This window comes from Methylobacterium sp. AC315 (assembly GCF_979253755.1).
The window spans coordinates 222,624-277,968 of sequence record NZ_CEEDEA010000005.1; the positions used below are offsets into that span (position 1 = coordinate 222,624).

The 55,345-nt window shown below is 69.1% G+C and carries 53 protein-coding genes (1 of these 53 running past the window's edge); 22 read left to right on the forward strand and 31 right to left on the reverse strand.

The window, feature by feature from the left end:
- Positions 1–92 precede the first annotated feature (92 nt).
- From AC0IY0_RS11290 to AC0IY0_RS11305, 4 genes are all read left to right on the forward strand, one after another.
- Positions 93–1,193, forward strand: coding sequence for an ABC transporter substrate-binding protein (locus AC0IY0_RS11290; RefSeq protein ID WP_471763807.1), 1,101 nt, complete (start codon positions 93–95; stop codon positions 1,191–1,193).
- A gap of 8 nt (positions 1,194–1,201) precedes the next feature.
- A complete protein-coding gene (locus tag AC0IY0_RS11295; protein WP_471763808.1) occupies positions 1,202–2,209 on the forward strand; it encodes an ABC transporter permease in 1,008 nt (335 codons plus the stop codon).
- Positions 2,203–2,994, forward strand: coding sequence for an ABC transporter ATP-binding protein (locus tag AC0IY0_RS11300; RefSeq protein ID WP_147939347.1), 792 nt, complete (start codon positions 2,203–2,205; stop codon positions 2,992–2,994). Before AC0IY0_RS11295 ends, AC0IY0_RS11300 begins: the two co-directional genes overlap by 7 nt.
- Positions 2,995–3,089: 95 nt before the next feature.
- Positions 3,090–4,046, forward strand: a complete 957-nt coding sequence (locus AC0IY0_RS11305) for an aliphatic sulfonate ABC transporter substrate-binding protein (protein ID WP_471763809.1) — start codon at positions 3,090–3,092, stop codon at positions 4,044–4,046.
- A 4-nt stretch (positions 4,047–4,050) separates the two neighbouring features.
- On the opposite strand, the gene AC0IY0_RS11310 is transcribed toward AC0IY0_RS11305, so the two are convergent.
- Positions 4,051–5,439 carry a class I SAM-dependent methyltransferase gene (locus tag AC0IY0_RS11310; RefSeq protein WP_471763811.1) on the reverse strand — a complete coding sequence of 463 codons (1,389 nt, stop codon included), beginning with the start codon at positions 5,437–5,439 and terminating at the stop codon, positions 4,051–4,053.
- A gap of 103 nt (positions 5,440–5,542) precedes the next feature.
- Here AC0IY0_RS11310 and AC0IY0_RS11315 point away from each other — a divergent pair, with 103 nt between their 5' ends.
- The 4 genes from AC0IY0_RS11315 (at position 5,543) to AC0IY0_RS11330 (ending at position 8,803) form a co-directional block, all read left to right on the forward strand.
- Entirely contained in the window at positions 5,543–6,385 is an 843-nt protein-coding gene (locus AC0IY0_RS11315) for a glycosyltransferase family 2 protein (protein WP_471763812.1), read from the forward strand.
- A gap of 192 nt (positions 6,386–6,577) precedes the next feature.
- Positions 6,578–7,411, forward strand: a complete 834-nt coding sequence (gene mdcB, locus AC0IY0_RS11320; RefSeq protein WP_471763813.1) for a triphosphoribosyl-dephospho-CoA synthase MdcB — start codon at positions 6,578–6,580, stop codon at positions 7,409–7,411.
- Positions 7,412–7,476: 65 nt separating this feature from the next.
- On the forward strand, positions 7,477–8,247 hold the full coding sequence (locus AC0IY0_RS11325) for a DUF3750 domain-containing protein (protein WP_419830447.1): 771 nt from the start codon (positions 7,477–7,479) through the stop codon (positions 8,245–8,247).
- A 307-nt stretch (positions 8,248–8,554) separates the two neighbouring features.
- Entirely contained in the window at positions 8,555–8,803 is a 249-nt protein-coding gene (locus AC0IY0_RS11330) for a hypothetical protein (RefSeq protein WP_471763815.1), read from the forward strand.
- 61 nt (positions 8,804–8,864) lie between these two features.
- Here the strand turns inward: AC0IY0_RS11330 and AC0IY0_RS11335 are convergent, their stop codons facing one another.
- Together AC0IY0_RS11335 and AC0IY0_RS11340 are read right to left on the reverse strand one after the other, a co-directional pair.
- On the reverse strand, positions 8,865–9,941 hold the full coding sequence (locus AC0IY0_RS11335; protein ID WP_471763816.1) for a DUF2778 domain-containing protein: 1,077 nt from the start codon (positions 9,939–9,941) through the stop codon (positions 8,865–8,867).
- A gap of 236 nt (positions 9,942–10,177) precedes the next feature.
- Complete coding sequence (locus AC0IY0_RS11340) at positions 10,178–10,960, reverse strand: lytic murein transglycosylase (RefSeq protein ID WP_187193687.1); 783 nt, start codon at positions 10,958–10,960, stop codon at positions 10,178–10,180.
- Positions 10,961–11,763: 803 nt separating this feature from the next.
- Between AC0IY0_RS11340 and AC0IY0_RS11345 the strand changes: the two genes are divergently transcribed.
- Together AC0IY0_RS11345 and AC0IY0_RS11350 are read left to right on the forward strand one after the other, a co-directional pair.
- Positions 11,764–12,450, forward strand: coding sequence for a class I SAM-dependent methyltransferase (locus AC0IY0_RS11345; protein ID WP_147855540.1), 687 nt, complete (start codon positions 11,764–11,766; stop codon positions 12,448–12,450).
- Between the two features lie 48 nt (positions 12,451–12,498).
- Entirely contained in the window at positions 12,499–13,110 is a 612-nt protein-coding gene (locus AC0IY0_RS11350; protein ID WP_147908283.1) for a hypothetical protein, read from the forward strand.
- Between the two features lie 171 nt (positions 13,111–13,281).
- Here the strand turns inward: AC0IY0_RS11350 and AC0IY0_RS11355 are convergent, their stop codons facing one another.
- A complete protein-coding gene (locus AC0IY0_RS11355; protein ID WP_471763817.1) occupies positions 13,282–14,973 on the reverse strand; it encodes an aminotransferase class III-fold pyridoxal phosphate-dependent enzyme in 1,692 nt (563 codons plus the stop codon).
- Between the two features lie 32 nt (positions 14,974–15,005).
- Between AC0IY0_RS11355 and asd the strand changes: the two genes are divergently transcribed.
- Entirely contained in the window at positions 15,006–15,902 is an 897-nt protein-coding gene (gene asd, locus AC0IY0_RS11360; RefSeq protein ID WP_471763818.1) for an archaetidylserine decarboxylase, read from the forward strand.
- A gap of 39 nt (positions 15,903–15,941) precedes the next feature.
- Here the strand turns inward: asd and AC0IY0_RS11365 are convergent, their stop codons facing one another.
- From AC0IY0_RS11365 to AC0IY0_RS11400, 8 genes are all read right to left on the reverse strand, one after another.
- A complete protein-coding gene (locus AC0IY0_RS11365) occupies positions 15,942–17,609 on the reverse strand; it encodes a methyl-accepting chemotaxis protein (protein WP_471763819.1) in 1,668 nt (555 codons plus the stop codon).
- A gap of 387 nt (positions 17,610–17,996) precedes the next feature.
- The gene (gene gyrB, locus AC0IY0_RS11370; RefSeq protein ID WP_147908287.1) at positions 17,997–20,441 is read right to left on the reverse strand and encodes a DNA topoisomerase (ATP-hydrolyzing) subunit B; all 2,445 of its coding nucleotides are present in this window, start codon (positions 20,439–20,441) and stop codon (positions 17,997–17,999) included.
- A gap of 178 nt (positions 20,442–20,619) precedes the next feature.
- Entirely contained in the window at positions 20,620–21,582 is a 963-nt protein-coding gene (locus AC0IY0_RS11375; protein WP_471763821.1) for an aldo/keto reductase, read from the reverse strand.
- A gap of 4 nt (positions 21,583–21,586) precedes the next feature.
- On the reverse strand, positions 21,587–22,231 hold the full coding sequence (locus tag AC0IY0_RS11380; protein ID WP_147853884.1) for an MBL fold metallo-hydrolase: 645 nt from the start codon (positions 22,229–22,231) through the stop codon (positions 21,587–21,589).
- An 85-nt stretch (positions 22,232–22,316) separates the two neighbouring features.
- Positions 22,317–22,706 (reverse strand): hypothetical protein, encoded by a 390-nt coding sequence (locus AC0IY0_RS11385; protein WP_147853885.1) that lies wholly within the window; start codon positions 22,704–22,706, stop codon positions 22,317–22,319.
- Positions 22,707–22,764: 58 nt separating this feature from the next.
- A complete protein-coding gene (locus AC0IY0_RS11390; RefSeq protein ID WP_471763822.1) occupies positions 22,765–24,432 on the reverse strand; it encodes an alpha-amylase family protein in 1,668 nt (555 codons plus the stop codon).
- A 65-nt stretch (positions 24,433–24,497) separates the two neighbouring features.
- Positions 24,498–24,875: a BrnA antitoxin family protein gene (locus tag AC0IY0_RS11395; protein WP_471763823.1), complete on the reverse strand. Its 378-nt coding sequence runs from the start codon at positions 24,873–24,875 to the stop codon at positions 24,498–24,500.
- Positions 24,876–24,969: 94 nt separating this feature from the next.
- The gene (locus tag AC0IY0_RS11400) at positions 24,970–25,104 is read right to left on the reverse strand and encodes a BrnT family toxin (RefSeq protein WP_471763824.1); all 135 of its coding nucleotides are present in this window, start codon (positions 25,102–25,104) and stop codon (positions 24,970–24,972) included.
- Between the two features lie 176 nt (positions 25,105–25,280).
- On the opposite strand from AC0IY0_RS11400, the gene AC0IY0_RS11405 reads away from it, so the two are divergent.
- Entirely contained in the window at positions 25,281–28,322 is a 3,042-nt protein-coding gene (locus AC0IY0_RS11405; protein WP_471763825.1) for a penicillin-binding protein 1A, read from the forward strand.
- Between the two features lie 29 nt (positions 28,323–28,351).
- A complete protein-coding gene (locus AC0IY0_RS11410; protein WP_471763826.1) occupies positions 28,352–29,398 on the forward strand; it encodes a hypothetical protein in 1,047 nt (348 codons plus the stop codon).
- A 53-nt stretch (positions 29,399–29,451) separates the two neighbouring features.
- Here AC0IY0_RS11410 and AC0IY0_RS11415 read toward each other — a convergent pair whose 3' ends face one another.
- Positions 29,452–29,667, reverse strand: a complete 216-nt coding sequence (locus AC0IY0_RS11415) for a hypothetical protein (protein ID WP_147908294.1) — start codon at positions 29,665–29,667, stop codon at positions 29,452–29,454.
- 269 nt (positions 29,668–29,936) lie between these two features.
- Here AC0IY0_RS11415 and AC0IY0_RS11420 point away from each other — a divergent pair, with 269 nt between their 5' ends.
- A complete protein-coding gene (locus AC0IY0_RS11420) occupies positions 29,937–30,185 on the forward strand; it encodes a hypothetical protein (protein ID WP_058194484.1) in 249 nt (82 codons plus the stop codon).
- 185 nt (positions 30,186–30,370) lie between these two features.
- Positions 30,371–31,003 (forward strand): hypothetical protein, encoded by a 633-nt coding sequence (locus AC0IY0_RS11425; protein WP_147908295.1) that lies wholly within the window; start codon positions 30,371–30,373, stop codon positions 31,001–31,003.
- A gap of 163 nt (positions 31,004–31,166) precedes the next feature.
- Here the strand turns inward: AC0IY0_RS11425 and AC0IY0_RS11430 are convergent, their stop codons facing one another.
- Entirely contained in the window at positions 31,167–31,745 is a 579-nt protein-coding gene (locus AC0IY0_RS11430) for a polysaccharide biosynthesis/export family protein (RefSeq protein WP_187193723.1), read from the reverse strand.
- A gap of 189 nt (positions 31,746–31,934) precedes the next feature.
- Here AC0IY0_RS11430 and AC0IY0_RS11435 point away from each other — a divergent pair, with 189 nt between their 5' ends.
- Positions 31,935–34,157: a GumC family protein gene (locus tag AC0IY0_RS11435; RefSeq protein WP_471763828.1), complete on the forward strand. Its 2,223-nt coding sequence runs from the start codon at positions 31,935–31,937 to the stop codon at positions 34,155–34,157.
- A 71-nt stretch (positions 34,158–34,228) separates the two neighbouring features.
- Here AC0IY0_RS11435 and AC0IY0_RS11440 read toward each other — a convergent pair whose 3' ends face one another.
- From AC0IY0_RS11440 to AC0IY0_RS11460, 5 genes are all read right to left on the reverse strand, one after another.
- Complete coding sequence (locus AC0IY0_RS11440; protein ID WP_471763829.1) at positions 34,229–35,413, reverse strand: GNAT family N-acetyltransferase; 1,185 nt, start codon at positions 35,411–35,413, stop codon at positions 34,229–34,231.
- A gap of 430 nt (positions 35,414–35,843) precedes the next feature.
- Positions 35,844–37,355 (reverse strand): undecaprenyl-phosphate glucose phosphotransferase, encoded by a 1,512-nt coding sequence (locus AC0IY0_RS11445; RefSeq protein WP_471763830.1) that lies wholly within the window; start codon positions 37,353–37,355, stop codon positions 35,844–35,846.
- Positions 37,356–37,500: 145 nt separating this feature from the next.
- A complete protein-coding gene (locus tag AC0IY0_RS11450; protein ID WP_471763831.1) occupies positions 37,501–38,697 on the reverse strand; it encodes a glycosyltransferase family 4 protein in 1,197 nt (398 codons plus the stop codon).
- Between the two features lie 129 nt (positions 38,698–38,826).
- Positions 38,827–39,510 carry a PAQR family membrane homeostasis protein TrhA gene (trhA, locus tag AC0IY0_RS11455; protein WP_147857090.1) on the reverse strand — a complete coding sequence of 228 codons (684 nt, stop codon included), beginning with the start codon at positions 39,508–39,510 and terminating at the stop codon, positions 38,827–38,829.
- Positions 39,511–39,657: 147 nt separating this feature from the next.
- The gene (locus AC0IY0_RS11460; protein WP_471763832.1) at positions 39,658–40,767 is read right to left on the reverse strand and encodes a COX15/CtaA family protein; all 1,110 of its coding nucleotides are present in this window, start codon (positions 40,765–40,767) and stop codon (positions 39,658–39,660) included.
- A gap of 168 nt (positions 40,768–40,935) precedes the next feature.
- Between AC0IY0_RS11460 and AC0IY0_RS11465 the strand changes: the two genes are divergently transcribed.
- From AC0IY0_RS11465 to AC0IY0_RS11480, 4 genes are all read left to right on the forward strand, one after another.
- Positions 40,936–41,142 carry a DUF2842 domain-containing protein gene (locus tag AC0IY0_RS11465; protein WP_147857771.1) on the forward strand — a complete coding sequence of 69 codons (207 nt, stop codon included), beginning with the start codon at positions 40,936–40,938 and terminating at the stop codon, positions 41,140–41,142.
- Between the two features lie 80 nt (positions 41,143–41,222).
- Positions 41,223–41,558: a hypothetical protein gene (locus tag AC0IY0_RS11470; protein ID WP_187193724.1), complete on the forward strand. Its 336-nt coding sequence runs from the start codon at positions 41,223–41,225 to the stop codon at positions 41,556–41,558.
- Positions 41,559–41,574: 16 nt separating this feature from the next.
- Positions 41,575–41,865 (forward strand): type II toxin-antitoxin system Phd/YefM family antitoxin, encoded by a 291-nt coding sequence (locus AC0IY0_RS11475; RefSeq protein WP_246692398.1) that lies wholly within the window; start codon positions 41,575–41,577, stop codon positions 41,863–41,865.
- 116 nt (positions 41,866–41,981) lie between these two features.
- The gene (locus AC0IY0_RS11480) at positions 41,982–42,317 is read left to right on the forward strand and encodes a PIN domain-containing protein (protein ID WP_471763833.1); all 336 of its coding nucleotides are present in this window, start codon (positions 41,982–41,984) and stop codon (positions 42,315–42,317) included.
- A gap of 9 nt (positions 42,318–42,326) precedes the next feature.
- Here the strand turns inward: AC0IY0_RS11480 and AC0IY0_RS11485 are convergent, their stop codons facing one another.
- The 12 genes from AC0IY0_RS11485 to AC0IY0_RS11540 form a co-directional block, all read right to left on the reverse strand.
- Entirely contained in the window at positions 42,327–43,388 is a 1,062-nt protein-coding gene (locus AC0IY0_RS11485) for a polysaccharide deacetylase family protein (RefSeq protein ID WP_471763834.1), read from the reverse strand.
- 609 nt (positions 43,389–43,997) lie between these two features.
- Positions 43,998–44,351 (reverse strand): hypothetical protein, encoded by a 354-nt coding sequence (locus AC0IY0_RS11490; RefSeq protein WP_147910671.1) that lies wholly within the window; start codon positions 44,349–44,351, stop codon positions 43,998–44,000.
- Between the two features lie 269 nt (positions 44,352–44,620).
- Positions 44,621–47,194, reverse strand: a complete 2,574-nt coding sequence (locus AC0IY0_RS11495) for a TonB-dependent receptor (protein ID WP_147910670.1) — start codon at positions 47,192–47,194, stop codon at positions 44,621–44,623.
- 256 nt (positions 47,195–47,450) lie between these two features.
- Positions 47,451–48,086, reverse strand: coding sequence for a hypothetical protein (locus AC0IY0_RS11500; protein ID WP_147939330.1), 636 nt, complete (start codon positions 48,084–48,086; stop codon positions 47,451–47,453).
- A gap of 113 nt (positions 48,087–48,199) precedes the next feature.
- Positions 48,200–49,084, reverse strand: coding sequence for an ABC transporter permease (locus AC0IY0_RS11505; protein WP_147910668.1), 885 nt, complete (start codon positions 49,082–49,084; stop codon positions 48,200–48,202).
- A 262-nt stretch (positions 49,085–49,346) separates the two neighbouring features.
- Positions 49,347–50,087 (reverse strand): ABC transporter ATP-binding protein, encoded by a 741-nt coding sequence (locus tag AC0IY0_RS11510; RefSeq protein ID WP_419830466.1) that lies wholly within the window; start codon positions 50,085–50,087, stop codon positions 49,347–49,349.
- Positions 50,084–50,299, reverse strand: a complete 216-nt coding sequence (locus AC0IY0_RS11515; RefSeq protein ID WP_147906772.1) for a hypothetical protein — start codon at positions 50,297–50,299, stop codon at positions 50,084–50,086. Before AC0IY0_RS11515 ends, AC0IY0_RS11510 begins: the two co-directional genes overlap by 4 nt.
- A gap of 239 nt (positions 50,300–50,538) precedes the next feature.
- Complete coding sequence (locus AC0IY0_RS11520; RefSeq protein ID WP_471763835.1) at positions 50,539–50,973, reverse strand: cupredoxin domain-containing protein; 435 nt, start codon at positions 50,971–50,973, stop codon at positions 50,539–50,541.
- A gap of 100 nt (positions 50,974–51,073) precedes the next feature.
- Positions 51,074–52,057, reverse strand: a complete 984-nt coding sequence (locus AC0IY0_RS11525; RefSeq protein ID WP_147906762.1) for a YVTN family beta-propeller repeat protein — start codon at positions 52,055–52,057, stop codon at positions 51,074–51,076.
- A 133-nt stretch (positions 52,058–52,190) separates the two neighbouring features.
- The gene (locus AC0IY0_RS11530) at positions 52,191–52,613 is read right to left on the reverse strand and encodes a PIN domain-containing protein (protein WP_378994377.1); all 423 of its coding nucleotides are present in this window, start codon (positions 52,611–52,613) and stop codon (positions 52,191–52,193) included.
- Positions 52,614–52,651: 38 nt separating this feature from the next.
- Positions 52,652–52,975: a hypothetical protein gene (locus AC0IY0_RS11535; RefSeq protein WP_471763836.1), complete on the reverse strand. Its 324-nt coding sequence runs from the start codon at positions 52,973–52,975 to the stop codon at positions 52,652–52,654.
- A 142-nt stretch (positions 52,976–53,117) separates the two neighbouring features.
- Positions 53,118–54,278 (reverse strand): ABC transporter substrate-binding protein, encoded by a 1,161-nt coding sequence (locus AC0IY0_RS11540; protein WP_461231932.1) that lies wholly within the window; start codon positions 54,276–54,278, stop codon positions 53,118–53,120.
- A 283-nt stretch (positions 54,279–54,561) separates the two neighbouring features.
- On the opposite strand from AC0IY0_RS11540, the gene AC0IY0_RS11545 reads away from it, so the two are divergent.
- Positions 54,562–55,074 carry a DUF3280 domain-containing protein gene (locus AC0IY0_RS11545; protein WP_419830469.1) on the forward strand — a complete coding sequence of 171 codons (513 nt, stop codon included), beginning with the start codon at positions 54,562–54,564 and terminating at the stop codon, positions 55,072–55,074.
- 28 nt (positions 55,075–55,102) lie between these two features.
- On the forward strand, positions 55,103–55,345 hold the 5' end (the start) of the coding sequence (locus AC0IY0_RS11550; RefSeq protein ID WP_471763838.1) for a (5-formylfuran-3-yl)methyl phosphate synthase. 459 nt of this gene lie beyond the right edge of the window; the window shows 243 of its 702 coding nt (coding positions 1–243); the start codon lies at positions 55,103–55,105; its stop codon lies off the right edge, out of view.

The window sequence follows — 55,345 nt, forward strand, 5'->3', positions numbered from 1 at the left end:
ATTGAGGATGCACGATGTGCTCGGCCGCGCGGTCGGGCCACGTCCTGCGTCGGCCCAGCCTACCGCGCGTTCGCGCGGCCCGGAGACGTGCGATGATCGACGACCCGTCAGATTCGGGATCCGAAGCGTGCGGCCGTATGCCCTCGCGCCGCCTGATGCTGCGGGCGGGCGTCGCCGCGATGGCCACCCCGTTCGGCTTGGGGATGGGCGCGAGCCAGGCCTGGGCGCCCGGACCCGGCGCGCCGTTCGATCCCGGTCCGCTCTGCCGGCCAGCGGCGGTCGAGGCTCCATCGGGCCCGCTGCGGCCGGTCAAGCTGGCCTGGAACGCCACGGCGATCTGCACCGCCGCCGCCCCGCTCGCCAAGGAGCAGGGCATCTTCGCCAAGCACGGCCTCGACGTCGAGTTCGTCAATTTCGGCGGTGCGACCGAGGCCCTCCTGGAGGCCATCGCAACGGGCAAAGCTGATGCCGGGATCGGCATGGCTCTACGCTGGCTCAAGCCCCTGGAGCAGGGTTTCGACGTGAAGATCACCGCCGGCCTGCATGGCGGCTGCCTGAGGCTGCTGGCCGACAGGTCCAGCGGCATCACCGACATCGAATCGCTCAAGGGCAAGACCATCGCGATCAGCGACCAGGCGAGCCCAGCCAAAAACTTCTTCAGCCTTCAGCTGGCCAAGGTCGGGATCGACCCCGACAGCGGCGTCACGTGGCGGCAATACCCGGCCGACCTGTTGAATCTCGCCGTGCAGAAGGGTGAGGCGCAGGCCCTGGCCGACGGCGACCCGCGCACCTGGATCTGGTTGAAGGACCCGCGCTTCACCGAGATCGCGACGAACCTGTCGGGGGAATACGCGGACCGCACCTGCTGCGTCGTGGCGGTCCGCGGCAGCCTGTTGCGGAACGACCGGGCGGTCGCCGCGTCCCTTACCCGGGCGATCCTGGAGGGCGGCCACGCCGTCCACGAGAACCCGGAAGCGGCCGCGAAGGCCTTTGCCGGGTATGGCGGCAAGGGATCCATCGAGGATCTGGCCACGATGCTGCGCAGCCAGCAGCACGGCGACAGTCCGGTCGGCGGCCGTCTCAAGGAGCAACTCGCCCGTTACGGCGATGAGCTGAAGCTGGTGAACGTCCTGAAGCGCTCGACCGATACGGCGAAGTTCGCCGAGCGGATCTACGCCGACGTGCTGAGCTGAGCCGCCTCATGTCCGGAAGCATCACCGCCGGGACGGCCCCGCGCAGCACCGCCGCCGAACCCGCTCGCCTTTCTGGTCCGCCCTGGCGCATCGTCCTGGCCGGCCTCGCCTGGCTGGCGCTCGCGGGCCTGACATCGCAGTTGCCCGAGGCGGGCGACTTCCCGAGGACGGCCGTATTCGCGCAGGGATCGGCAGCCATCGGGCTCGCGCTGCTGCCGCTGGGTCTCCTGGCCGGCTCGCTCGGCACGATCGGGGCGCGTCTGCGGCACAAGAGCCCGTGGCTAACCGTGGTGGCCATCGCCCTTCTGGCCTGGGAACTGGTCACGGCGAAGCTCGATCTCCTGCCGATGCCGTTCTTCCCGCCGCCCCAGGCGATCCTGGAGGTATTCCTCGACGATTGGCGAAAGCTCGGCGGCAGCACGCTGAACTCGCTGATCCTGCTGGCGGGCGGCTACGCCATCGGGTCGAGCGTCGGCTTCGTCCTCGGCGTCGCCATCGGAACCTCCAAGGCGGTCGGCTACTGGGCGCATCCGGTGCTGCGCTTCGTCGGCCCGCTCCCGGCGACCGCGTGGCTGCCGCTCGCCTTCTTCGTCTTCCCGTCTTCGTGGTCGGCCAGCACCTTCCTGGTCGCTCTGGCCACCGGCTTCCCGGTGACGGTGCTGACCTGGTCCGGGGTGGCAGGCGTCAACAAGGCCTATTTCGACGTGGCGCGGACGCTCGGTGCCTCGCGCAGCTTCCTGATCCTGCGGGTGGCGATCCCGGCAGCGCTGCCGCACGTCTTCGTCGGGCTGTTCATGGGGCTCGGCGGCTCCTTCGCGGTGCTGGTGGTGGCCGAGATGCTCGGCGTGAAATCGGGCCTCGGCTGGTACCTGCAATGGGCGCAAGGTTGGGCGGCCTACGCCAACATGTACGCGGCGCTCATCGTGATGGCCCTGATGTGCTCGTCGCTGATCACCCTGCTGTTCCGTCTGCGCGACCGCCTACTCGCGTGGCAGAAGGGGCTGGTGCAATGGTAGCCGCCGCGTTGGAACGTCCAGCGAACCTGATTCTCGGCGCGAGCCTGCACGCGGAGGCGGTGAGCCACGCCTTCGATATCCGCGGCGCGCCCCTGTCGGTGCTCGATCGCGTCAGCCTCACCGTCGCGCCGGGCGGGTTCGTGGCTCTGCTCGGCCCCTCGGGATGCGGCAAGTCCACGCTGCTGAGGCTCGTCGCCGGGCTGGAGCCGCCCGACCAGGGGGCCATCACGGTCGACGGCCAGCTGGTCGAGGGGCCGGATCCGTCCCGCCTGCTCGTCTTCCAGGATCCGACGCTCTACCCCTGGCGGACCGTGCGCGGGAACGTGGCGCTCGGGCTCGAGGCCCAGGGCGTCGGCCGGACGGCCCGCGCGGCGCGGATCGAGCAGGCCTTGGGGCTCGTCGGGCTGTCCGGCTTCGCGGACGCCTATCCGCACCAACTCTCCGGCGGCATGGCCCAGCGGGCGGCCCTGGCCCGGGCGCTGGTCAACGAGCCGCGGTTGCTGCTCCTCGACGAACCGTTGGGCAAGCTCGACGCGCTGACCCGGCTGGCCATGCAGGCCGAGATCCTGCGCCTCTGGCAGGAGAAACGCTTCACGGCAGTGCTGGTCACGCACGACGTCGAAGAGGCGCTGATCCTGGCCGAGCGCGTGATCGTGCTCGGCGACCGCCCGGCCGCGATCCGGGCGGAAATCCCGGTCGAGGTCCCCTACCCCCGCCACAGGGACGATCCCGACCTCATTCGCCTGCGCCGGACGATCCTGGAGATCCTCGGCCAGGCGACCTGATCGGGATCGGCCGGCTGCGTCACACCCGCCGCTTGGTCCGGAGGCCCGCGCCCGGTGGTAGAGTGCCGTCATCGCTCCCCACCTCGGATCACCCGATGCCCGCCTCCCGCCGAAGCCTGATCGCCGGCCTTGCCGCAGTCGCCCTTCTCACGCCTCAGCGCGCCGCCCGGGCGGCCACGGTACTGCGGATCGGCTACCAGCGGTCCTCAACGCTGATCGCGCTGCTGCGCCAGAACGGCAACCTGGAGAAGGCGCTGGCACCCCTCGGGACCGCGCTATCCTGGCACGAATTCACGAGCGGGCTTCCGATCATGGAGGCGCTGAACGCCGGGCAGATCGACGTCTCGGCCGACGTGGCCGACACCGTGCCGATCTTCGCGCAGGCAGCCGGGGCCCGGATCACCTACATCGCCCAGGAAGCGCCCTCCCCGGACGCGCAGGCGATTTTGGTGCCCGAAGCCTCGCCCGCCAAGACAGTGGCCGACCTGCGCGGCCAGCGGGTCGCCGTCACCAAGGGTGCAGGCAGCCATTACCTGCTGCTCGCCGCCCTCGCGGAGGCGGGCATGACCTTCAAGGACATCACCCCGGCCTACCTGACGCCGGCGGACGGCCGGGCCGCGCTCACCAGCGGCGGCGTCGAGGCCTGGGTCGCCTGGGATCCGTTCCTGTCCGCCGCCCGGCAGCAATCCGGCGCGCGGGTCCTGCGCGACGGCACCGGGCTGTCACAATACAAGCGCTACTACCTCGCGGCCGACCCCTACGTGGCCGCCAACGGTCCGGTGCTTGCCGCGCTGTTCGTCCAGCTGGCCGAGACCGGCGCCTGGGTGAAGGCGCAGCCGGACGACGCGGCCGCGCGCCTGGCGCCCCTGTGGAAGATCGAACCGGAGGTGATCCTGCGGGCGAACGCGCGGCGCAGCTACCGGGTGGAGCCGGTGACCCGGGCCGGCCTCTCCGAGCAGCAGAAGATCGCCGACGCCTTCCGGGCCGAACGCCTCTTGCCCCGCCCGGTGGACGCGTCCGCCCTCGCAATCTGGGCGCCCCCGGCGCGCTGACACCTCAGGCGCGGGGGACGCCGAGAACCTTCCGGCTTTCCTCCGCCAGCACCGCGTGACGCACTGCGACCGGGCCCTCGGTGGGCGTCTCCTGGGCGGCCTTGGCGATGATCGCCTTGAACCGTTTCTTGTCCCAGGAGCGGGGGCCCAGGGATTTCGACACGGCCTCGAGCACGACCCGCACGGCCAGCGACCGCTGGCGTTCCCGCGCCAGCTCGGCGGCCAGGAGCGGATCCGCGAACTGCGCCGCGCCGATCGGCACGACCAGGACCGCGTTGTCGGCCAGCGTCGGATCGTCCTCGCCGAGCCCCGCCGGATCGTCGGAGGCTTTCCGCGGGTGCAGGATCTTCGTCGCCTCGTTCAGCAGGATCTGGTGCTGGATCGGAGCCAGGGCGTTCGCGGGAACGTCCTGGCCGGCGAGTGCGATCAGCTCCCTGAACCGGCGGCGCTTCAGGCCGAACCGACCGGTGCTGGCCTGCACGGCCGCGAGCACTCGCTTCAGCGCTGCCGTGCGGTATTCGGCGCGCAGGAGCCGGTCGCGTAAGGTCGCCGCCGTCTCGCTGAGCGGCCCGTCCGGTAATTGTCGTGCCTGATCGGCCAGTTCCAGGATCACGCGCTGCATCAGGGCTGTGCGTTGCCGCTGGGCCTCGTCGTCGGAGGGGCGCGATGCACCCTTGCGCAGCCAGACGAAGAACTCCGTCGCATGCCGCTCCTGGATGTCCTCGACCGCAAGATCGAGATAGCCGAGCAGCGACAATTCCAGGATCATCAGGCTGAAGCTCGACGGCACGAACACCCAGGCATGCGCGTCGGTGTAATCGGGACGCTGGGCGGCCGCATGCCATTGCGGTGCGTCGGTAAGCGGGCAGACCGGTTCGGCCGGCTGGCAGTCGCCGGCGGCCCAAGCGCCGGCACCGCCCGGCTTCAACGCCATGTTCAAGGCGTAGTCGATATGCGTGCGCAGCGTGTGCCGGTCCCGGCGCTCGAGGAACGCCGTGATCGCGTCTGCCGTGCCGGAGAGCGGGCGGTAGAAGTCGAAGCACTTGCGTTTGTCCGGCACGGCCAGGATCACGACGCCATCCGGCTTCAGCAACGTCTCCGCGGCCTTCAGGAACGTCACGATGTCGGTGGTGTGCTCGATGACGTGGCTGGCGATGAAGGCGTCGAAACGTCCATGCTGATCGCTCGGGACCGCATCGGCAAGAGAACCGCCGGTCCAGACGATGTCGACCTCCTCGATCCGATCTATCGTCTGATCATGGTATTTCCGGAGGAGGTCCTCGCGCGACGCGTGGTCGACGACGATCGTGTTCCAACCGTCGCGCTTCGGAGCAAGTGGATTGAAACTGGGTCCGATCTCGATGATCCGCGCGTCCTTGCTCAGAGATCGCAACAGTTGCGGCGCTCGCTCCATGTTCAGCTTAGCTCCTCATTAGCGTGCCGCCGCGTACGATGGCGGCGGAGGATCGACATTTCGTTGCGGAGGAAAAGGTCCGGTGCAGAAAAGGCCGCTCGCCGTGGTCACCATGGCCTACAATGAAAGCACGATGTTACCGCTGTGGTTGAGGCATTACGACCGGCAGGTCGGGGCCGAGAACTGTTACGTTCTCGATCACGGATCCGATGACGGCTCGACGATGGGGATCCCAGCGAACCGGATCCGGTTGCCCAGGACGCCGCTGGACGAATGGGCGCGCGTGAATACAATTCGCGATTTTTGTGCTTCGTTATTCATCGGCTTCAAATGCGTGCTCTTCACCGATACCGACGAATTGGTCGTTGCCGATCCGGATGTCACATCATCACTGTCGGACTATATCGCGTCACGGGATGTGCCGCCGGTCCTCGATCTGTTCGGCGCCGACGTCCGCCATGTCGAGGGTGAGGCACCGATCGACCTCCAGCGGCCGATATCGCTGCAACGCGGATATATCCGCTCGATCTCGTCCCTCTGCAAGGCGACGCTGATCTCAAAGCGTACCGATTGGCATATCGGTTTTCACTGTGTCGTCCACGATCATCGACCGAAATTCGGCGATCTTTTCTTGTTTCATCTGGCGCATTGCGACAACGATATCTTGTTCGAGCGCCAGAAGAAGCGCAACGCCGCCGCACCGATCAGTATTCCGGATTCGCACCACGCCATTCCGCCGTCAGAGTTTCGGGATCATATCAAGACCGAGCTTGCCGGACTCACGAGACGACGCATCCAGCTGCGCGCCGGGGAAAATCTCTTCGAAACGACGAAGAGACTATTCGCCGACGCTATCGAGCGCAAGAGTTGGGCGCAGGCGCCTGATCTTTGGCAATTGCCGGAGCGATTTGTCGGAACGTTTTGACGGCTTTGAGGGCGCGGCCCGCTCGGACGCCCGTCGCAGCGGTTCGATTGACCGCTGCGCGGGTGGTGCGTAGCAGCTTACCGTTGCCGACAAGCCGTTATCTTCACGGGCCGCAGATCGCGCGGGGCCGGGCAGCACGATCGATCATAGCCGCGTGGGAGAGGCCGCATCTTCGACCTGTGCGTTCAGAACATGCAGCACGCTTCGGACCCTTGGCCCGAGCGCGTGGCGGATCTCGCGCACGCGGCGCTCATCGACGAGCTTGAGACGTGGCCCAAGCCCGGTCTCGTCAGCCCGGTCGATTCCGGCAGCCACCATGACATGGATGCCGGCACCCTGCGGCGGAGCGCGGCGGCGATCCGCCCGTTCTTCGTGGCGCTCGTGTCGGCCGGCCGCGAAGGCGCTGGAATGGACGAGCTGCGGGCGATCGGGTTGCGGGCCGAGGCGGCGATGCTGGAGGCGACCGGCGGCGTCAACGCCCATCGCGGCGCGATCTTCGCCCTGGGGCTGATCTGTGCCGGCGCCGGTGTCACCGGGGACATCCCGGCCTCGGCCGAGGCCCGGGCCGAGGCCGTGGGCCGGCTGTGGGGCGGGGCCATCGCGGAGGCGCAGACTTCCGCCGACAGCCATGGCGGTCGGGCCGCCCGCCGCTACGGCGTCGGGGGCGCCAGCGCGGAAGCCGCCGCCGGTTTCCCGACCATCCGGGCCGTGGGCCTTCCGGCCCTGCGCCTCGGCCGTGCCCAGGCGCCGGACGATCCCCACGCTGCGCGCGTGCAGTGTTTCTTCGCGCTCCTCGCGATCCTGGACGACACCAACCTGCTTCACCGCGGCGGCGCCGAAGGATTGGCCCGGGCGCGGGCCGCCGCGACGGATTTCCTCGAAGCGGGGGGAATCGCCGACCCGGGTTGGCGTGACCGCGCCGTGAGGATCCATCGCAGCTTCGTGTCGGCGCGGCTCAGTCCCGGCGGGTGCGCCGACCTCCTGGCCACGACGCTTTTCCTCGAGGCGTTGTCCCAGCCGTCGTGACCGTACGCGGGCCCGGCCGGCGCGCTCCGTTCGGCCGCATGGGAACGGGCCCGATCCGTGCCTACATGAGAAGCATCGTCCATCACGCCCCGGCCAAACCCGTGTCCCTGCTCAGGTTCGCGTTCCTCGCGCTCGTCCTCGTCTTCCTGGTACCGGTCGCGGTCTCGGCGACCCTGTATTGGCTGCGCGCGAGCGGCGACTGGCGCTCCGCGGACCGGTCCAGCGCCGGCCTGCTTCCGCCGGCCGAATCGAATCCGTCGGCCGTCGTCCGGATCTTCTCCGCCCGCACCGTGAGCTGGCGCGGGATCGTGGCGACCCACAGCTGGATCGTGATCAAGGGGACCGGCGAACGCAGATACCGGCGCTTCGATTACACGGCCTGGGGCGAGCCGATCTGGATCGACCGCTTCGTCCCGGACGGGCGCTGGTTCGGCAACCCGCCCGAGATCGTGTTCGCGGCGGACGGGTCCGACGCGGAAGCGATGCTGCCGCGCATCCGCAAGGCCGTGGCCGAGTACCGCTACGCGCGCCCCGGAGATTACGTGGTGTGGCCGGGTCCGAACTCGAACACCTTCGTGGCGGCCGTGATGGCGGCGGTGCCCGAGATGCGGGCCAGCCTCCCCGCCACGGCGATCGGCAAGGACTTTCCCTATGACGGCCGCTGGATCGGGTGGACGCCGTCCGGGACCGGTATCCGGATCAACCTCGGCGGCTATCTCGGGTTGACGCTCGCCTGGGTCGAAGGGCTGGAGTTGAACCTGCTCGGCGGCGTCGCCGGGATCGATCTGCGCCGTCCGGGCATCAAGCTGCCCGCGATCGGTCGCCTCGGCATCTGACGGCCGTTTGAACCGGCCCGTCGATCGGATCCTGTCCGGCAGGGAAGCGCGAACGGATTTCAGACGGCCGCTACATCACAACGTCGTTTCATCGCATAGCATAGGCTCGGCCGAGCTTAGTGCAATCGAACCAAATCGGTATAAAGACACCCATCGATTCGGCGCGGTGAGCCGTTTTTAGGCACCGACGTCGATTTTGCATCTTGCTTGATCATGTCGACACGGGCGACATGACTCACAGGGAGAATATTGAAGTTGAAATTTTGTATGCCAGTTCGTTGCGCGGACGGTATCCGGAGACGTGTTCATGACGAGGGATTCCGACACCACCCGGTTTGAGCCCAGCGAGCGGCTGGCCCGCATCTCGGACGCGTTGGACCTCCCGTTATCGGTCTTCTACGGTGGCGGGCAGGATGCCGCCGTCGCCCAGGGCGCCGACGAGGGGACCGGATACCTGCTCGCGCTCATCGCCGCGTACCTGCGGGACGCGAAGCCCGAGGCCCGCCGCAGGTTCCTGCAATCGGTGGAGGCGCTCATCCAGGCCGAATCGCTGTGACGGAACCGGGGCCCCGCCGCCTGATGCGCAGTGGCGGGAACCAGCGCCGTCCCGAGACGCCTCAGTTGCCGTTCCGGGCGATCTGGGTGCGGGCCGGGCTCGCGGCCAGGCTCGGCAGCGGATCCTGCGTGCCAGCCACCACCACGAGGCGTTGGATTTCGCCCCGCAGGTAAGCCTGCAGGAATCGTTCGTAGTCGCGGAACGAGACGCACCCGTTCGAATCACCGCGCGGTCCGAGCATGAACGTATGGGCCAACAGCCCGACGCGGCCGTAGACGGCCTCGTTGCCGCCGACCGGGGTGAGCCGGATCGCCCGCACGCCATGGAACAGCTGCTCCCGCTCCCGGAGGTCGTAGGTGCCGGGCGGTGTCGGGCCGCGCATCCGCACGTTGACCATCCGCGGCTCGTCGAGGCCTTCCCCGAGGCCGGAATGCGCTTCGAGCTTCTCGCCGTTCGGCAAAATAACGATGCGCGCCGCGATGTTGTAGATCGCGGTCCCGGCCGTGGGGCGCGTGTCGGTGGGGGCGAGCGGCGGCGAGATGCGCCGCTGCGGCACGAGATCGGCCGGCCGGCTCTCGAGGGCCGCGTAGGCCAGGGCCGGTGCGCGCTCGACGCCGAACAGTTTCTCCAGGAACGAGCGGTCGTCCTCGCGGGGCTGTGCCGGAAGCGGCGGCAGCTCGCGTCGGGCCACGCGCCGCTCGGCCCTGCGGCCGAGATCGGGTCCGCGCGCGGACCGGAATTCGGGCGGCCTCGGAACCGGGAGCGGAACGGTCATCGCCGTGCGCGGGGGCGCCGTGATTTGGGTCTCCGGCACGGGGGCCGGAATCGACGGGGCTGGGGAGGGTTCGATCCCCGACCACGCCCAGCGCGACAGGGGACCACCGGTCGCGTCGCGCCAGGCCTCGTCGACCGGCGCTTCCGCCGCGAGCGGCACGGTATCCGGGGCCGACTCGAACCTCATACTCTGGCGGTCGGGAACGGCCGGCCTGTCGTCGGCCCGTTGAAGGGGCAGCTGAAGAAGCCCGCTCCCCAGGGCCGACAGCGCGACCGCCGCGGTCAGGACCGCCAGCGGGCCCGCACAGGAGCGGCGTGCCATCCGGGTGGTGGGGCCGCCGTGCGGCACGGAGTCGATAGCCATGCGGGCGCCAATGCTCTCGTCGCGGAGCGGGCGCCTGCCGGATCATCGCCACCGCGGTCCCTGAGAACCGTCGATGGGTATCGATGGGCCGGCCGGCCCCGCCGGGACGAAACAGCGGGACCGGGCCGGCTTTTCTGCGGCAGCTGCGTGGTCGATTCAGGATCGATCGGGACTATTTTCGGGCCAATAGCGGTACAACCCGATTGGCCCGAACAGTATTCGCCAACAGCCAAGCTTCAATCGTTGTCGATCTGCTTGCCGAGCTGCGCGATCGCCCGCTCGTAGACGGTTGCCGCGTTCCAGCCCTGGAGCGCCACGAAGTTCGGCTCGCCGGGCTGGTAGCCGGCACCCGGGCGCCAGCCATGCGCCTTCAGGAAGTTCGCGGTCGACGACAGGGCGGCGTTGACGTTGTTCAGGTCGCCGGTGCCGTAGGTCAGCACGTTCTTGGGCAGGAACTGCGTGTGGCCGACCTCGCCATGGGCGGCGCCGCGGGTGCTCGACGACAGCAGGCCCCGGTCGACCAGGGTCAGGGCCGCGTAGAGCTGATCCGTGAAGTATTCCGAGCGGCGGCAATCATAGGCCAGCGTCGCGACCGCCGAGAGCGTGTTGACGTTGCCGCGGACCGCGCCGAAGCCGGTCTCCATGCCCCAGATCGCCAGGAGCGGACCCGGGGGGACGCCGTAGCGCTGCTCGATCGAATCGAACAGGGCGGCATGGGTCCGCTTGAGCTGACGCCCCTTCGATACGATGGTCGGGCCGCCGCGCTTGGCCAGGAACTGCTCCAGCGACAGCTTGAAGCTGCGCTGGCCCCTGTCGGCCGAGATCGTCGCCGTGGAGTAGCTGGTGGTCTCCAGCGCCGCCAGGCTCGCCGCGCTGGCCTTGCCGCGCGCCTCCTGGGCGAATTCCCGCTTCCAGGTCTCGAACCCGGCCGCCGAGTTGCCGCACTGCGCGGCCTCCGCCTGTCCGGCCACGCCGGAGAGCCCGGCGAGCGCCGCCACAGCAAGGGTCATACGCCGCATTTGTTCGATCACGCCCAACACTCCTTCGGCGCGAGATCGCGCCACGTTTCTCAACTGATACCGGGGAACATCTCGTCGATAACAGGGCGAGATGATGTCGGCCACGCCGTCCGCCGGCCGTGTGGTATTCGGACCATAGCCGATGCACGCGCGCGCGCTGAGGCGTCCGGATGGACATTTGCCATCATCGTGAACGGCGCCGCGCCGCGTTCGACGCCGGACCCTTCCGGCGGGCGCCGCGTCGGCGATGCCGGTTCCAACGCCACGCATCCATCTGCCGGAGCGCTTTCCGCCGACGGGATACCGGTTCGGCATCAGTAGGCGGGTCGAATCCAGGACTGCGAGCCGGTCCGCTTGCAACGCGGTCGGGAACGGCTCTAAGGCCGCGGCGCAAGACGATTCCCGATGCCGAAAGGTTTTGTTCGCGGCGAATGCTTTGCCAGCGAAGTGCATATCGGTAAAAGAACCTTTTGTGATGTCACAACATCGTCAAACGACAATCATAGCTTTGCCGGCGGAAAGATCGCTGCGGGGATACGGTGTGGGGCCGATGACGTTCCGCTTGATGATGCGCCACCGGCGCCGCCGTCCCGTCTGATCGCCGGGCGCTCGCGATGTCCGTGATGTCATCGGCGGATCGTCCGCCCCCCGCCCGAGACAGCGCCGCCAGCGGCCGGCTCGAACCCCGCACGGTTCCGATCCGGGCCTGAGCCCGCCCTTCCCCGAACCCCGGATCCATCGGCCCGCGGCGCGGCCGGCGGCCGGGCGCCTCAACCTGACAGACAGCGAGAGACAGGACCCTCATGGCCCTCGGAACGCACGGCACCGGTTCACCGCGGGCGGCGACGCTCGGTCCAGACCTCGATCGCGACGGCGTCGCCAAGGCCTATGGCCGCTGGGCACCGGTCTACGATCTGGTGTTCGGCCCGGTCTTCGCCCAGGGCCGGACCCTGGCGGCGGCGGCCGCCGAACGGATCGGCGGACGTGTCCTCGAAGTCGGTGTCGGCACCGGCCTGTCGCTGCCGGCCTATCGGCGGGCCGCCAGCATCGTCGGGATCGATATCTCGGCGCCGATGCTGGAGAAGGCGCGCAGCCGCGTCGCCCGCTTGGCGCTGCGCAACGTCGAGCGCCTCGCCGTGATGGACGCCGAGCATCTCGATTTCGCGGACGCGTCCTTCGACGTGGTCGTCGCCCAGTACGTCGTGACGGCGGTGCCGAACCCCGAGGCGGCCCTCGACGAGTTCGCCCGGGTGCTGCGTCCCGGCGGCGAGATCGTCATCACCACCCGGATCGGGGCCGAGGGCGGCCTGCGGCGCCTGATCGAGCACACGCTGATGCCGATCACGAGCCGCCTGGGATGGCGGACCGAGTTCTCCTGGGAGCGCTACGCCGCCTGGGCCGCGACGGCACCCGTGGAGGTCGTGGAGCGACGGGCCCTGCCGCCGCTCGGCCATTTCTCCCTCATCCGCCTGCGCAAGCGCGACGCCTGACCGCGCGCCCTCTGACCCGTCCCCCACCCTCGATCGGAGAAGCACGGCATGGCGAGTTTTCTTGAGACCCTGCGCGTCCAGCGCTGGGACGACCACCGCTATTACCACCACAACCGGATCAACCAGAGCCTGCACGTGGTCAGCGCCGTGAGCTTCTTGGTGGCCTACGCGGTGGCCTTCAAGGATCCGGCGACGGCGGCGCTGATCGGCTGGCTCCTGGCGATGACGAGCCGGCAGGCGGGCCACCTGTTCTTCGAGCCGAAGGGCTACGACCACGTCAACCACGCGACGCACGAGCACAAGGAAGAGATCAAGGTCGGCTACAATCTGCAGCGCAAGATCGTGCTGCTGGCGATCTGGGCACTGTCGCCGCTGCCGCTCTACTTCGATCCGAGCCTGTTCGGCCTGATCTCGCCGCACCAGACGACCACCGACCTGATCCGCAACGTCGGCTGGATCTGGCTGTGGCTCGCGATGGCCGGCCTGCTGTTCCGCACGGTGCAGCTGTTCTTCGTGCGCGACGTGCAGACCGGCCTGGTCTGGGCGACCAAGATCCTCACGGACCCGTTCCACGACATCAAGCTCTACTACAGGGCGCCGCTGGCCCTGCTGCAGGGTGAGATGGTCGAGGAGCACGAGCCGCACGAGCACGGCGCCTGATCGTTACCCGGCCTCGCCGAGCCGGGGGGCTCCCCCCGCCTCGGTGATGCCGGGCAAAGTCCAGGTTTCAAAAGGTCCTGGACCTTTTGCGGGTGCAGGGCAGAGCCCTGCAAATTCGGGGCTGCACGCCCCGAACCCTGCCAAAGGGCCGGAGGCCCTTTGGAAACCCGATCAGGCCCGGTCCGGCGCCCGGAGGCCGAGACGAGCGCCGAGTTTGCCCAGTCGGATCGCCGCGACCTCCCGCAGGATCGCCTTGCGGATCGCCTTGTCGGTCGTGGCGCCACCGTCCCACCAGCCATCCGCCCGCATGGCGTTCGCCGCCGCCACGAACCGGGCGGCGACCGCCTCGAACGCCGCGTCGTCGTAGGCGAGGCTGAAGATCATCCGGCCGGTCCCGACCCAGGACAGGGCCAGCCCCTCGGCACGCAGGTAGAATTGCAGCATCCAGTTGTAACGCGACGGCCGCGTGTAGAGGACCGTCCAGACCGTGGACAGGGTGGAGACCCGCACCGGCAGCTCGGCCTCGGCCAGCAGCGTGTTGAGGCGCGCGGCCCGGGCATCCCAGGTCGCGTCGAGGTCGCGGTACAGGGCGGCGACCTCCGGCGTCTCCAGGCGATCGAGGAACGCGCTCATGGCGCCCATCACGTAGGGATGCGCGTTGAAGGTGCCGCGGGCGAAGCAGATGTCCACCGGGCGGTCGTCCCGGAAGCGCCGCATCAGGTCGGCCCGGCCGCACAGCACCCCCACCGGCAGGCCGCCGCCCAGGGTCTTGCCGTAGGTCACCATGTCGGCACGCACGCCGAAATAGTCCTGGGCGCCGCCCTGCGCGAGGCGGAAGCCGAGGAACACCTCGTCGAAGATCAGCACGATGCCGTTGGCCGTGCAGACCGCGCGCAAAGCCGCGAGCCATTTCGTATAGGCGGCGCGATCGAAGGCGGCCTTGCGGGCACTGTCGACCAGCGCGGAATCGGACGGTGCGCCGGCATTCGGATGCATGGCCTGGAGCGGGTTGACCAGCACGCAGGCGACGTCCCGACGGCTGCCCAGCACCCGCAGCGTCCGGTCCGACATGTCGGCCAGCGTGAGCGTGTCGCGGGTCGGCACCGGGTTGCCGATGCCCGGCTGCACCTCACCCCACCAGCCGTGATAGGCGCCGCAGAAGCGCACGATCCGGCGCCGGCCGGTGTGGTAGCGGGCGAGCCGCACCGCCTGCATCACCGCCTCGGTCCCGGACATGTGGAACGAGACCTCGTCGAGGCCCGAGAGCGCCTTGAGCCGTGCGACGTTGCCGGTGACCACCGGGTGCAGCGGCCCGAGGACCGGCCCGAGGGCCGCGACCTTCGCGGTGCCCTCCTCCAGGCAGGCCCGGTAGAAATCCACGCCGAACAGGTTGACCCCGTAGGAGCCGGCCAGGTCGTAGAAGACGTTGCCGTCGAGGTCCGTGACCGTGACGCCGTCGGAGGCCGCCGCAAAGGCCCCGGCGCCGAGATGCGCGCGCACGTGGCCGGCATACTGGAACGGCACCCGGTACAGCCCGGTGAATTGCAGGTCGGAGAGGCCGTCGCGGACCGCGTCGGTCTCGGCCCGGGTGCGGGCGAACCGTGCGCGGCAGAGTTCGGAGAGCCGCGTGAAGCCGTTCTCCCGCCGCAGCGCCACGGTCTCGTCCGGATCGTCGGAGCGGAAGAACGCGCGCTGCGAGTAGGCGTAGTGCGGGATCAGCCCGGCCACGCGCCGGGCCATCCGGGCGTGGCCGGTCAGGGACGGATGCTTGGCCCGCGACAACTGCAGGCGCTGCGCGGCCTTCGGCAGGGCGAACAAAGCCGCTGCGGCGGTGGCGGACAGGGTGGCGAGGAGTGCGGACATCGCCCCACGCCGTATCGGAGGTGGTTCACGGCATGATGACGGTTTCGGGATCACGGCTGCGGCGCGCCCTGGCGCAGGTGGGCGCCCAGGAGGATCTGAACTTCCTGCTCACCAACCGCCTGCCGCGTCGGCTCGCCACCCGGTTCATGGGCTGGTTCAGCCGGATCGAGCAGCCCCTTGTCCGCGACGTCTCGATCGCCACCTGGCGGCTGTTCTGCGACGTCGATCTCAGCGACGCCCGGGAGGCACGGTTCCCGAGCCTGCACGCGGCCTTCGTGCGGGCCCTGCGCCCCGGTGCCCGGCCGATCGCCGAGAACCCGAACGTCCTGGTCAGCCCCAGCGACGCGATCCTGGGCGCGCATGGCCGGATCGAGGCCGGGCGGCTTCTCCAGATCAAGGGCCTCTCGTACAGCCTCGCCGACCTGCTCGGGGGCGACGCGGCGCTGGCGCGCGCCCACGAGGGCGGCGCCTACGCGACCCTGCGGCTGACCGCCGGGATGTATCACCGCTTCCACGCCCCCCACGACCTGCGGGTCGAAACGGTCCGCCACATCTGGGGGGACACCTGGAACGTGAACCCGATCGCGCTGAAGCGCGTCGAGGCCCTGTTCTGCCGCAACGAGCGGGCGGTGCTGCGCCTGCGGATCGCCGGCCATCCCGTCACCCTGGTGCCGGTGGCGGCGATCCTGGTGGCGGGGCTGCGTCTCGGCTTCCTGCCGGAGGGTGTGGCCCTGCGCCGGACCGGTGGCCGCCCCCTGCCCTGCACCGCCCGCCTGGAAAAGGGCGCGGAGATGGGCTGGTTCGAGCACGGCTCGACCATCGTGGTCCTGGCTCCGCCGGGCTTCACCCTGTCGCCCAGCCTCCAGGAGGGGGCCCGCCTGCGCATGGGCGAGCCGCTGATGCGGCTGCCGGAACCGGGCGCGCCGTAGCCCTGGTCGGTCGGATCGCGGTCCGACCGCCGCGCCTGTTCAGGCCGCCTGGACCTTGGCCAAAAAGTCCGCGACCTCGACGGTCAGCCGCTCCGATTGGTGCGAGAGCTCCGTCGCGGCGATCAGGACGTGCGACGCCGAGGCTCCGGTCTCGCCGACGGCGGCGGTGACCGCCCCGATGTTGCTCGTCACCGCCTGTGTCCCCTCGGCCGCCTGCGTGACGCTGCGGACGATCTCCTGGGTGACGGCGCCCTGCTCCTCCATGGACGCCGTGACGCCGACCGCGATGGCGCGGAGTTCCACGATGGTCGTCGAGATCGTCCGGATCGCCTCGACGGCCCGGTGGGTCTCCCCCTGGATGGCCGCGATCTGCCGGGAGATGGTCTCGGTGGCCTTGGCGGTCTGGGCGGCGAGGTCCTTGACCTCGCCCGCCACCACCGCGAAGCCCCGGCCCGCCTCGCCGGCGCGCGCCGCCTCGATCGTGGCGTTGAGGGCGAGGAGATTGGTTTGCGCCGCGATGCCGCTGATCAGCTCAACCACCGCGCCGATCTTCTCGGCGCCGTCGGCGAGCCCCTGCATGATCGCGTTGGTCTGGGCGGCGTCGGCGGCGGCGCGCTCGGCCATCTCGGAGGATCGGACGATCTGCACGTTGATCTCGCCGATCGAGGCCGCAAGCTCCTCGCTCGCCGCGGCGACGGTCTGCACGTTCGCCGAGGTCTGCTCGGCGCCGGAGGCGACGCTGAGCGACTGCGCCGCCGTCTGGTCGGCGGTCCGGCTCATCGCCTGGGCGGTCGCCTCCATCTCCTCCGCGGCGGCCGACAGGGTCTGGGTCATCTTCGAGACCTCGCCGCGGAACGTGCGGGTGGCCGCGTCCAGCGCCAGCGTGCGACGGTCCTTGGCCTCGTTCTCCGTGGCCGCCTCGGCGTCGGCACGGCGCTTGGCGATCAGCGCCTCCTTGAACACCTGCACGGCGCCGGCCATGGCGCCGATCTCGTCCCAGCGGTCCGCGCCGAGAACCGGCACCTCCACGTCTCCGGACGCCAGGCGGGTCATCGCCGCGGTCATCCCGGCGAGCGGCCCGGCGACCTGCTTGAGCACGGTCACGATGCCGTACACGATCGCGACGGTGGCCAGCACGAAGGCGGCGAGGAGCAGGACACCGGTCCAGCCCGACGTCGTCCGCGCGGTCTCGAACGCCTCCCGCGCCTCCCGGATCTGCAAGCCCGTCAGCTTTCGAAGGGAGGCTTGAGTCTGAACCATCGCGTTCAGGAGGTCCACATGCCGTTCCGCATAGGCGCTCGCCTGGTTGGTGCCGGCGAGGCGCCCGAGATCTCCGATGATCGTGTCGTTCCGGTCGATCTGTGCCTGAAGCTCCCCGGCGAGGATCTTCTCCTCGGGGGTCAGATACGTGGCGAGGTAATCGGCCCATTGCCGCTTCGCCTGCGCCTGCGCGCGCTGGATGATCTCGGCCCCCGAACGCGGATCGGAGCGCCCGCCACTCAGGGCGCGCGAGGCCTCCACCAAGTTGTCGTAGGCGTCGCGCAACCCGCTGAATTGACCGAGCGGAACGACGCGATCTTCGAAGACCGTCTGCAGACTTCGCGTGTTCCAGTGCAGCGCCATATTACCGAGCGCGGTCGTGCCCAACAGCAGCGTGCCCAGGATCGCCAGAAGGGCAACGAGTCGGGTCTTTATAGTCAAGCGCATCAACGACGTCCGATCCGCGGCGATTCGATTTTCGAAGCCGACACGATATCATTCGATGCTTGACGCAATGACAAATTTTATTTGCCACGCTGAAATATTTTAATCTTTAGTTCTGGTGTCGCTTTACTATTTTCAATAGGCACCGTTGGACTGATCTCTGTCATGGCGCTATTTGAGTGTTACATCTCATGAAACGAGGAACACGAGCGCCCGAGCGTTGAAATTTGTCACGCGAACGACATGCCGATCCCGAAAGCGCCGCCGTACGATCGTTTGCCAGGGGCTAGTGGCGTGTTCCGGATAAGCCGGGTTCCGACGATCAGAATGCAACGACGGCGGCCAACGTGGGTGGCCGCCGTCGTTGCGGGTCGCCTCCGGAAAACCCGATCACACGTCCAGGTTGGCGACGCTCAGGGCGTTGTCCTGGATGAACTCCCGCCGCGGCTCGACCACGTCGCCCATCAGCTTGACGAACAGGTCGTCGGCGTCGGTCGTGTCCTTGACCTTCACCTGCAGCAGGGAGCGGACCTCGCGGTCCAGCGTGGTCTCCCACAGCTGTTGCGCGGTCATCTCGCCGAGCCCCTTGTAGCGCTGGAGCTGGAGGCCCTTGCGGCCGAAGGCCATGACGGCCTCGAACAGCGCGACGGGCCCGTGCAGCACGGTCTCGTCGGTCTTGCGCATCAGCGTCGCCGGCTCGCCGTAGATTTCCCGGAACGCGTCGGCGCGCTCGGACAGGCGCCTGGCCTCCTGAGACGAGATCAGGCTGGCATCCAGGGTGGCGACCTGCTTGACCCCGCGCAGGGTCCGGGTGAGGCGATAGCCGCCCTCGTGGGCTTCACCCTGCCAGCCCTGCTCGATCTCGTCGGCGATCAGATCGAGACGGCGCGCGGTCGTGTCGGCCAGAACCTCGGCCTCGCCCAACCGGGATGCCGCCTCCCCGTCGAACGCCCCGGCCAGCACCGCCTGCTCGACCACCGAGCGGTCGTAGCGGGTGTGGAGTCCCTGGAGCACGTTGCGGAAGCCGCGGGCCTCCTCGACCAGGCTCTTGAGCTGCGGCCCGGTGAACTCCGCCCCCGTCGAGAGCCGCAGGATTGCCCCGTCGGTCCCTTGGTCGATCAGGTAGTCCTCGAGGGCGCGCTCGTCCTTCAGGTAGATCGCCCTGCGGCCGCGCTCGGCTTTGTAGAGCGGCGGCTGGGCGATGTAGAGGTGCCCGCGGTCGATCAGCTCCGGCATTTGGCGGAAGAAGAACGTCAGCAGCAGGGTCCGGATGTGCGAGCCGTCGACATCCGCGTCGGTCATGATGATGATGCGGTGATAGCGCAGTTTTTCCGGGTTGAAGCCTTCCCGGTCCGTGGACGAGCGGCCGATTCCGGCGCCCAGCGCCGTGATCAGCGTGCCGATCTCGGCCGAGGACAGCATGCGGTCGGCCCGCACCCGCTCGACGTTGAGGATCTTGCCGCGCAGGGGCAGCACCGCCTGGAACGCCCGGTCGCGGCCCTGTTTGGCCGAGCCGCCGGCCGAATCGCCCTCGACCAGCAGGATCTCGCACTTCGACGGGTCGCGCTCCTGGCAGTCAGCGAGCTTGCCGGGGAGCGAGGCGATGTCCAGCGCGCCCTTGCGGGTCACGGTCTCGCGGGCCTTCCGGGCCGCCTCGCGGGCGGAGGCCGCCAGAACGACCTTGCCCATCACCGAGCGGGCCTGCTGCGGGTTCTCCTCGAGCCAGGTCGACAGGCCCTCGTTCAGCACGTTCTCGACCGCGGGGCGGACCTCGGAGGAGACCAGCTTATCCTTGGTCTGCGACGAGAATTTCGGATCCGGCACCTGCACGGAGATGACCGCGGTCAGGCCCTCGCGGCAATCCTCGCCGGTGAGCGAGACCTTCTCGCGCTTCGAGACGCCCGACGAATCGGCGTAGCCGGTGATCTGGCGGGTCAGCGCCGCCCGGAAGCCCGCCATGTGCGTGCCGCCGTCGCGCTGCGGGATGTTGTTGGTGAACGGAAGCACCGTCTCGTTGAACGAGTCGTTCCACCACAACGCGACCTCGACGCGGATGCCCTCGCGCTCGGCGCGGACAACCACGGGGCTAGCCATGCCCTCGATCGGCTTGCGGGACCGGTCCAGGTACCGGACGAAGGCCTCGATGCCGCCCTCGTAGTACAGCTCCTCGCGCTTGTGCTCGGCATGGCGCGCATCGGTCAGGACGATGCGCACGCCCGAGTTGAGGAAGGCGAGCTCGCGCAGTCGCTTCTCCAGCGTGCCGTAGTCGAACTCGATCATCGTGAAGGTGTTGGTGGAGGGCAGGAACGTGACTTCCGTCCCGCGCCGCCCCTCGCCGGGGCCCACGATCTCAAGCGGCGCCACGGCATCGCCGTGACGGAACTCCATCGCGTGCTCCATGCCGTTGCGCCAGATCCGGAGCTTCAGGAACGACGACAGCGCGTTCACCACCGAGACGCCGACGCCGTGCAGGCCGCCGGAGACCTTGTAGGAATTCTGGTCGAACTTACCGCCCGCGTGCAGCTGGGTCATGATGACCTCCGCCGCCGAGACGCCCTCCTCCTTGTGGATGTCGGTGGGGATGCCGCGGCCGTTGTCTGAGACCGTGACAGAGCCGTCGGCGTTGAGCTGCACGGTGACGAGGTCGGCATGGCCGCCCAAGGCCTCGTCGATGGCGTTGTCCACCACCTCGTAGACCATGTGGTGCAGGCCCGAGCCGTCGTCGGTGTCGCCGATATACATGCCGGGCCGCTTGCGGACGGCGTCGAGGCCCTTCAGCACGCGGATCGATTCCGCGCCGTACTCGGCGGGCTCGTTCGGAGGGGTGTCGGCCATGAAATTCCTCGGGCAGGCGGACCAGTTCGCGACGGAGGGACTCGCGCCGTCGGGCGCCCACGCCTGCGCTCTCGCTTGGTCCACCTGATATAGGGGTTCCGCGTTGAGATTGCACGATTTTACGGGCTCGCACGCGCCCGTACACCCGCTTTTCTGAGGCTCCGCGCTTAACGCCCCGTTAGCCCTCGATGCCGCCCGCGCTGGCCGCGTCCAAACGAGCGATCGCGTCCGCGGAAAGCTGCAGTTCGGCAGCGCCCAGCAGATCGTCGAGCTGCGCCACCGACGTCGCGCTGGCGATCGGCGCGGTGATGCCGGGCCGGGCGATGATCCAGGCCAGCGCTACCTGGGCCTGCGTCGCGCGCTGGTCCCGGGCCACCGAATCGAGCACGTCGAGGAGTGCCAGCCCGCGCGGGGTAAGGTACTTCGCGACGCGGTTCTCCCGGGCGCGTCCCGCCGCATCCTGGGCGGACCGGTACTTGCCGGTGAGGAAGCCGGCCGCCAGCGAGAAGTAGCCGATCACCCCGATGTCCTCCGCCCGGCACAGCGGTTCGAGCTCCGCCTCGTAGCCGCGCTCGGCGAGGCTGTAATCCGGCTGCAGGCATTCGTAGCGCGGCAGGCCGGAGGCGGACGAGACAGCCAGCGCCTCGGTAAGGCGGCTGGCGCCGTAATTCGAAGCCCCGATCGTCCGGACTTTGCCCGAAGCGATCAGGCGCTCGTAGGCCCGCAGGGTCTCCTCCAGGGGCACCTCCGCGTCGTCCAGATGCGACTGGTAGAGGTCGATCCGGTCGGTCTGGAGCCGCCGCAGGGACGCCTCGCAGGCCTGCTCGATATGGCGCGCCGATAGGCCCTTGCCGGCGTCACCCATGTCCATGCCGACCTTGGTGGCCAGCACGATCCCGTCCCGGGTGCCCGGGCGCGCCGCGAACCAGCGGCCGATCACGGTCTCGGATTCACCGCCCCGGTGGCCGGGCGCCCAGCGCGAATAGACGTTCGCCGTATCGATGAAGTCGAAGCCGCGCTCCACGAACCGGTCGAGGATGGCGAACGAGGTCGCCTCGTCCGCGGTCCAGCCGAAGACGTTGCCGCCGAGGCAGAAGGGCGCGACCCGGAGGTCGGAGCGGCCGATGCGACGCTTGTCCATGGTGTCAGCCCTGCAGGAACGGATTCGAGACGCGCTCCTCGCCGAGCGTGCCGGTCGGGCCATGGCCGGGGATGAAGGAGATGTCGTCGCCCAACGGCAGGACCTTCTCCTTGATCGCGCGGATCAGCTGCTCGTGGTTGCCGCCGGGCAGGTCGGTGCGGCCGACCGAGCCCTTGAACACCACGTCGCCGACCAGCGCGAAGCGTGCGTCCCGGCTCACGAACACGACGCTGCCGGGCGAATGGCCCGGGCAGTGCAGGATGTCGAAGCCGAGCTCGCCGACCGTCACGGCGTCGCCGTCGTCGAGCCAGCGATCGGGGGTCACGGCCCTGCCCTCGCCGATCCCGTAATTGGCGGCGGTCTCCGGCAGGGAATCGAGCAGGAACTTGTCGGCGCGGTGCGGGCCCTCGATCGGCACGCCGAGCCGCTCGCGCAGCTCGTCGGCGCCGGCGGCGTGGTCGACATGGCCGTGGGTCAGCAGGATCTTTTCGACCCGCACGCCCTGCTCCCGGATGGCGGCCTCGATCCGGTCGAGGTCGCCGCCCGGATCGACCACGGCGCCGACCTTGGTGGCGTCGTCCCAGATCAGCGTGCAGTTCTGCTGGAAGGGCGTGACCGGGATGATCCCGGCGCGGGGCGTTCCTGGCATGGGGTTCCGCGGGTTGGCTGCGCCGCCGTCGGCGCTCTGGACCGGGTTCTAGCGCAGAACCGGCCGTGCGGCACCCCGCGGCCGCTCAGGCCGATCCGTCCTTGGGCCGGCGCAGGCTGTCGTGGAGCGCGAGCATCTCGGCCATGCCCATCGACCGGCTGCTCCACCGGGTCTCGGCGGTGTTGACCTTCGTGAAGCGGTCGTGGGACCGGCCCCCATAGGCGCCGAAGATCGCCGTGCCCGGCTCCGTGGTTCCGGCTTCGGCCGGGGCGGAGGACGCGTCCGGCCGGTCGACCCGGTACGACGGCGCCGTCGCCTTGCCGGTGACCCCGATCCGGACCCAGGCGTCGCCGTAATGCTTCTGGCACATCCGCATCGTGACCAGCACCTGGCGCAGGTAGCCCTCGGCATCCTCGAGGCCGGGCAGCACGTCCGCGATCGTCGCGTCCGAGGGGTAATGTTTGGTCCGAACCATGTGCATCCTCGCTCCGGCACATCCCTAGCGCGCCGGGCGGGCGGGGGCGAGGCGCCGCTCAGCCCGGCGTCCGCTTCAGCAGGGCGTCGAGGCCGCCGACCCGGAACCAGTGGTAGCCGTAGCCCTCCAGGAACAGGCAGTGGCTGCCCTCGGGGCCGGCATCGCTGCGCGAGCCGGTGAGCACGTCGACCAGGATGTCGGGCTCCGGCTCGGGCACGCCGGAGCGGAGGGCGATCTCGATCGGCTCGGGCGCGAGGTTGTGCACGCACAGGATGGCGTTGCCGCGCCATGCGTAGCGCAGGGCGAGGACCGAGGCCTTGCCCGTGGGCACCGCCGTCACGTCGCCCCAGCCGATCTCGGGCGCCTCCTTGCGGTGGCGGATGATGCTCTGCATCCAGTTGAGCAGCGAGCCCCGGTCGTGCCGCTGGTCGGCGACGTTCACGTGCGCGAAGCCGTAGGGACCGTGATCGATCGGCGGCAGCACCGTCCGCTCGGCCCGGGAGAAGCCGCCCTTGTGCTCGGCGGTCCACTGCATCGGCGTCCGGGCGCAGTCCCGCTCCTTCAGGCCCAGGTCGTCGCCCATGCCGATCTCGTCGCCGTAGCGGATCACCGGCGTCCCCGGCAGGGTGAACATCAGCGAGTAGGCCAGCCGGATGCGACGGGGGTCGCCCGCCAGCATGGGGGCGAAGCGGCGCCGGATGCCGCGGTCGTAGAGCTGCATCCCCTTCTCGGGTCCGAATTCGGCGAACACCGCCTGCCGCTGCGTCTCGGTGAGCCGGCCGAGGTCCAGCTCGTCGTGGTTGCGCAGGAAGATGCCCCACTGGCACGAGATCGGGCGGGGCTTGGTCCGCTCGATCGCCTTCACCAGAGGGCGGGCATCGTGCGCGGCCAGGGCGTAGAAGGTCGATTGGTTGACCTGGAAGTTGAACATCATGTGCATGCGGTCGGCGTCGTCGCCGAAATAGTCGAGGTCCTGCTTCGGCAGGATGTTGGCCTCGGCCAGGATGATCGCGTCGCCCTTGCGCCATTGCAGGAACTCGCGGAAGTCGCGCAGCATGTCGAATTGCTCGCGCGGCTTGCCGCCGACGTCGGCCCCCTTCTCGGCGATGACGAACGGCACCGCATCCATCCGGAAGCCCGACACGCCGAGCTCGATCCAGAACCCCATGATCTTCAAGATCTCGGCCAGCACCTCGGGGTTGGCCGTGTTGAGATCGGGCTGGAAGTCGAAGAACCGGTGGAAGTACCAGGCGCCGGCCTTCTCGTCGTAGGTCCAGGTGGTCTCCTGGACTCCGGGGAAGACCATGCCCTCGTCGGTGCCGGCCGGGCGCTCCTTCGACCAGACGTACCAGTCGCGGTAGGGCGAGTCCGGGTCGGAACGGGCCGACTGGAACCAGCGGTGCTTGTCCGAGGTGTGGTTGACCACGAGGTCGATCAGCACCCGCAGGCCCCGCTGCTTGGCCGCGTGCGCGAAGGCGACGAAATCGCCGAGCGAGCCGTAATCGGGATCGACCCCGTAATAATCCGAGATGTCGTAGCCGCCGTCACGCTTGGGCGAGGGCTGGAACGGCATCAGCCAGATCGCGGTGGCGCCCAGGCCCTGGATGTAGTCCAGCCGCCGCTCCAGGCCGGCGAAGTCTCCGATGCCGTCGCCGTTGGCGTCCATGAAGGTGCCGACCGACAGGCAGTAGATGACCGCGTTCTTGTACCAGAGGTCGTTGATCATGCCGGTCCTCGCGAGGCGCCTTCAGAAGCGCCGTTCGGCCATGAGGACCGGCCGCGCCGGCGACCCTACGACGACCGGCGGGAATTGGTTCCGCCTGATTTAAGGGGTCGATCCGGCTCCTTGCGCGCATGATCCATGTAGGCGCGCAGCACGCTGTTGATCTTGGTCTGGTAGCCGCGCCCCTGTTCCCTGAAGAACGCCAGGACATCGGCATCGACCCGCATGGTCACGATCTTCTTCCGGGACTCCGGATGGATGACCGCTTGGCTCCAGTCGATCTCCAGATCGGCCTCGTCGGGATCGGTCGAAACGGCCGCGTCGACGTCGGCATCGGTCAGCGCCTTCACGGCGTCCCAGTCGCTCTCGCTGTCGCTGTTGCCGTGCTCAACCATCGCTGTCAGGTCCGCCGACGAATGCCTGACTGTATGCTTGTCGTTCTTCACGCCGCACCCTCCTGAACGAGATCAACCGCCGCCGATCCAGGCGCCAGGTCCAGACGAGGGTGACGTGCACCTCACCCAGGACCCCGACCGTGACCTAGCGCGCCTCGTCCCGGAAGGCTGCAGGACCTTCGAGCCGGGGGCGGCCGTCGAACAGGGCGACCGCGTCCCGGAAATCGAGGCGGTGCTTGGCGAGGTTCGCCCGGCGCTTCGCCTCGTCCCACTCGAACATGGCCGGTCGCCCCTCGATGTCAATACGTTCTGTCAATACGTGCTAGGGCGAAGCTTGCGGGGGGGGGGGGCACCCCGGCAGGCTTTTCCTTAAAACAGCCGCGTTGTGCTCGCTCAGTTCGGCGGCGCACCCGGGAGGTTCGCACCCGCTCCGCCGCCCCCTCGAATCCGGACCGCATGAACGCCATCCTGATCAAGCTGTTCGCGACGGCCCTGACGCTGAGCCAGGTCACGACGCGGCCGGACGCGGTGCGGACCCAGTTCGATCCGTTCACCGATCAGGCCGAGGTCGTGCGCCTGCTGCGCGACGGCTGCGCCCACATGCGCAAGGCGTTCGACATCGAGGACATCAATCTCGATGAGTTGATCACCACCGCCATGGAGGATCCGACGAGCGTCGCCGGGCCGGGGGCGCCGAAGATCCTGCACGGGCTCAACCTCGACGAGCTGAACACCAGCTACAAGCAGTTCTGCAAGGGCGAGAACCCGGCGATCTCGCCGTTCAATGCCCGCGAGGTCATCGAGTTCTACGACAACGCCACCAAGGACCTGCCCACCGCCGAGGCGCTCCGGGACAAGGTCCTGCCCGGCATGACCCGCATCCTCGACGGGTCGGGCAAGCCCTTTGCTGAGACCTTCGAGGCGAACGGCCGCCGGCTCGTGGTGCCGATCACCGCAGTGCCGAACCTCGTGCAGAAGGCGTTCATCGCGGCGGAAGACAAGCGCTTCGAGAGCCACCACGGCATCGACGAGCGCGGCGTGATCCGTGCCTTCATCGGCAACCTCGCCTCGCCCGGGCGCCCGGCCGGCGGCTCCACCATCACCCAGCAGGTGGTGAAGAACCTCTCGGTCGGCGACGACGTCACCTACGAGCGCAAGATCCGCGAGATGATCGTGGCGGCCCGCCTGGAGCGGATCCTCTCGAAGCCGCAGATCCTCGGGCTCTATCTCAACGGCATCTATCTCGGTCGCGGCGCCTACGGCATCGAGATGGCGGCGCAGAGCTATTTCGGGAAGTCGGTCGGGCAGCTGACCCTGCCGGAGGCCGCCCTGCTGGCCGGCATGCCGAAGGGACCCAACTTCTACAGTCCGGACAAGTACCCGGAGCGGGCGCGCGAACGGCGCGCCTACGTGCTCGCCCGCCTCAAGGAGGACGGCACGATCACCGATGCCGAGATGTCCGGCGCGGTCAACGCCGATCTCGGGCTGAAGCCGGTTGACGCGACGCGGCGCGATTCGGGCTTCTACGTGGTCGATTACCTGAACCGCGAGGCCCGCACCTTCGCGGGGGTGGATTCGCTGACCGCCGGCTCGTTCACGGTCCGCTCGACCATCAATGCCGGGCTCCAGCGCGCCGTCGAGGGGGCGCTGCAGGACGGGCTCGCCAACTACGAGCGCGCCACCGGGCGCCAGACCTACACGGGTCCCGAACTCAACCTCGCCGACAGCATCCGCCGGATCCAGGCGGCGACGCCCGCGCCGGAAGGCTCGGTGCAGAGCGCGCCCGGCGTGACGGGGGCCCGGGCCGAGGCCGCGAAGGACCCCGCGAAGCCCGAGGCCAAGGCGGGCGCGAAGGCGGCCAAGCTCAAGGCCCCGGCGGCGCCGCTGGTGAAGCCCGTGTGGCTGCGGGCCCTGGAGAGCGCGCGGCCGACCCTGTACGACGTGCACTGGCCCGTCGCCGTCGTCCTCGAGCCCGGGCGCGGCCCCGTGAAGGTCGGCCTCGCCGACGGCCGCACCGCCACCCTGGATCCCGGCGTCGCCCGGGGCAAGCTGCAGCTATACGACGTGGTCCGGGTCAAGCTCACGGAGGGGCGCGGCGCACCCCGGGCGCAGCTGCGGGTCCGGCCCAACGTGCAGGGTGCCGCCCTGGTCATGGAGAACCAGACCGGCCGCATCCTGGCCATGGCGGGTGGGTTCTCCTATCCGCTGAGCCAGCTCAACCGGGTCACCCAGGCGGTGCGCCAGCCCGGCTCGACCCTCAAGCCGCTGACCTACCTGGCCGCCCTGAATGCCGGGCTCCAGCCCAACACCCTGGTGATGGATTCCGCCGTGACCCTGCCGCCGATCGGCGGATCCGGGGATTCCTGGTCGCCGAAGAACTACGAGGGCGGCGGCTCCGGGCCGACGACCCTGCGCAGGGGCCTGGAATTCTCCAAGAACCTCGTCACCGCCCGGCTATTGCAGGGGGGCATCGCCCCGAAGGCGCCGGCCAGCCTGAAGCGGGTCTGCGACATCGCCTTGGAGGCGCAGATCTACGCCGAGTGCGAGCCCTACTACCCGTTCGTCCTCGGCGCGCAGCCGGTCCGGATGCTCGACCTCGCCGGGTTCTACGCGGCGGTGGCCAACGAGGGCGCCCGACCGGCGCCGTTCGCGCTCGAATCGGTCGAGCGGGACGGCAAGCCGCTCTACACCCACGCCGCCCGCGAGCCCACGCGGATCGGCTCCGCCGACCGGATCGCGTTCTACCAGCTCAAGACCATGCTGCAGGGCGTCACCCAGCACGGCACCGCGGCGGCCCTGTCCAAGGTGTCGGCCTACGTCGCCGGCAAGACCGGCACCTCCGAGAACGAGAACGACGCCTGGTTCGCGGGCTTCACCAACGAGATCACCGTGGTGGTCTGGGTCGGCTACGACAACGCCGACGGCAGCCGCAAGACGCTCGGCCGCGGTCAGACCGGAGGGCATCTCTCGGTCCCGATCGCCTCCACCATCCTGCAGGCGGCCTGGGCGAACGGCATCGCGAAGACGCCCCTGCGCGGCCCCTCCCCCGAGGCGCGGCCGTTCATCGCCGACCTGGCGATCGACCCGCATAGCGGCCAGCGGGTCGCGGGCGGCGGCTTCATCGAGCATTTCCGAACCAGTGGCGACGGCCAGATGGCCGACACCCAGTTCCGCCTGGTGCCGCGCGAGACCCTCTACGCCATGCGGCCGGATGCGCAGGACGGCGACCTCTCCAGCAACGAGGACGGCGCGAGCGTGGCCGGCGACTACTACGGCAACATGACCGGCGAGCGTGCCGCCCCCGACCCCCTCGATCCCTTCGGCGAACGCCCCGCTGCGCGCAGCCGCCGTGCGCAGGGCGATCTGGATTCCTATGGCCAGGACGCCTACAGGCCCTGGCCCGGCCAGACGGCGCGCTCGCCCTTCGGAGACGAGGGCGTGCGCCAGCCGCGCCGCCGCGACCCGGACTACCTGTTCGGCGAAGACCCGGGCTACTGACCCACCCGCTCCGACCGATGAGATGCCCGTTGCGAACGCAGTTTCCTGCCGCCCTCGCCCTCGTTCTGACGGCCGCTGCGCCAGTCTGCGCGCAGAGTCCGGCCGCCAACACCGTGCCGGGGCTTGAACGGATCAAGGAGGTGCCCTCGGTCACCGCCCTCGATCCGGCCGCGCTCAAGCCGGGGCAGATCCTGTTCACGGATCACCGCGACAACCCCACGGCGCCCGAGAACGGGCTGATCCCGTACCTGGACTGGCTTAAGGTCCGCCCGGCCGAGGCCGCGGTGCTGGCGCCCTTCCCCGGCTACAAGGAGCCGGACTACACCGTGACGGTGAACGGCGTGACCAAGCCGCGGCACGAGACGCTGAAGGTCTACGTGGCGGAAGGGCGGTTCGTGGTTGCCCGGCCGCCCGAGGCGATCGACCTCCAGGCCTTCGCCAATCTCGGCTTCGTCCAGAAGATGGACCCGGCGATCAAGCACAAGGCGATCACCACCGGCGAGGTGACGCCGAACAAGGACCCGGCCGCCGCCTTCGCCAAGCGCCCGGACCGGCCCTGGTGCGAGAGCGCCGGCGCCTGCATCGAGTCCCGCTACGATCTCGAAGGCAAGCTGCCGCTGGGCGTGAAGCTCGCCAACAAGCTCGAAGAGGGCTCGGCCAAGAAGATTGCCGAGTACGTCTCGTTCCAGAGCGAGCTGCGGGTGCTCGGCGCCGACCAGGGGGCGGCCCTCGCGGCGCTGACCAAGATCGACACGCCGGTGACGGGTGGGCTGGAGCAGACGATCTTTTGGGTCAACCAGATCCTGCGCTTCGGCAAGTTCCTGGCGGTGTTCCAGCCGTTGCCCAACGATCCCACCAAGACGGTGGTGACGACCTACATGGCGCTCGCCATCAAGGCCGATGTCCTCGACCGCAAGGCCGAATATGCCCGGGTGCCGGTGCTGAAGAACCTGCTGCCGGCCCAGGTGCTGATGGGCAATTCGAGCTTCAACACGGGCAGCTCGATCAGCGCCGGCCTGCCGGTCTACGCCCGCAACCGCATCACGACCTTCGCGGACGCGATCGCGAAGCGCTGACCGATCGACACCTCGATCCCGGATCGGCGTTCCGGGACGGGGCGCCCGGGGGCTCAGAACCCGCGGTTGCCGATCGAAGGCAGGGTCGGCTGCGTGTAGGCGCGGTTCACGTCGCGCCGGGTCTGGGTGCCGTTGGTGTCGTTCGAGGCGCGGTAATTGTCGAGCCGGAAGCTGTCGGCGAGGCCGCTGCGCCCGTCCGGGCTGTCGGTGTTGCAGGCGCACAGGCCGCCGACCGCCAGGAACGCGACGGCAAGAAGGGTAAAGCGCATGATTGGTCCTGAGCGGTGCCGACCCGCGCGAGGGATCACTATCCGCCGCCGAATCGCAGTGTGAAAAGTCGGTGCCGGCATGGTCAGCGCGCCGGCAAGTCCGTCAAGACCGGCGGAGAGGCGTAAACCGATTCTGCCGCCTCCGATGCGCGGCGGCCACGGAAAATCTACCTTTCCAGCCGTTAGCGGCGGATAGAGGCCGGCAATTGCCGGAAGTCCGGTCCTTACCCCTGGCGAATCCGGGTCCTTTCGGGCCAGAACCGTCGGCGATGAGCAATGTCCTGCCCTTCCGGCCGCGCCCGACCGTCACCCGCCTCGCCCGCTGCGAGGTCGTGACCGTGGCCGGCGATCTCCTCGCCCTGCTCGAGCAGCTCGAGGATGTGAGTGCCCGCGCCGCCGCGATGGGCCGTCCGACGCTCGAGGTCGAGCGTACGGTTCAGAACCTCCTCGACGCGGTCAGCGCCGTGGAGCGAGCCCTCGATTGCATCGGCGAGGGCGAACAGGTCGCCCCGGCCTGAGCCGCGTCGGCCCGCCATGCGAGCCGATCTAGCACAATAGATCGTGCTCCGATTCGGTAGAATACCGCAGCAGCTGCAACGTTCGTCGAACTTCGCCACAAGACCTCTAATATTCCGGAACCCTCCCGCGCAGCTTGCGGTTGAACGTCCGGCGCTCGATACCGACGCCAGTTCCGGAGGACGTTATGAGGTTTCGTACGGGCAGCACGTTGGCCGTCATCACCGCCGCCGGGCTCCTTGTGGGAACGAACGTCCAGGCGCAGGCGGCTGAAATCGGCTTCCTCGAGATGCTGTTCGGTGCGCGGCCGGCGCCCCAGGCGGTCCAGCAGGCCCCCGCGCCCCTCGAGGATCGCGCCGTCTACCGGCGTTCGACCCCGCGGCTCGGCCATGCGCGGCACCGTCTCCAGACCCGGTACGCCGCGCTCCCGGTGCGGATCCGCGCCAAGGAGAGCGAGCTGAGCGAACGCCAGACCCCCATCGACATGAAGGCCGGTGCGGCCGCCGCGCTGATGAAGGACGAGACCCTGATGCCGGGCGACATCGTCGTCCTCAACACCGGCGCCAAGGTGTTCACCGGCAGTCCCGACAAGCGCCACGCACTGCGCGATTTCGAGCCCGTCCACACCTCGCGCTTCGTCAGCAAGGGGACGCGCAAGCAACTCGCCGGATTGTTCACGCCGGTGGGCGCGTCGCCTGCCAGCGAGGCGCGCCGCGTCGTCGCACGCAGCACCCAGGTTCCGGCGTCCCCGGTGGCGACACCGATCCCGCCGCAGCAGACCGCGATGCGGATCATCAACGTGTGGCAGCCAGCGCAGTAACCCGCGACCACCGATGCCCGCGGGGATCCCGTCTAGACGGAGGTCCCACCCGCGATCTCAACCTGCGATGTGAGCGCTGCTCGGCAGCACCACACAATAGGTGAGAGTTCTGGATGGCGCTCAGCGATAGCAGGCCGCCGCGCGCGTCGCGCCGGACAGGGCGTCAGAAAAAGCGCTCCTTGACCACGATCGTGTCGCCCGGCCGGACCGAGTAGGTCATCGGCACGATGCCCGACACCAGCCCGCCGCCGGTATCGCGCGTCAGCACCGCGTAGTCGCGGGCCGCCCGCGGGCCGAAGCCTGCGGCGATTGCCACGGCCGTCTCGACGGTCATGCCGTTGACGAACGGGTATTGGCCGGAGGTCGTGACCTCGCCCAGGATGTAGAACGGGCGGTAGGTGTCCACCTCCACGGTCACGTGCGGCTCGCGCACGAAGCCGGAGGACAGCTTGGCCTCGATCGCCTTCGCCGCCTGGCCGGTGGTCTGGCCGCCGACCTGCACGGTGCCGATCAGCGGCATGGCGATCTTGCCTGCCCCGTCGACGGCGTAGATGTTCGACAGGTTGTCCTGTCCGAACACGATCACCCGCAATTTGTCGCCCGCCGAGAGCGGGTAGCGCGCGCCGATCGAGCCGGTGCCGGTGGCATCGAGCTGGTCGGTCCGGAAGGTCGGACGCAGGCAGCCGCCGAGCGCCAACGTCGAGCCAAGTGCGAGGAAAAGAGCGCGCCGGTTCATCACCATCGCCGTCATGGGTGCCAATTCGCCTCGGTCTAGGCTGTTAAGGTTAATGAACCTTGATCATCGCGATGGCCTGTTCCGAACAGAGCGGCGCGCGGCGGGCCTTAACTCTCAAGCAACCTTAACATCCTCTAATGGCGCCCGGGTGGCACTGATCGCCGCCCCGTCGGCCGTCGTGCTCAGAGCGTATTCATGTCTCGTATCAGCCTGCGCTCGCCCATCGCCGCGCCCGTGCAGCGGACCTCTCCGCGGGACGGCGTCGGCCTCGCGCAGGTGCCACAGATCCTTCGCCGCTCGATCGGCTGGATCGTCGGGCCGACCCTGGTGGTCGCGCTGGGCGCCAGCATCTTCGTCAACGTCGTGAGCCCGCGCTACACCGGCGAAGCGAAGCTGATCCTGGAGAGCCGCGATCCGGCCTTCGCCCGCACCGCCCAGGAGCGTGCCGACCAGCTGGCGCCGATCGACGAGCAGGCGGTGGCCAGCCAGGTTCAGGTCGTCATGTCCCGCGACCTCGCCCGGGAGGCGATCCGCCGGCTGAAGCTGGTGGGCAACCCCGAATTCGACCCGGGCTCGAGCAGCATCGGCCCCGTCCAGCGCGTGCTGATGATGCTGGGCATCGGCGCCAACCCCCTCGACCGCCCGGCCGAGGACCGCGTGCTCGATGCCTATTTCGAGCACCTGCTGGTCTTCCCGGCGGGCAAGTCCCGCATCCTGACGATCGAGTTCCGCGCCAAGGACGCCAAGCTGGCGGCCGAGGGTGCCAACACCATCGCGCAGCTCTACATTTCCTCGCTCGAGGCCGACAAGGTCGACACCGCGCGCTACGCATCGACCTGGCTCGGCGGCAACATCGACGGCCTGCGCAAGCGCGTCGCGGAGGCCGAGGCGAAGGTCGAGGCGTTCCGCGCCAAGAACGGCCTGGTCGGCAGCGGCGGCGCGACCGGCCAGCCGCTGACCACCCAGCAGCTCGGCGAGCTGTCGAGCCAGCTGTCCCAGGCCCGGATCCTGAAGGCGGACCTCGCCGGGCGGGTGAAGGCGATCAAGGACCTGATCAAGGACGGCCGCGCCTTCGAGATCACCGAGGTCGCCAACAACGAGGTGGTCCGGCGCATCGTCGACAACCGGATCGCCGTCCGGGCGCAGCTGGCGCTGGAGTCCCGCACGCTGCTGCCGGCCCATCCGCGGATCAAGGAGCTGCACGCCCAGCTTGAGGATCTCGACGCCCAGATCAAGACGTCGGCCGAGCGCATCGCCCGCACGCTGGAGAACGACGCGAAGATCGCGGGCTCCCGGGTGGAGAGCCTGCAGGCCGCGGTGGACGGCCAGCAGGACGTGGTCGTGAAGGGCAACACCAGCGAGATCCAGCTCCGCGCATTGGAGCGCGAGGCCAAGGCGCAGCGCGAGCAGCTCGAATCCTACCTGTCCCGCTACCGCGAGGCCGCCGCCCGCGACGGCGAGAGCGCCACCCCCGCGGATGCCCGCATCGTCTCGCGCGCCGTGACCCCGGAAGTCCCCTCGTTCCCCAAGAAGCTGCCGATCGTCAGCTTCGCGACGCTGGTGACGCTGATGCTGGCGGTGGGTGGCGTGCTCGCGAGCGCGCTCCTGGCCGAGGGAGGCCGGAACGCCAAGGAATCGGACACGGCGTTCGATACCTCGGACCGGCGCCCCCGCCGCGAGCCCGAGCTCGAGCGCCCGACCTTCGCGTTCCCCGAGGCGATGCCCCCGGCCCACTGGTCTGAGGACGAGGCCGTCCCCGCAACGGCCGCCCCGGCACCCGTCGCCCGGATGCAGGCCGAGGCTTACGACCTCGCCCCCCTCATCGCCCGGATCGGGGGCGCGGGCCGCCTGCCCGGCGACCGGTCCGGGTACCGGATCCTCGTCATGGAGACGGAAGCGTCCCAGGGCGAGAACGCGCTGCACGACGCCCTGGTGCGGGCGCTGGGCCGCAAGGCCAGCCTCGTCACCATCGACCTGAACAATCCGCATGCCGGCACGGCCGAGCGCGGGTTCAGCGATCTCATCGCGGGCGACGCGGCCTTCCTCGACGTGATCCAGTCCGCGGGCGAGAGCGGCCTGCACCGGATCGCCGCCGGGCGCACCGAAGCCGACGTGCTGTTCGACGAGCCGGACACCCTCAGCCTGACCTTCGAGGCCATGGCGGAGGCTTACGGATGGGTCGTCTGCCGCCTTCGGGCGGCGCCGGGCGCCGTCGACCTGCTCGAGCTGACGGCCGGCTACATGGACAGTGTCATCATCGCGTCGAATGCCGCCGCCGAGGATCCGGCGCTCGCCGACCTCTACGCCATCGCGGAGGATGCGGGCGCCGGCCAGATCCTGGTGGCGCAGGACCGCGCGGCCGAGCACTTCGCGCAGTCAGGCTCGACGGATCCCGAGCTCCGCCTCCGCGCCGCGTGAGCGCACGCCACGATGCGTCCGTCATCGCTGCCGGATCACCCGAACGGCGATGAAAGCCGTTCGGGCCGTTTTTATCGCCGCAGCAAGGTCCGCAGCTTCGCGGCGACGGCGTAGAGACGGGGATCGCGCTTGATCCGGCGCTTCGTCCGGGTCAGGCCCAACCGCATCAGCCCGTAGGCCCGGCCGCGCAGGCTCACCGGCACGATGGTCTCGACCAGCCCGATGGTCTCGTCGCAGATGCTCGCCTTGTAGCGCGCCTCGCCGACGCCGAGATCGAAGCCCTGGCGGCCCCGGGCGGTCTGCTCGCCGACGAGGTGCTGCAGCAGCAGGTCCCCCGGGCTGAACCGGGCGATCTCCGGGTCGGGATCGAACGCCGTCATCATGCCGCTGAAGCGGTGATCGCTGACGGCCCCCCCGAAGGTCGCGAGCACGCGGCCGCTCTCGGCAAGGCACAGGACGTAAATCTCGACCGCCGGTTCGGCGCCGGACGTGGCCGCCGACAGGAACCGGCGAACCGCATCGTCGGCGTAGGGGTCTGCGACGCCCATCCCGGCGAACCGCACCGCCTTGTGAGCGTAGAACGCGGTCAGATAACGGGCCGCGTCCTCGGGGGTCTCGGCCAGGCGATAGGCCAGGGCGCCCTTGGCCTCGATCAGCCGCTTCTCCTTCGAGCGCAGCTTCTTGCGGGCGTCGGCGCTGAACACGCGGCGCACCGTGGCCTCGGGGTCGGGTCCCAGCATCAGCCCGTAGGCGTCGCTGGCTTCCGGTTCGCCGGCCTGCGCGAACGGGTTGGCCGCGCCCTCCCACATCAGGGGCTGATGCTGCAGGGCGTAGGCGTCGATGCCGGCCGACCGCCCCACGCGGATCAGGGCTGCGGTGACCTCCCCGGCGGAGATTGCGGCGGCGTCCCGGGTGGCGAACAGCGGCATGTGGTAGTTGGCGTGCGTGTCGCCGACAATCCGGGCCACCACCAATCCGGCTTTGCGGCCGAGCACGAGGGGCAGCAGGATGCGGGCCCGGCCCTCGGCATCCCGCAGGACGACAATGCGGGCTTCGGCCTCCGTACCGGTCGCGCGCAGGTAGGCGCAGACCCAGTCATACCGCTGATAGGGCGTCTGCAGGCTGGCCGGATCGGCCTCGAGCCGCCGCCAGAGGGCTTCGGCCGCGGCCAGGTCGGTGAAGATTTCCGCCGTCAGCGTTCCGGACGCACGCGCACCGATCATGTCCGTTCCCGCCACCTGGACGCCGGTCGCCATATCCGATTCTCCCACCCGCTCGGGCATGGCCCGAACCTGTGCGCCGACCTTGTGCGGCACGCGCTGAATGCCCGGTGACCTTGGGGGTTGAGAAGACCTGGACACGACGGCAAATCGCGGCCTTGGCTAATACAATCTTTCCACGGGGCTCCACCGGCCGGTTCGAGCATGCGATCCTATCGAACGCCGCCTTCGCGTGCAGAGACTTCGTTAGATCCAATAGCCCGCGGCGTCATTCCGGGGCGCCGCAGGCGAGCCCGGAACCCGGAAACACGGCCCGTGCGAGCGTTTGAGACGTCGGCCTCTCTGGATCCCGGGCTCCGCTGCGCGGCCCCGGGATGACGGGATCCCCGGTCGGGCAGCGCCGCCGTAGACGCGCTGACACCTCAGGCTGAGCGGCCGCCGGGGATCAGCCTCACGAACCCCGAGCTCAATACGCATTCTCAGTCTTGAACAGCGCGAACGGCGTTGTGATCAGGATTTGCAGGTCGAGCAGGACCGACCAGTTCTCGATGTAGAACAGATCGTGCTCGACGCGCCGCTGCAGCTTCTCGGAGGTATCGGTCTCGCCGCGCCAGCCGTTGACCTGGGCCCAGCCGGTGATGCCGGGCTTGACCTTGTGGCGGGCAAAGTAGCCGTCGACCACCTGGTCGTACAGGGTGTTGGCGGCCTTGGCCTGAAGCGCGTGCGGGCGGGGACCGACCAGAGACAGGTCGCCCTTCAGCACGTTGAACAGCTGCGGCAGCTCGTCGAGCGAGGTCTTGCGGATGAACCGCCCGACCGGCGTCACCCGCGCATCCCCGCGCGTGACCATCCTGGCGGCGCCGGCATCGCACTGATCGACATACATCGAGCGGAACTTGAACACCTCGATCAGCTCGTTGTTGAAGCCGTGGCGCTTCTGGCGGAACAGCACCGGCCCGCGGGATGTCAGCCGGACGGCGAGCGCCACCGCGATCATGATCGGCGACAGCGCGAGCAGCATGACCAGGCCGACGCAGCGGTCGAACAGCGCCTTCACCACCACGTCCCAGTCGGCGATCGGCCGGTCGAACACGTCGAGGACCGGCACCGAGCCGAGATACGAGTAGCTGCGGGGCCGCAGCCGGAGCTTGGCGGCGTGGGCCGACAGGCGGATGTCGATTGGCAGCACCCAGAGCTTCGCCAGCATCTGGAGGATCCGCGCCTCGGCGGTGATCGGGATCGTGAACACGATCAGGTCGAGCCGGGCTTGCCGGGCATAGGCGACCAAGTCGTCGACGTTGCCGAGCTTGGGGTATCCGGCCACACTGTCGGCGGACCGGTCGGCATTGCGGTCGTCGAACACGCCGACGATGCGGATGCCGCTCTCGCTCTGGGCCTCCAGCGCGGCGATCAGGTCCTCGGCGGGCTTGCCGCCGCCCACGATGGCGGTGCGGCGGTCGAAGCGGCCGGCGCGGGTCTGCCTGTCGATCACCCGGGACAGGGTGAAGCGTCCGGCCAGCAACGCCGCGAGGCCGGTGCCGTAGAAGGTGGCGAGCCACAGGCGCGAGTAATGGTCGGCGACCTTGGCCAGAACCAGGATGGCCGCGACCATCAGGAAGGTCATCGACCAAGCCGCGATCAGCCGGATCGCGGCCTTGGCGAAGGTCCGGAACGCGGCGATCCGGTAGCCGCCGGAGGCCTGGGTCAGCGCCATCATGAGGCCGGCCACCAGCGCGATCGCGCCGGCATAGCTTAGCCCGAACGGCACCCGGCCGCGCAGCATCAGCAGGTGAAGGAGCGCGCCGAGGCTGAAGATCAGGCCGAATTCCAGGGCCCGCACCAGGCCGGCCACGACGACCGGCGAGATCGCGGCCGGGCCCAGGGCTGGCGACGGCGCGTCGTCGCCGGGCGCGCGGACGGCCCGGCCGTCGCGCGGTGCGGTGGCCTCAAGGAGATCGCGGATGTCGAACGCGCTCATCGAACGGCTCCTCCGGGGCGATGTCCCCCGGCCTATAGGCGCCTGATCTGTTTCGGGACCTTGGAAACAGATCTGGCTTTAGACGGAAACTCTTGCATCCGAGCCTGATAGCAAACCCTAAACGCGGGGCCGTCCGCGAGGGACCCTACGCCGTGCGGGCCTGCGCGACCTTTGCGCCTTCGACGCCGAGGCGGTCGGCGCGGGCCTGGAACGCCGCGGCGTAGCCCGACACCACATCGGCCCCCATCCGCTCCAGCGAGAAGCGCTGGTGGATCGATTCGCTGAGCGCCCGGACCCGCGCCGTCAGCACGTCCGGGGCTTCGTCGAGCACCTGACGGATCGCGCCGGCGAGCGCCCCGGCGTCGCGGGACGGGACGAGATCGCCCGCCATCGGCCCAAAAATCTCCGGGATGCCGCCGACCCGGGTGGCGACCAGGGGTTGCGAGGCGGCCGCGGCCTCGAGGACGACGTAGGGCAGCGATTCCGCAAGCGACGGCACGACCAGGATCCGGCCCCGGGCCAGCACCGACCGGATCGCCTGCGGCGGCTCGAACGCGGCCGCATCCGAGAGGCCGAGCCGCTCGACCATGGTGCGCAGGCTCTCGGCATCCGGGCCCGACCCGACCATCAGCAGACGCAGCGCCCGGCCCTCGGCGCGCAGCCGGACCAAGGCTTCGAGCAGGTAGGGCAGGCCCTTCGCCTCGCGCAATTCGCCGACATAGAGCAGATCGGCGGCGTTCTCGGCCAGGGGGACGGGGGCGAACTCGGCGTCGGCGATGCCGTTGTGCACGATCCGGGTCACCTGCTCCGGTCCGCCCACGAAGGTCCGGTGCCGGCCGGCGACGTACTCGCTCTCGAATAGGAACGCGTCGGTCCGGCGGGCGAGCACCGCCTCGGCGGCCATGTAGGCCCGGTGGAGCGCGCTCCCGGGCCGGTAATTGTAGCTGCCGCCGTGCGGCGTGTAGGCCCGGATCGCGGTCGCCGAGGCCAGGCGGGCGTAGGCGCCGCCCTTGGCGCCGTGGCCGTGCAGCACGGTGGCGCCGACCTCCGCCGCCCGGCGCGTGACCGCCCGCAGGCAGGTCCAGTCCGACAGGTGCGGGTTGCGGCGCATCGGGATCCGCACGAGGCCGAGTTCGAGGCACGGGGCCAGGTCCGCGAGCGCCCGGGCGGCGCGCTCGCCGCCGGTGGACGTGTCGCAGACGATCCCGACCGCATGGCCCGACGCGGCCTGGAGGCGGGCGAGGTCCATCACGTGCCGGAACAGGCCCCCGACCGGCGCGCGGAATACGTGCAGGACGCGGTGGCGTTGGGGGATTCGGGTGTCGTTCGGCTTCACAGCCACGGTATCGCTCCCGGGAATAACAGTCCCGGGACTGTGGTGCGGCGACCGTCGCAGTAAACTTAAACGGTCTCCGTCCCGATGGGCCTTTTCGACGGAAAGGTAAGCGGAGTTTTACTGCTGTGGATCAATTCACGTCAGCGGCAGGCCGTTGAGGCTGGCCCAGATCGTGCCGTAATGGCAGGCCGTGGCCGCGAGCACGAAGCCGTGCCAGATCGCGTTCTGGAATGGCAGGGTCCGCCAGACGTGGAACAGCACGCCGACCGAGTAGAGCAGCCCGCCGATCGCCAGCAGCCACAGGGCGGTGGGCTGGAGGGCGGCGATCACCGACTCGTAGGCGAGCAGGCCGCTCCAGCCGAGCAGCAGGTAGAGGGCGATGGAGAGCCGGTCGAACCGGCCGGGCAGGAACAGCTTCACCGCGATCCCGACCAGGGCGACCAGCCAGATCACCGCCAGCAGCAGGTAGGCGCGGATGCCCGAGCCGACCAGCGCGACCAGGGGCGTGTAGGTCCCGGCGATCATCAGGTAGATCAGCGCGTGGTCGGCTCGGCGCAGGAGCCATTTCCGCGGGCTGACCGGGTAGAGGTTGTAGACCGCGGAGACGCCCAGCATCAGCACCAGGGCGGTGGCGTACAGCACCACCGCGGCCCGCTCGCCGAAGCCGAGATGCGCCGTGAGCGCCGTGGCCACCAGCGCCGCCGCGCCGGCGAGGCCGAAGACGACCCCGAGGCCGTGGATCACCCCGTCCGCCACGATCTCGCGCGGCGTGTAGTGCCACGTCAGGGTCAGCGGGCGACCATCCTCTGCGAGAGACATCATGAAGCCTCCTGCTACGCCTGCAGCCTAAAGCTTAAGATGGCTCAACCGTTCCCTATGCAAAGTGCTGACGGGGCGTTTATCCCAAGGTTCTATTGCCGCGTGGTGAAAGACTTGTTGTGCGTGGCGGCGGCGCCGCAGCCCTGATCAGGCGCCGCGACCCACCAAGCCCTCGAAGCCGAGCACCGGTTCCCGGGCCGGGCGGCGGACGAGGCCGGTGCCGCGGCTCAGCCGGGCGTGGACCACCGCCATGGTCAGCACGGCCATCGCCAGGACCTGATGGGCCAGCGCGGCCCAGAGCGGCACCGCCAGCAACAGGGTGGCGATGCCGAGCCCGGCCTGGCCCAGGGCCAGGGCGGCGACGCCCCCGGCACGCCCGGCCGCGCCGGCCGGACCGGTCATCCGCGCGTCGATCGCGTGCAGGAGCGCGACCACGACGAGCAGGTAGGCGCTGACCCGGTGGTCGAACTGGACCAGGGCGTGGTTGTCGACGAAGTTCTCGATCCAGGGCCGGATCGCGAACAGGCTGTCCACCGGCGGGACGAGGGCGCCGTCCATGTCCGGCCAGGTGTTGTAGACGAGGCCGGCATGCGACCCGGCGACCAGTCCGCCGAGGAAGATCTGCGCCAGGACCAGGGCCGGCAGCAGCGTGGCGACCCGGCGGATGCGGCCGGGGGCGGGATCGGCCGCGTCGCTGCGCTGGCCGGCGGCCAGCCAGACCAGCCCGGCCAGGATCAGGCTGGCTGTCGTCAGGTGCAGGGCGAGCTTCAGCGGCGCCACCGCGGTCATGCCGGGCTGAAGGCCCGACGCGACCATGATCCAGCCGATCGCGCCCTGGAGGCCGCCGAGGATCCCGAGGCCGAGCAGCCCGAGTCCGAGGCGGCGGCCGATCATGCCGCGCCACCAGAACACGACCAGCGGCAGGAAGAACACGAGGCCGATCAGGCGCCCGAGCACGCGATGGCCCCATTCCCAGCCGTACAGCACCTTGAACGACGCCAAGCCCATCCCCTGGTTGAGGATGTTGTATTGCGGCGTGTCCTTGTACTTGGCGAACTCGGCGGACCAGTCCGCCTCCGACAGGGGCGGCACGATCCCGGTCACGGGGCGCCACTCGGTGATCGACAGGCCGGATCCGGTCAGGCGGGTCGCGCCGCCGACCGCCACCATGGCGACCACGAGGGCCGCCATCAGGTAGAGCCAGGTCCGCACGGCTCCGGATCGCTGCTCGCCCGAGACTCTCATCACCACGCGCATCCCTTCCGCGGTCGGCCCGGATGTCCCGGCCCTCGCGACGCGTTAGGGGAAGCGCGGGATGCGGGCAACGTCGGCGGCGCCGCAGCCCGCGGCGCTGCGCGCGTTGCCAACCGGGCCGGCGGGCGATAGCCGTCTTCACAGGGAGAGACAGGGCTTCGGGGAACCATGATGCGCCGCCGCACCCGCACGTTGATCGGCACGGTCGCGATGCTGGCCTTCGTCTGCCTGTACGGGCCGCTGGCGATGGCCTTGGCCGACAGCCGCATCGCCGAGACCCCGGCGGCGATCCAGGCCGTGCTCTACTCGATCCTCGGAATCGCGTGGATCTTCCCGCTGATGCCGCTGATCCGCTGGATGGAGCGTCCGGACCGTTAACCGGACCCCTCGATTTCGCCGCACTCGGCCGGCAGAAGCCTCGGATCCGAAACCGAGACCCGTCCGTGTATCGCTTGCCCATGCGCCTCAAGCATCTGGCCGCACTCGCCGTGCTGCTCGCGCCGTGCTCCGCCCTGGCGCAGGGCACGCCGCGTTCGATCGGGGAGTGCGAGCGGCTGAAGAACGATCTGGCCTACAACCAGTGCCTGGCGATGTTCGGCCCGGCCGCCAAGAACGTGGCGGGCGGCTACGCCTCGGCCGACGCGGCCGCCGCCCCGGCCCTGGCCGAGGCGCTGCCCCAGGCGGACGAGGCCGTCGAGGCGGCGGCCGGCCGCCGCGGCCGGTACCGCTCGCGGCGGGGCGGCCGGCAATACGCCTCGTTCTCGACCGGCTACCGGCATCGCCGCCGGCGCTGAGGACTTTCAAGCAGCGATGCCGGCGCCGATCCCCACCCCTACGATGCCGATGTCGTCGTGGAGGGTCGGATGGCGGGAAATCCAGTTGCGGGCCGCCAAGGCGACGCTCTCGGCCGTCATCGACAAGGCCCGGCAGGGCCAACCCTCCGTCATCACACGCCATGGCCGGCCCGAGGCCGTGCTGCTCAGCTTCGAAGAGTGGCAACGGCTGCAGGTCCCATCCTTCGGCCGGCTCCTGATGGCCGCGCCTCTCGAAACGGAGGATCTTCCGCCGCGATCCGGTGCGCTGAGACGCATCGATCTCTGACGCCTGCGTCCCTCGTCGATACCAATGTCCTTTCGGCGGCCGCACCGACCAGGGCGATCCCGGCCGACGACCTGATCGCCTGAATGCACCGAAACCGCGCCGGCCCGCATCGTACGGTGATCACCATCGCCGAGATCGGGGACGGTATCGCCAAATGCCGCCGGGATGGCGCGTCTCGCAAGGCGGCGCGTCTGTCGGATTGGCTGGAGACGCTGCTGCACCTCTACAGCGCTCAGATTCTGCCGATCGATCTAGAGATCGCCCGGTGTATCGGCCGCCTGTCCGACGTGGCCAGCCGAGAGGGCCATGCCTCCGGCCTGGCGGACCTCGCCATCGGCGCGACGGCGCTGTGTCGCGGCTGGACGATACTGACCCGTAACGTCCGTCAGGTCCGGCCGCTCGGCTTGGCGGCGCACGATCCGCACGACACGTCACCGGCCGATATCGCGTGAGCGATCCGGTCAGGCGACGTTGAGGCGCCGCCCGCGGTTCCAGGCCAGGAACGGGACGCCGGACAGCAATCCCGCCAGCGCCGCCCGCGACTGGTGGCAGCCGTTGATCGAGACCCGCGGCAGGGCGCGCAGATGCCCGGCATGGTCGGCGAACAGGTGACCGGGTCTCGTCGTCACCGCGGTGGCGAAACCCTGATCCGCGGCAAGGGCGAATTCCCGGGGGCCGGCCGAGGTCGGGTCGCCGACCGGGTAGGACAGGTGCCGAATCGCGCGGCCGAGCTCGGCCTCGATCCGGGCGCGACTCTCGGCGATCTCGCGGGCGACGGTCGCCGTATCGTGCTTGGCGAGCATCGGGTGGCTGACCGTGTGCGCCCCGAACGTCACCGCCGGGTCACGGCCCAGCGCCCGCAATTCATCCCAGGACAGACACAGCTCGGGTGCGATCCCGCCCGGCGTGAGGTCGGCCTGCCGGCAGAGGTCGGCGATCCGGTCGAGGAGCGCGGTCTCGCTGCCGCGGCGCAGGTCGCGGTAGAGCGCCTCGAAGGCCAGCGCCTTTTCTTGCGGGCTGCGGGCCGGCAGATCGAGGCTGCGGCCGTGGATGTCGATCCGCACCCGGTCGAGCCGCGCGATCGCCCGCTCCAGCTCGATCCACCACAGGCGCCCGCGCTGGTCGGCGAAGCCGCTCGCCACGAACAGGGTCCAGGGGGCGCCGTGCCGTTCCAGCACCGGGCGGGCGTGCTCGACGTTGTCGCGGTAACCGTCGTCGAAGGTCAGGACCGCGAAGGGCGGGCCGTAATCCCGAGCGGCCAGCCGGTCCGGGACCGCATCGAGCCCGATGATGTCGAAGCCGCGCGCGTCGAGTTCGCGTAAGGTGAGATCCAGGAAATCCGGCGTGATGCTGAGCAGCCGGTTCGGCGCGAAGGCCGGCACCGGATCCGGGCTGACGTGGTGGAAGGTCAGGATCACCCCGAGGCCGCGGGCGGCCGGAGCCAGCCAGCGATCGGCGCCGAACGCCTGGATCGCGCGGAAGCCGGACGCGAACACCCGATGCTTGGCACGCGACGAGATCATGACGTGGCCCCTCTCGGGCTACCGAGCCCGGGCGGACCAGCCATCGCGCGACGCGGTAAAGAAACCGGAACGCTGCGCCATGCCGGACGCCGTGTGCGATCTAAATTTTTCCGCGACCGAGGATTTGATCGGCGCGCGACGGACCCCAGCGCCCGAGCGGCGTCGTGAGAGGCTCCGTGCAGGGATGCAGCGTATGCCCCCTCGGCCGAGCGGGCTCTGAGTTCCCGGTTTGAATGACGATCTCTGCTCAGAGCTGACAGTTCGGTCTTCCTGTCGATAGGAGCTGATCGATCGAGCCGTACGCCCTCATCCCGGGGCCGCGCAGCGGAGCCCGGGATCCAGAGCCATCGCTGCGTCGCGTTTTTGCACCGACAGCGGTTCTGGGTTCCGGGCTCGCCTACGCCGCCCCGGAATGACTCCACAGGTTGTCTGTACGGGGGATCGCGCCTCAGACGATGGGTCCGAACGGAGATCGCCCCGCCTTGAAGGTGCCCGTCCGACGGCGGCAAGCCGCCAGAACGGGGCCGTTAAAGCCTCGGCAACATGGAGGCATCCGAGGACTCGGTCGGGGTGTGATGTCCCGACCAGCCGTCATGCGTCCCAAAAACCCTACGGGAGGGCGCCCGCCTTTTCCTTGGCCTGCATGATCGTGTTGCGGCAGGCCTCGGCGTTGCCGGCCTTGTCCTCGGCGGCGGCCTTGGCGACGAGCTTCTTCGCCTCCTCGACCCCGGCGGCGGTCGGCTTCACGGCGGCGTCGCCCTTGGTGAGAGCCGGCGGGGTCGCGAGCGCCTTATCGGAATGCGACGAGGTCGTGCCACCGGGCGGGGTCGTGCCGGTCACAGCGGCGGCGCCCGCGCTGTCGAGGCGCTTCTGCAGCGTGGAGACCTCGTCGGCGCACGGGGTCGCCCAGGCCGGCGTGGCGGCCGCAAGGGCCAGGGCTGCGAAGGCGAATCTCATCATCATCGAGGCGTTTCTCCAAATCGTGCGCCGGCTCTGAGGCGGCCAGCCGGATCGAGGGCCGGCCGCCGCGTCTGGCGCTCCCGAATGAGACGCGGGGCGCTGGGGCCCGTTCCTGAGACGTGAGGCCGCACGGCAGGCGCCGGCGGCGAGGCCGGAAAACGCGAAGGGCGCCCCGCCCGGTCTGGAGACCGCGCGGAGCGCCCTGGCCCGACGCCTTCTGGGCGTCGAGATTTCCTGGTGTCAGAACTTCATGGTTTCGGGACTTGCCCGCTTCAGTACTTCCGAATGATCGGCTCGGCCGACATCGGCACCGGGTCGGCGCCGAAGGCGTAGCGGATGCCGCCGTAGATCGAGAGCGGCTGCGACAGGGTCGTGGTCCGCGGGTCGCTGATCCGCAGGTTGCCGGCCACCGCGCCCGGCTCGGCGAAGGTGCCGAACGTCGCGTAGCGGTTGTTGGTCAGGTTGGTGACCAGGCCGAACAGCTCGAGGTTCTTGGTGACCTGGTACTTTGTCTGGAAGTTCAGGACGTAGTAGGGCGGCAGCTTGCGGTTCAGGTTCGACTCGTCGCCGCGGAAGTAGGACGCCGAGAAGGCCTGGAGGTAGACGCCGAACTGCCAGTTCGGGGTGACGAAGTAGTCGAAGCCGGCCTTGAACTGGTGGGTCGGCACCAGCGGCACGACGTTGCCCTTGCGGACATTGATCGCGCCGTCATCCGCGAGCGGATTGTTGGGCGAGGACAGGGTGCCGTTGAACTGGAAGGTGGCGTCGATCAGGGCGTAGTTGGCGTAGACCCGCAGGTAGTCGGCCGTGTACTCGCTGCCGACCTCGATGCCCTGACGCTGGGTCGAGGGCACGTTCACGAAGTAGGCGCGGGCGGTGTTGCCGGGGGTGGCGAGCGACAGGATGTCGTTCGACAGGTCGGTGCGGAAGGCGCCGATCTTGTAGCTGATGATGCCGCCGTCATAGGTGTTCGGCAGCGCACCGCGGAAGCCGACCTCGTAGGTCCGCCCGGTGACCTGCTTGAGCGGCGGATCGGCCACCAGCGAGTTCGGCAGCAGGCACGGCCGATCCGGGTTGGAGCAGGCCAGCTCCAGCGGCGTCGGCGCGCGGTTCGACTCCGAGTAGCTGCCGTAGAGGTTCAGCGCGTCGGTGAAGCGGTAGGTCAGGCCGGCGACCGGGTTGATCTTGTTGTAGTAATGGGTGCCGGTCACGTCCGGCGAGAAGCCCGTGAGATCCTCGCTCTGGATGCGGGCGAAGTTGAGCCGCGCGCCCGCTGTGAGCGACAGCCGGTCGGTCACGTCCAGGGTGTCGAGGGTGTAGAGGCCCATGTAGAGGTTCGAGCCGTTGACCGAGCTCGGCGCGATGCCGAGGGCGCCGGCGGTGCGGAGCTGCGGCGTGCCGAGGCCCGGGATGTTGCCGTAGTAGGGGTTGTTCGGATCCGTGGTGATCGACAGGTTCGGGTTGATCACGCCGAGGGTGCTGGACGACTTGAACGAGTAGTTGGCCGCATCGATGCTGCCGCCGACCAGGAAGGTGTTGGGCAGGCCGAACACCCGGTCGCGGTTGGCCGCCTGGAGCGAGCCGCCGAAGCCCGTGGCCTCCGTCTTGGTCACGTCGAGGGTGCCGTACGGGATGCCGGACCGGAACGGAACGCGCTGGTTCTGCTGGCCGAGGATCAGGAACTGGTTGCGGAAGGCGAGCTGCGACTGGCCGGCGCCCTGGCTGAAGCCGTCATCCTCGAAGCAGAGGTTGCCGCGGAAGCTGGAGCGGGTGCTGCAGTTCTCGAAGTTGCCGTCGTTGCCGTCGACGTAGGTCTGGCTGAAGCGGCGGAAGTAGGCGTTGCCGGCCAGGTCCCAGGTCGGCGACACGTCGACCCGGCCGGTGAGCTGGATCGTGCCGACCTCGGTGGTGGTGGTCTGCGGGTAGGTGAAGATCGACCGCGGGTCGCGGTGGCTGAAATCCACCGGCGTGGCGGCGGCGGCGCCGAAGAAGCTGCGGGCGGCGAGCCCGATCAGGTGGAACTCCGAATCCTGCGAGCGGTAGCCGATATCGCCGTAGAGCCGGCCGATCGTGCTGGGGCTCTCGTAGCGCCAGCCGCGGTCGTTCAGGCCGTCGCCGGTGAAGTAGACGCTCCACGGGCCCGAGACCTTGCCGTACTCGACGTAGCCGGCGGTGCGGGCGTCCGAGCCGCCGAACGCGGTGATCTCGGTACCCTGCCAGGTGAAGCCGTTCTTCATCTGGATGTTGACCGCGCCACCCAGCGCGTTGAGGCCGAAGACCGGGTTGCCGGTGACGACGTCGATGCGCTGGATCGCCTGCGGGGGGATCAGGTCGAAGTTGACCGTGTCGCCGAAGGCTTCGTTGATGCGCACGCCGTTCTGGTACACGGCGAGGCCCTGCGGCACGCCCTGGACCGGCGAGACGGTGAAGCCGCGATAGGTCACGTCGGGGCGGTTCGAATTGCCCTGCGAATCGGACAGGTTGAGGCCGGGCGTGCGGCGGGCGAGCGTCGCCACGACGTTGTCGGTGCCCCGGTCGACCGTGATGTCGCTGGCCGTCACGGTCTCGACCGTGCTGGGGATCTTGTAGAGCGGCTGCTCGCTGCCCCGGAGGCGGACCGGGCCGATCGGCGGCGGCGCCGAGCCGGCCGGCTCGAGCCCACCGGGACCGTTGAGGTTCTGCACGCGGCTCGAATTGCCGCCGCCCGAACCCACCGGCGAGGTCGAGACGACGCTGATCTCGCCCAGCGTCACGGCGTTCTGCGCCTGCGCGGCCGAGGGCAGCATCGCGCCACCCAGGACCGACGCCGACGCGATCAGGCTGCTCCGAAGCCCCCTCAATGACATCCCAAACCCCTTGCCGTGAACCCACGCTCGTTTCAGCCGAGCTTGGCGTCACTCTTGGCGGGTGAAGGAAAAGGACACAATTGATTGAAGACCACGCGCGCCGTGTTTCAGCAACCTTTTGGAAATACCGAACTCGAACGTCGGCCCACGTTGTTTGACAGCAACAGTTTCGATAACGATTTCAGCGACTTAGGGATCATCCGGCAACCCGAACGGGATCTTTAGGCAATGCCCGCATCCCGTCCGCGACCGCCCCTCAGAGCCGGGCCTGAATCAGGCGGGCGACCTCGCCGAGGCGCTGTTCCAGGAGCTGCGGAACCTCGCAGACGTAGGTGAGCGACTGGCTGCGCTCCTGGAAGATGCGGCGGTCCCAGGCGAACTTGGTCTCGATCTCGGACTGGTCCTTCGGCAACTCGGTGGCGTCCGTGGCGCTGGGCGCGTCCTTGGTCTGGCTGATCTTGTCGGCCTCGTCGCGGATCCGCTCGGCCATGCGCCGCTGCCCCTGCGCGTAGCGCGCGATGCCGCCCATGATCTTGTCCCGCTCGCCGTTGATGACCTCGAACACCCCCGCGTAGACGTGGGTCAGGGACTTGGCCCTGGCGTCCTTGTCGGCGCCGAGCTTGCCCACGAACCCGTCGAGGAGCGGACCGACCTCGGACAGCTCGGTGCGCCGGGACGCGATCTTCTGCGCGAGCACTGCCGCGTCGTTGTCGCTGCCCCAATCCCCGGCGGCGGCGATGTCCGGCCCGGTCCAGAACTGGCCCGGGCTGAGGGTCGCGACCTTGCGCTGCACGCAGGGCCAATCCGGGTCCTGCCTCGGCTGCGCGAGCGCGGGGCCCGTCATGAGGGCGAGGCCGAGGGCCGGGGCGAGGAGGCGGGCGAGGCTATGCATCGGGCGGGTTCCGTCGGGGCGTGATCCGGAAGGTGGAATACGGTCTTCCAAAATCATCGTGCGGTCATAAGGAGATAGGGTCGCAGGCCGGGTACGCGATCCGGCGTGCGGCCCTAGGTGGCGTCGCCGGCCGGGCCGCCGCGCCGGGCCATGATGCCGCGACCCGGATCGTAGGCGACGACCGCCATGCCGAAGAAGGCGAGGGTCACGCCGATCACGACCGCGCAGGCGACCGGCTCGAACTGGAGATAGAGGGCGAAGCGCACGAGCTGGACGGCGTGGCTGAACGGGTTCAACTCGCAGATCCAGTAAAGCGTTTCCGAGGATTCCCGGATCCGCCACAGGGGGTAGAGCGCCGAGGAGGCGAAGAACATCGGGAAGATCACGAAGTTCATCACGCTGGCGAAGTTCTCGAGCTGGCGGACGAGCGACGACAGGAACAGGCCGATCGCCCCCAGCATCAGTCCCGAGGCCAGGAAAGCCGGGAGCGCCGTCAGGTACCCGAGCGGCGGGATGTCGGTCTCCCAGAAATACGCCACCGCCAGGAACGCGTAGGCCTGCACGATCGACACCGAGACGCCCGCGATCAGCTTGGCGAGCAGCAGCAGCCAGCGCGGATACGGCGATGTCAGCAGCACCTTCATGGATCCGACCTCGCGGTCGTAGACCATGGAGAGCGACGATTGCATGCCGTTGAACAGCTGGATCATTACGGCCAGCCCCGGCACCACGTAGACCTCGTAGAGCACGTAGGTCTGGTAGGGCGGCTCGATCGAGACCCCGAGGGTGTTGCGGAACCCCGCGGCGAAGATGAACAGCCACACCAGCGGCCTGACCAACGCCGAGAAGAACCGCTCCTTCTGATTGAAGAAGCGCAGCAACTCGCGCCGGACGATGCCGCCGAGGCAGATCAGGTAGCCGACCGCATCCAGCCGGCCCATGCGGGCGGTCTTTTGGGAGGGGGTCGCGGGGACGGCGTTGGCTAGGGGCGCCGTCATGTAAACTGACCCATGTCGAACGGCACGCCTTTGATTTCACAGCGAGAGCGAGGACCTGAAACACGCACCTCCCCCTCCCCCCTCTGCGGGGGAGGGTGGCCCCCGAAGGGGGGCGGGAGAGGCGCAGCGCGACGGTGCAGGATGTAGTTGGCGTCGCGACCCTTCCGGATACGGCGCTCCCCTCTCCCGACCCGGCCTGACGGCCGGCCCCCCCTCCCCCGCAAAGGGGGCAGGGAGAGCGCGCGTATCGTCCGGTCGGCCATCACGCCGCCGCCCTTCCCGGCTCCGCGACGAGGCGCCGGAACGCGTCGGCCAGGTTCTCGCCCGGCGCGCCGATATCCCCGGCCCGGCCCCGGGCGACGATCCGGCCGCGGTGCAGGACCACGGCCTCGTCCTCCGGAGAGATCTCCTCGAAGATGTGGGTCGCCCACAGGACCGACAGACCCTCCTCGCGCACCAGGGCGCGAACGATGGCCACGATGTCGGCCCGGGATTCGAGATCGAGCCCAACGGTCGGCTCGTCGAGCAGGAGCAGGTCCGGCCGGTGAATCAGCGAGCGGGCGATCTCGATCCGGCGCGACTGGCCGCCCGACAGCGTGCGGACCTTGTCGTGACGGCGGTCCGCCAGGCCGACCCGATCGAGCAACGCGCCGACGCGCAGCTTCCCGACCGTGCGAGTGATGCCGTGCAGGCTGGCGTGGTAGAGCAGGTTCTGCTCGACGGTGAGGTCGGTATCCAGCGTGCGCGCCTGGAACACCACGCCGAGCCGGGCCAGGGCCCGGGACGGCTCCCGGTCGAGCCCATGGCCGAAGATCGAGACCCGGCCGCTCTGGTTGTTGTAGAGCCGGGTGATCACCGAGAACAACGTGGTCTTGCCGGCGCCGTTCGGCCCCAGCAACGCCGCGAAGCGCCCGCGCTCCACCGTGATCGACACGTCGTCCAGCGCCGCGCGGGCCCCGAACCGGTGGCCGACATGCTCGACCTGCAGCGCCGCCTCGCTCATCGGCCCAGCGCCTTGCGGGCATCCGTCACCGCGTCGAGGCACTCGTCGAACTCGCCCTCCTTCTGCTCGCGCTCGGCTACCCGGAGGGCTTTCTTGAGTTTTGGGAGAGCGGCTTCGGACGGATTCGCCGCCAACGCGTCGCGGATCATCGTGATGCCCTCCGCGCAGGACGCCGCGTCGTCGGCCGCCAGGGCGGGGGTGGTCAAAAAGATGCTGACGAGTAAGAGCGCGAACCCCCTCCCCCCTCTGCGGGGGAGGATGGCCCCCGAAGGGGGTCGGGAGAGGGGAGCGACGGTGAAGGATGAGGTGGCGACCTTCATACCGACGCAGCCTTGTCCTGAAGCCGGGCTCCCCTCTCCCGACCCGGCCTGACGGCCGGCCCACCCTCCCCCACAGAGGAGGGAGGGAGATGCGTTTTTGGCCTTGCGCCAAATTCTGAACCCGGCACCCATCACTTCACCGTCAACGTGCCGGTCATGCCCTTCGCCTCAAGGCCACGCGCCTCCCATTTGTAGGTGCCGGGCTTGATCGCCACGAACTCGACGGCGATCTCGCCGGGATCGTCGAACTCCAGGTGATCGGGCGCGCCGCCGCCGTGGATCTCCTTGTGCTCGATGACGATCTGGTTCAGCCAGATGTAGCGGAAGAACTCGGGCGCGTAGAACTTGTACTCCTGCCGCCCCTTGGCGACGATGCGCAGCCGGTAGGCCTTGCCGGATTCCAGCGTGATGTCCTTGTTCTCGACCGCGAAATCGTTGCCCTGATCGTCGCCCAGGACGAGGTCGGGCAGGTTCTCGCGCTTCTTGGTCAGGTCGAGGGCCGTGGCCGGCCCGGCGGCGAACAGGCCGGCCAGGGTCAGGGCTGCGATCCGAAGCATCCGCGTCATGGCGTTCCTAAACCGTGCGCCGCCCGTCCGGCGGTCGTGTTCTGCGTCATGGGCGTCCGGCCGCGTCCGGCCAGACACCCGTGCGAAATCCCACATCCCATCAGTTCGGGGAGATGGCGACGCCCCAGGGCAGCAGGCCGACCGGGATGCTCTTGACCACCTTCTCGGCGGCCACATCGATCACCGAGACGTCGTTGGAGGTGCCGTTCGTCGTGAACAGCATCTTCTGGTCCGGCGTGAAGGCGAGCTGCCAGACGCGCTGGCCGACGGGCAGGTACTTCTGGACCTCGTAGCTCTTGGCATCGATCACCGCGACCCGGTTGGCCGGGCCCAAAGCCACGAACGCCTTGGTGCCGTCCTTGTTGATGCGGATGCCGACCGGCTGGATCGCCTCGTCGTTCACGCTGGGGATCTTGAAGGTGATCTTCTTCACCACCCGGCGCTGCGCCACGTCGATCACGCTGACCGTGCCGCCGACTTCCGCCGAGACCCACAGGAACTTGCCGTCGGCGGTGAACTCGGCAAAGCGCGGCCGGGCGTCAACCAGCACGTTGTCGATCACCTGGAACGTCTTGGTGTCGATGAAGTGCGCCATGTTGGTGGTCTCGGAGGTGTTGACCAGGATCTTCCCGTCCGGCGACAGGCCCATCCCCTCCGGCTCGACCCCGACCGGCACCTCGGCCAGGACCTTGTTCTTCTCGATGTCGATGATCGTGACCTGGCTGTCGTCCTCGTTGGCGACGTAGAGCGGGTTGCCGGAGGCATCGAGGATGAACTGCTCTGGATCGGGGCCGGAGCGGAGCGAGCGCACGACCTTGCCGGAGCTGGCATCGAGCACGTCGATCCGGTCGTCGTCGCTGGCGCAGACGAACACCTCCTTGCCGTCCTTCGACACGGTGATCCCGCGCGGCCGGCGCCCGACCTTCCAGGTGGCGGTGACGGTCATCGTCGTCGTATCGATGACGCTGACGGAGTTGCCCTTCTCGTTGCTCACGTAGGCGGTGTAGGCAAAAGCCGGCCCGCAGAGGGCGAGCCCCGCTCCGAGGGCGACAACACTCAGACCTGCCTCGACGCGGCGGCGCATACGACTTCCTTCCCTGGGTGCCCTTTTCGGCACTTTCTGGCACCAACTGTAGTGCGATCTTGGCCGGTTGCGAGGGGTTGCGGCGTTTGCGGCCGTGGCCGGCGTTCCCCTCGCAGGGCGTCAGCCGCGATGCTTATTCACACATCCTCAGCTCTGTGAAGTGCAGGACATCAGTCGAGCGCGTGCGTGCTGCAGCGTGCAGGTTCCCGTCCTCCGTGATGAGCACCCGGTCTGGAGCCAGACAGGCCAGGATCGAGGCGTCGTTGAACCCGAGCCACGCGTAGGTGTCGTCATGGACGGCATCCCAGCCCGTCGGCTGCAACTCGCGGACGTGCAAGACGAACAGCTTGAAGAACGCGGCGATCTCAGACCTGATCGGATCCCGGACCTGGCGGAGCAGGTTGGCGGTCTCGGACAGGATCTGCGCCGTGGTGATGACCCCGGCCGCCACCGAAATATGCAGCAGCAGGGCATCGTAGTCGGCGCGCGAGAACCGCGAGCAGTTTTTATGGATTCGGATGTAGTCCGCGCACGTTCCGCCGACGATGAACAGCACGAGGACGTTCGTATCGAGCAGAACGTATTTCCGCATCGCTATTCGACGTCGCGACTCTTCATCGAAACGATCTCCCCGGTCGTCTCATCGACCGTCACGATTTTGTAGGTCCTGCGCATGACGACAGTGCCGCTCAGCACCGATATGGCGTTGCGCGCCTCATCCCACGGTCGAGAGAAGCCCAGAGTGATATTCCAGTATCCTGGATGATGCTCGACCTCTTCGAGGCCGAGATTCGAGACGTTCTCCGTCGACATCGTCGACAAAAGCCACTCTTTCGCGCAGTCGATCGCATCGTTGACGCTGATGCCGGGGCTCCTGGTCTTCATTATGGGCCGTGCTTCTTGGACCTCGTGGCTCATCGTGAGTCTCGGACTTCGAGAGGACACCGTCTCGGTGGAGCGCGCCTCCGGAAGGTGGCCCCCCTGGGCCGCCCGCGTCAATGGTGGCGGCGACATTCCTGTGCCCCGCGATGGAACCGCTCGACGACCCGCGAGAACACGGTCATTTGAACTTGCAGGTGGTCTCCGGCAGGTCGACGCCCAGCGTGTCGAGCAGCGTGCGCTGGTGCAGGAAGCCCTGCTCCGGCGCGACCGAGACCAGGGCCTTGGGTTGGACGACGATGACCGGCTGGCGCAGCTGGTGATCCCAGGGGCGGAAGCTCAGCGACACGCCCTTGTAGGCCGGCAGGTTGAAGGCCGGATCGACCAGGTACGGGGTCAGCACGGCGGGATCGTTGGTCTTCTTGGCAGTGACGGCTTCGCCGACGGTCCGGATCGCCGCCCAGGCCTGGTAATCCAGCGGGCGCATCAGCCGGGAGGCGAGCCGCCGGAACCGGTTCTGCGCCTGCGCGGCCCCCCAGGTCTCCAGTACCGGCGACCACGTGGTCGAGGTCAGCGCCTGCGTGCCGCCGACGGGCCGCGGATCGACGGTGCGGTAGGACACGTAGTCGCCCCAGTCGCCCTCCTCGTCGGCCACGAGCGCCATGTCGTAGTCGAGCCCGCGGGTGAAGACCATCGCCTCGGCCCGGGTCGGGGTATCGCCCCGCGCCTTGGCCAGCGGCCCGAAGGTCCAGGGTTTCTCCGCGGTGATCTTCAGGCCGAACTTGCGCGCGGAGTTTCGTACGGCCTCGGCATAGGCCTTGTCGGCCTCGGTCGGCCCGACGATCAGAAAGACCTTCCGCCACCGCATCACCGTCATGTACTGCGCGATGGCGTCCGTCAGCATCGCCCGGGACGGCAGGATGTGGAATACGTTGGACCGGCAGTCGGCGCCACGCAGGCGGTCGTCCGGGGCGCCGGCGTTCAGCACCACCGCCCCGGTGTCCTTCACCGCGTCGGCCACCGCCAGCACCGCATCCGCCGGCAGCGCCAGGACCAGGTAGTGCACGCCCTTGGCCACCAGCTCCCTGGCCGCCGCAACGGCATCGGGCTTGTCGTCGCTCAGCGCGACCGCATCGAGCGAGAAGGTTTGCTTGGTGAACCGGCCGGTGGTGTTGTTGTCGGCGATGCCCATCTTGGCGCCGGCCAGCCCCTCGTCTTCCGGGGCGGCCTCGGCGTCGTACGAGGACGGTGCCGGCTGCGGCCGGTAGATCAGGCCGATCGGCGTTTCGATCGGTTGCGGCGCCGGCTGCTGGGCCTGCGCGGCGACCGGTGTCGCCAACATCCAGCCCGCGAAGAGAACGCGAAGGCTGACTGGGCGCTGCGTCCGATAACGCGAAGGCTGGACGGGAATTCGGGCCGGGGCGTGTGCAGGATCGTGCATGACGCGGCCTCTAGCAGCTTCGGATCCGGCCGCTCAACCGCGGCTTCTTGGTCGGACGTTCACGTTCATGTCGTGGGCCACCGGCGCGCCGATGTACATTGCCAAATTCTCCCTTCGCCCGAGCTATAGTGGCGAAAACGCCGCCGGCAGCATCAGCGCCGGTCAACGAGAGGGAGCCCCGAGGATGCGCCACCTGGTATCGTGCGCGGTGACCGCGTGTCTGCTGGCCGGGGCGTCCGGTGCCCATGCCGCCGAGAAAGCCGCGGTGTTCCCTGTGGAGTTGTTCGATCCCGGCGCCACCTACGGCACGCGGGTCCGGCCCATCGACACCAAGAAGTTGACGCTGGTCACGGACGAGCTGCGCAACGCCCTTCGCAACCAGGCCGGCCTGGATATCATCGACACAGCCCCGAAATCCGACGTGGTCGCCAAGGAGGGCCCGCTCTACAAGTGCAACGGCTGCGCGGCCGACATCGCCAAGAGCCTGGGTGCGGATCTCGTCGTGACCGGTTATGTGGAGAAGGGATCGGGCCAGATCTTCAACCTGAACGTCACCATCGCCGAGGCCGAAACCGGCAAGATGGTACGCGGCGGGCAGGTGACGATCCGGGCCGATACCGACGACACCTGGGCGCACGCCATGCGCTGGGTCGTGAAGAACCGCCTGCTCGCCGAGCCGTTGCCCGGCAAGTCGTGATTGCGTGCCGCCCATCTTCGAGAGATCCGTGTCCGCGTACCCCGTTCCGCCAGGCCCCCTGCCCCGCCTCCTCGTCAGCGTGCGCGATCCGGCCGAGGCCGAGGCCGCCCAGCTCGCCGGGGCCGACCTGATCGACGCGAAGGATCCGGAGCGCGGCGCGCTCGGCGCGCTCGCCCCCGCAGTGGTGAACGAGATCGTGGCGCGCGTCGCCGGCGCGGCCGTGACCAGCGCGGTGGCAGACCCGACGCCTGAATCCGTGGCCGCGATGGCC

What these genes read in the sequence shown, in the direction of transcription:
- asd (WP_471763818.1), top strand. Translation starts at nt 15,006, where the DNA reads ATGATGACGGTTTCGGGATCACGGCTGCGGCGCGCCCTGGCGCAGGTG.
- AC0IY0_RS11335 (WP_471763816.1), bottom strand. Translation starts at nt 9,941, where the DNA reads ATGGCTATCGACTCCGTGCCGCACGGCGGCCCCACCACCCGGATGGCA.
- AC0IY0_RS11520 (WP_471763835.1), bottom strand. Translation starts at nt 50,973, where the DNA reads ATGACGCGGATGCTTCGGATCGCAGCCCTGACCCTGGCCGGCCTGTTC.
- AC0IY0_RS11525 (WP_147906762.1), bottom strand. Translation starts at nt 52,057, where the DNA reads ATGCGCCGCCGCGTCGAGGCAGGTCTGAGTGTTGTCGCCCTCGGAGCG.
- AC0IY0_RS11380 (WP_147853884.1), bottom strand. Translation starts at nt 22,231, where the DNA reads ATGCCAGGAACGCCCCGCGCCGGGATCATCCCGGTCACGCCCTTCCAG.
- AC0IY0_RS11490 (WP_147910671.1), bottom strand. Translation starts at nt 44,351, where the DNA reads ATGATGATGAGATTCGCCTTCGCAGCCCTGGCCCTTGCGGCCGCCACG.
- mdcB (WP_471763813.1), top strand. Translation starts at nt 6,578, where the DNA reads ATGCAGCACGCTTCGGACCCTTGGCCCGAGCGCGTGGCGGATCTCGCG.
- AC0IY0_RS11355 (WP_471763817.1), bottom strand. Translation starts at nt 14,973, where the DNA reads ATGTCCGCACTCCTCGCCACCCTGTCCGCCACCGCCGCAGCGGCTTTG.
- AC0IY0_RS11330 (WP_471763815.1), top strand. Translation starts at nt 8,555, where the DNA reads ATGACGAGGGATTCCGACACCACCCGGTTTGAGCCCAGCGAGCGGCTG.
- AC0IY0_RS11325 (WP_419830447.1), top strand. Translation starts at nt 7,477, where the DNA reads ATGAGAAGCATCGTCCATCACGCCCCGGCCAAACCCGTGTCCCTGCTC.
- AC0IY0_RS11485 (WP_471763834.1), bottom strand. Translation starts at nt 43,388, where the DNA reads ATGATCTCGTCGCGTGCCAAGCATCGGGTGTTCGCGTCCGGCTTCCGC.
- AC0IY0_RS11500 (WP_147939330.1), bottom strand. Translation starts at nt 48,086, where the DNA reads ATGCATAGCCTCGCCCGCCTCCTCGCCCCGGCCCTCGGCCTCGCCCTC.
- AC0IY0_RS11340 (WP_187193687.1), bottom strand. Translation starts at nt 10,960, where the DNA reads ATGCGGCGTATGACCCTTGCTGTGGCGGCGCTCGCCGGGCTCTCCGGC.
- AC0IY0_RS11430 (WP_187193723.1), bottom strand. Translation starts at nt 31,745, where the DNA reads ATGGTGATGAACCGGCGCGCTCTTTTCCTCGCACTTGGCTCGACGTTG.
- AC0IY0_RS11305 (WP_471763809.1), top strand. Translation starts at nt 3,090, where the DNA reads ATGCCCGCCTCCCGCCGAAGCCTGATCGCCGGCCTTGCCGCAGTCGCC.
- AC0IY0_RS11545 (WP_419830469.1), top strand. Translation starts at nt 54,562, where the DNA reads ATGCGCCACCTGGTATCGTGCGCGGTGACCGCGTGTCTGCTGGCCGGG.
- AC0IY0_RS11445 (WP_471763830.1), bottom strand. Translation starts at nt 37,355, where the DNA reads ATGAGCGCGTTCGACATCCGCGATCTCCTTGAGGCCACCGCACCGCGC.
- AC0IY0_RS11385 (WP_147853885.1), bottom strand. Translation starts at nt 22,706, where the DNA reads ATGGTTCGGACCAAACATTACCCCTCGGACGCGACGATCGCGGACGTG.
- AC0IY0_RS11425 (WP_147908295.1), top strand. Translation starts at nt 30,371, where the DNA reads ATGAGGTTTCGTACGGGCAGCACGTTGGCCGTCATCACCGCCGCCGGG.
- AC0IY0_RS11295 (WP_471763808.1), top strand. Translation starts at nt 1,202, where the DNA reads ATGTCCGGAAGCATCACCGCCGGGACGGCCCCGCGCAGCACCGCCGCC.
- trhA (WP_147857090.1), bottom strand. Translation starts at nt 39,510, where the DNA reads ATGTCTCTCGCAGAGGATGGTCGCCCGCTGACCCTGACGTGGCACTAC.
- AC0IY0_RS11415 (WP_147908294.1), bottom strand. Translation starts at nt 29,667, where the DNA reads ATGCGCTTTACCCTTCTTGCCGTCGCGTTCCTGGCGGTCGGCGGCCTG.
- AC0IY0_RS11365 (WP_471763819.1), bottom strand. Translation starts at nt 17,609, where the DNA reads ATGCGCTTGACTATAAAGACCCGACTCGTTGCCCTTCTGGCGATCCTG.
- AC0IY0_RS11300 (WP_147939347.1), top strand. Translation starts at nt 2,203, where the DNA reads ATGGTAGCCGCCGCGTTGGAACGTCCAGCGAACCTGATTCTCGGCGCG.
- AC0IY0_RS11465 (WP_147857771.1), top strand. Translation starts at nt 40,936, where the DNA reads ATGCGCCGCCGCACCCGCACGTTGATCGGCACGGTCGCGATGCTGGCC.
- AC0IY0_RS11435 (WP_471763828.1), top strand. Translation starts at nt 31,935, where the DNA reads ATGTCTCGTATCAGCCTGCGCTCGCCCATCGCCGCGCCCGTGCAGCGG.
- AC0IY0_RS11290 (WP_471763807.1), top strand. Translation starts at nt 93, where the DNA reads ATGATCGACGACCCGTCAGATTCGGGATCCGAAGCGTGCGGCCGTATG.
- AC0IY0_RS11460 (WP_471763832.1), bottom strand. Translation starts at nt 40,767, where the DNA reads ATGCGCGTGGTGATGAGAGTCTCGGGCGAGCAGCGATCCGGAGCCGTG.
- AC0IY0_RS11440 (WP_471763829.1), bottom strand. Translation starts at nt 35,413, where the DNA reads ATGGCGACCGGCGTCCAGGTGGCGGGAACGGACATGATCGGTGCGCGT.
- AC0IY0_RS11535 (WP_471763836.1), bottom strand. Translation starts at nt 52,975, where the DNA reads ATGAGCCACGAGGTCCAAGAAGCACGGCCCATAATGAAGACCAGGAGC.
- AC0IY0_RS11505 (WP_147910668.1), bottom strand. Translation starts at nt 49,084, where the DNA reads ATGACGGCGCCCCTAGCCAACGCCGTCCCCGCGACCCCCTCCCAAAAG.
- AC0IY0_RS11375 (WP_471763821.1), bottom strand. Translation starts at nt 21,582, where the DNA reads ATGGACAAGCGTCGCATCGGCCGCTCCGACCTCCGGGTCGCGCCCTTC.
- AC0IY0_RS11495 (WP_147910670.1), bottom strand. Translation starts at nt 47,194, where the DNA reads ATGTCATTGAGGGGGCTTCGGAGCAGCCTGATCGCGTCGGCGTCGGTC.
- AC0IY0_RS11350 (WP_147908283.1), top strand. Translation starts at nt 12,499, where the DNA reads ATGGCGAGTTTTCTTGAGACCCTGCGCGTCCAGCGCTGGGACGACCAC.
- AC0IY0_RS11540 (WP_461231932.1), bottom strand. Translation starts at nt 54,278, where the DNA reads ATGTTGGCGACACCGGTCGCCGCGCAGGCCCAGCAGCCGGCGCCGCAA.
- AC0IY0_RS11405 (WP_471763825.1), top strand. Translation starts at nt 25,281, where the DNA reads ATGAACGCCATCCTGATCAAGCTGTTCGCGACGGCCCTGACGCTGAGC.
- AC0IY0_RS11470 (WP_187193724.1), top strand. Translation starts at nt 41,223, where the DNA reads ATGCGCCTCAAGCATCTGGCCGCACTCGCCGTGCTGCTCGCGCCGTGC.
- AC0IY0_RS11475 (WP_246692398.1), top strand. Translation starts at nt 41,575, where the DNA reads ATGCCGGCGCCGATCCCCACCCCTACGATGCCGATGTCGTCGTGGAGG.
- AC0IY0_RS11345 (WP_147855540.1), top strand. Translation starts at nt 11,764, where the DNA reads ATGGCCCTCGGAACGCACGGCACCGGTTCACCGCGGGCGGCGACGCTC.
- AC0IY0_RS11510 (WP_419830466.1), bottom strand. Translation starts at nt 50,087, where the DNA reads ATGAGCGAGGCGGCGCTGCAGGTCGAGCATGTCGGCCACCGGTTCGGG.
- AC0IY0_RS11390 (WP_471763822.1), bottom strand. Translation starts at nt 24,432, where the DNA reads ATGATCAACGACCTCTGGTACAAGAACGCGGTCATCTACTGCCTGTCG.
- AC0IY0_RS11420 (WP_058194484.1), top strand. Translation starts at nt 29,937, where the DNA reads ATGAGCAATGTCCTGCCCTTCCGGCCGCGCCCGACCGTCACCCGCCTC.
- AC0IY0_RS11400 (WP_471763824.1), bottom strand. Translation starts at nt 25,104, where the DNA reads ATGTTCGAGTGGGACGAGGCGAAGCGCCGGGCGAACCTCGCCAAGCAC.
- gyrB (WP_147908287.1), bottom strand. Translation starts at nt 20,441, where the DNA reads ATGGCCGACACCCCTCCGAACGAGCCCGCCGAGTACGGCGCGGAATCG.